Here is a 46297-nt window from a genome sequence, read left to right as displayed (position 1 = left end):
TTCAGGTTCAGGTTCAGGTTCAGGTTCAGGTTCAGGTTCAGGTTCAGGTTCAGGCTCTGGCTCTGGCTCTGGCTCTGGCTCTGGCTCTGGCTCTGGCTCTGGCTCTGGCTCTGGCGGAGGGGGAACGGGAGTAGAAAAAGCGATTCTTACATGCGTTAGAACTTGCGTATCTGATACTTCCGTAGTTGTGGATAGCTGTTGCTTGGCAAATCCGACTACAAGCAAAGCATGCAGCAATATGGATAGAGTAATTGCGACAGAGCGCAAGCCAATATCAGCGATTTTCATGGCTTTTCTGTCAGGATGTCCACAGCCTTGGCACCACTCGCTTCAGCTGCATCCAGTACCTTTACAGCTGACCCCAGGCTTGCTTCATTATCACCACGTATGCGAACAATTCTGTTTTCTGTTTCATCCAAAGCTGCCTTAAGGAATTTCTGTAGTTCATGCTCATGAACAGGCTGGTCATTAACGAAAATAACCCCTTCAGGGCTAAGGATCACAGTAACAATCTCTTTATGTTCTGCTGCAGCTGGCGCACTGTTCGCGTCAGGAAGATCAACAACCAGCGCCTGATCCTCGATAAAGTGCGCGGTCAGCATGAAGAAGACCAGCAGTAGAAAAACAATATCGATTAAGGGAGTCAGGTTTAAAACGACATTGCTATGTCTTGGCCGCTCATACGCCATCCGTTATCTCTTCCCAATGTGGTGCTGCGTCGGGTTTCTCCTTGATCGAATCAGCATCGATACTGCGACGTTCAAGTAATAATGCAATAGACTGCTCCATGGATTGAGCACGACGATCAACCATGCCTTCAAGAAAATGCAGAAGAATAAGCAAGGGAATTGCAACACTTAAGCCAACGCCTGTCGTGATCATGGCTTCCCATATACCGCCTGCCAGTGCCTGTCCATCAACACGGCCACCTGCCTCCTCAATAACGATGAATGCCTTGATCAGACCTGTGATTGTTCCTAGCAAGCCAAGTAGTGGCGCAGTATTACTTAATACACCAAGAGTACGCAGTCCAAGAGCCATTCTCTGAAGCTCATCATCCCTGACTCTGCCGCCAACACGTGCAAGATCCTTAACTCCCTTGCGGTCCGCATCAATCATTCCCTGGATGATTCTTGCCTCCGGGCCTTTCAGGTCAGCAACATAATCCTGGGCATCTCGACGAACCAGCAATTGCCCAAGCTGCTCAGTGACACTTTGCGGTAACCGGCGCATACGTATAAACAGAAAATAACGTTCCAGCACGATTGCAACACCAACTACAGAGTAAGCAGCCAGCACCCAAACGATTGGCCCGCCTTTTGATATCATTTCAGCTAATTCATTCATGGTGTGATCCAGTTCATTACGGTGGCTATTCCCATCAGCATCAGAAAATCAACTGCAGGCGCCTTAAGCCAATCAGGATTAGAACAGCGCCACCCATCCATAACAGCCACTGTCCCATCCAGGGCTTATCCTGCTGCAATTTGAGTCCCAGTTTTCCCAGTAGCGGGATAACAATAAACAAGGGGGTCAGCGCGGCTCCCAAACCAAACAAGGTGCCATACACAGCCCCCACCAGGAGGTCGCCGGTTGAAGCGCTTGCCGCCAGCAAAGCCGCCAACGGTGCACAAGGTGTGAAGCTCAATGCAAACCCCATGCTAAATGGCGACAGTCTTTGATTGCGACTCATGCCGCAACGACGGTGAGCTTGACGGGGTAGCACAAGCCATATGCCGGAAATAATGGCGGTTAAGGCAATCAACCAGTGACCCACATCACCTTTAAGCCAGTAAAGCAATGCTTCACCAACCAGACCTGCTGCACCACCCAAAACGGCATAAGCAGCAATCTTTCCTGCTGCAAATACTGCTGTATCCCGGGCTGCAGCGGCGCCACCCTGGCCCTGTCCTAAAGCCCAGGTCCCCAGAAACGGCAGACAGACTGCCGTGCAGGTAGTAAAGCCGACAGATAAACCCAGCAACCAGACGGAAGCCCAGCCAAACTGATCCAGACTTTCAAACCCTGTCATTTGTTACCCCTGGCTTTGCGAGCCTTGGGCTTCACCGGTTTACTGCCGTTTGGCTTTTCCATCTTTACCCGTTTCTTGTAATAGTCACGGGATGATTTAAAAACAGTGAAAGGGCCGGTCTTGATACTGATGACAGAATCTTGAGGACAGTATTCCGCACACCTTCCGCATAGTGTGCAGTCTTCATTGAATGCCTTGGGTCCATGCTCTTTCCATATTTCCGGAATATCCATGGGACAGGCCTTTGTGCAGATGCCGCACTTGTCACAATGATCATTCTGTACTTTCACGAGACGCGTCAATGATAAGCGTCTTAGCACTGCATGCAGGGACAGCATTGGACATATCCGGCAAAAAGGCTGACGAATGGCTAACGCGGCAATGACGATGAAACCGACCAGGAAGGCACGAATGGTACCAAATATAGTATCAGTCAAACTTGTTGTACTTACCGCCAGTTGTTCCGTGCTACCCGTAGCCATAGTGGTGATGATGCGGGAAGGGCACACCTGACAAAAAGCATCACCTGCCTCATGAGGAGCTACTCCAAGTCCAGCCATCAAGGGCAATCCCATCACCAGGCCGACTAACATTAGCCATTTGATGGGTCTGACTTTACCTGTCTGATGAGGTTTTAGGTTATGCAGCGGCCTTCCCAGAAAACGCCCAAGCCTGAAAATCAGTTCCTGCACTGTTCCCAAGGGACATATCCAGCCACAAAAGGCCTTGTTCAGAATCACAAAAAGAATCAGGAAATTTATAAAGGTAAAAAACAGCGGCAACAGCATGCTAAAAGCAAACCCCTGCATGCGAACAATCGCTTCGCCCACACGGTGATTAAATTGATGCTGCGTAGGTATCAGGACGCAGTAATCTGAAGCCACGGAGTCGTAGGCGCATGATAATGCCGGTAGTGCATTTGAAACCATGTCCGACAGATAATGGCCCATAACCGTAGCACCGTACAGCAGTGTGACCAGCATAATCAGCTGCACTGTCAGCCTGAACCTGCCTAGCGTCATCGAGACTGATTTCATGTCTTACCCCCTTTTTTTGGTTTACGTAACAAGGGGGCAGCGACGATCATTCCAAAAAGAGCGAAGCCTATGCCAAGTGCCAGGTCCTTCTTGTAGAAAGCCCCGGTCGTGTAGTGGTAGTTGAAATGAGTGATGTGTTTCCTGTCATCAGCATACTGCTCAACGGTCAATACGAAACTGGCTTTCTTGCGACGTGCTTGACTATGGTTGTGGCCTTCTGCGTTTTGATTGGCCGATTGGTCTTCTTCAGGAAAATCGAAAGGGAAAGGGATTGAAACCAAGCCATCCTGGTCAGTCTTGAAGACTTCGCGTGTTCTATTTTTCGTTTCAAAAAGCACCGGTGTGTTTTCGAGCGGCTTGCCGTTCAGTCTGACAAGGAAATCCCAATTTTCACCCGCTCGAAAATGCTGATGTTCACGCGGCAAATGCACGGGGCTGATATCCAATGCACTCTTTTGCAAACTTAACATGCCTCGCGGCGCTGGGCCTGGATTGGGGAAATAGATAGCTGTGGCTACTTACTGAACCAGGTCTTCTTTTTCTGAAAGAGCGCCAATCCAGTGATAGCCTCCCTGCTTTCCCCCTCTGCTCTCGATCTTGGCTGCGTTGTCTTTTACTGCAACAGTCCAGCTTTCCTCTGCATCGCCATGATGCACAGTGGCTTCATCTGCCTGCAGGTTTTTAAAGATAATGCGCTTAAATCCGCGGGTCCTTTTTTTATCCGGGATGAGTAGCGGTGCAGCAGTCCAGTAGTTGTCGGACTGATGATCAACCATTCCCGAGTGATGGCTGTGGTCACCGGTACTTGAGTGTGCCCCGAAAGACATCAGTAAACCGGTCAGCAGAGCAGAAATCATTCTAAACTGTTGCCTCATGCCTATTCGCATTACTTACCCCACCAATAATTATTAAGAGAATGTTTTACAAAAAAATCGTTGAAGTCTTCCAAGACTTACATTGTGACCATTTCAGGGAGGGGGAGACAGCGCCGGCATAGCCAATCAAGCCGTGCTGCCTCCCCTGTCATTTGCAGGCTTCAATAAGCCGGCAAACACAAGCGCCGCGGTCAGAACTTGATCGTCGAACCGATATAGAAGTAGCGCTCGCCCGGATCGTTTGGTGTGCCATGTAATTGCATATTATCCGGCATCTGCTTATTCATGATGTTATCGACACCACCGAAAAGTTCTATGTCCTCATCGAAGGCATAGCTGACTTTGGCATCAACGACCGTGTAGTCGCTGTTTTCGTTTGGTGCGTTGCGTGGTAACGAAGGAGCCGCGTAATAGTCTTGATATGTTTTGGCATTGAGGAAGTAGCTCATGGCATTACGGACATAGGCAATATGCAGTTTGCCAGTTATTCGGGCACTCTCCGTCAGACGTTCACCCGTAGTTTCATCTTCGGTATCGAGATACTCAATCGACCCTTTAACAGTCAGCCCGTCTGCAGGATATAGCGTCAAGGTGAGTTCTGTACCAGAGATTTTGGCTTTATCAATGTTCTGGTATTATATGCATCTAGTCGCTGGTGGAAGACATGGATCGGTCAAGTTAGGAGCTGAGTTAATAAGATTATCCACTTTCGAATAGTGATAAACGAGATCCAGACGGTATCCATCTCCCTTGTGGCCAACAGCCACCTCGTAGGTTTTTGACTCTTCAGGCTGCAGGTCCGGGTTACCTTCTATAATAGTAGAACCACCTCCGCGGACAAAGTAACCGTACATATTGGTAAAGTGTGGTGCCTTGAATGCTTCACCGTATCCGATCCGGAATTCGGTATCACCAAAATCATATTTGGCAGATAGCCTTGGGGTTATCGCAGAACCGAAGTCGCTGAAGTCGTCATACCTTACGCCCACAACGGTGCTCAAGTTATCGGTGATATCCCATTCGTTCTGGTACAGCAGGTTGTAGTTGGTACGATCAGCTTCCTGCGTATACATCGAGACTTCAATGTCTTCGTGTTTGGCGCCAATGCCGAAAATGTTGGTGACATTGTCGGTTGTAAAATGGCGAAAATAGCTGTTGAGCTCCATCTGGGAGTATTTTGTGGTCTCACTTCCAGATCCACGATCTACATCAGCATCGCTTTTACCGTAACCAAAGTTGGTGTCAAGCAGGTAGTTGTCGCCAACATGGTAATAGATACCACTGAATTGGTAGCGTTTCTCCTTTTCATATTCAGCAACGGGATTTGAAAAGCGGTCCGCTCCGGTGCTGGTGTCATCCTGGTCCCAGAATTCGAAACGGGTCTGTAAAGTATCATCACCAAGTTTGATGTTGTTGCCGTAGCTGAAGAACTTCTTTGACTCTTTGGGTAGATCTGTTGCAATGGTCGACTGATCCAGTCGGTATTCATCCCGTTCTTTTACTTCAACGGAAAAGGTGTGTGAGACGGTTTCCCCACCCAGTGTCGCACTAGCGCGTACGATCCCGGTTTCACGGTCCTTATTTTCCGCCATCCCGCCGATAATCGTGATGCTGGCGCGGTCTTCGCCCACCGCCTTTTTGGTGATGATATTGACGACACCTGCAAGGGCATCCGCACCATAAAGGGCAGACATGGGTCCGCGCACGATCTCTATTCGTTCAACATCTTCGAGCATGATGCCGCTGAGGTCGGAACTGCCATATTTCCCCGTTCTTCGAAGACCATCAACCAGGATGAGCGTATGGCCGTCGTCAAATCCGCGCATGTAGACTTGCGATGAACTGCCTGTGTCTTTGAGTGTGAGCCCTGTCGCTTCGTTCAAGACCTGGGGGACACTGCGTCCGGACAGGCTCTGAATCATTTTTTGATCAATGATTTCAACGGAGGCCTGAACATCTTCGATCTTTTCCTCCTGGCCCAGAGAAGTAGTCGTTACCATGATGGTATCTTCGTACCCTTGGTCGGCGGCAGTATCGATATCCGCTGTTTCACTGATCGCTGTCTGCGCCATAGCGCTCAGTACCGCGCAGGCGGTACAGGTCATTAAAAACTTCATTGTTTACCCCTAGAATTCAGTTGTTTGTAGATTTTTTAGAAAAAATCAGGCAACTGGCGGGGCACGTGTTTGATAGGCAGAGTAGTGGAGTGAGTGGTGTTCGTGAGTCGATGTTTGATCGACAGAACCAATAGAATAGAACAGGGCGGCTGCCACCATAGGTGGTTTTGGCTGGTATGCAGAACCGGAGATTTGCATCAGTTCAACTGCGGGGCAGTAGTCGCTCTCTGCCTCGCTTATTTGCATGCCATCTTCAACGTATATCTCTTCAAGTCCGTAGAGAGTACAGACCACGACCATGCGTCCGTCGCTATCATTCATGAAAGCGGGGCTGGCGAGGAAAGTGATGACAGGTTGAAGCATAATCATGCCAATCAACAGCCACGCGGTGGCCATTTGCTTTGATTGTGATTGGCGTGAAATGAGATTCATTTTCTATAAATTTGTTGAGCGCAGCTCTGCAAAATGGATATCAATATTGCGAGTAATTCTAGCAGTGTTTCCTGATGAGTAGTTGACTAATGTCAATTCCGATAGAGATCAGGCTGAATGCGTAACACCTTCACCATGTTGTCCTCGGTCTGCAAAATCTCGATCGGGTAACCGGCCAGCAGCAGGCTGGTATTTGGTTCCGGTATGCTCTCGAGATGCTCGATGATGAGCCCGTTGATGGTCTTGGGGCCATCGGTAGGCAGGTTCCAATGCATTGTACGCACCAGGTCGCGCAGGTTTGCTGAGCCGTTGACAAGGTAGCTACCGTCATTCTGTCTTGATACATCGCTGATCGAGGTTGTCGGGTCAGTGGTGAATTCACCGATGATCTCCTCGATCAGGTTGGCGAAAGTAACCAGTCCCTGTACGTCACCATACTCATCAACTACCAGGCCGTTTTTGCGCCTGTCGCGTTGGAAGTTATTCATCAGGCGGTTGAGGGATGTCCCCTCGGGCACATAGTAGGGTTGCTTGATATGGGCACGCAGGTTTTCTTTTGTGAGTTCATCGCGCATCATCATCTGCATGCAGCGGCGTGTATGAATAAAGCCGACGATATTGTCGATGCTGCCGTCGAAAACAAGGATGCGGGTGAAGTGGGTACCGCGTAAAAACTCGGTGATCTCGTCAATGTTGTCGCTGAGATCGATACCGCTTATCTCGTTGCGCGGGATCATGATGTCCTCGGCAGTGATCTTGTCTAGATCAAGTACGCCGATCAGCATGTTGCGGTTTTCCTGCGGAAGCATGGCACCGGCCTCGTTAACAACTGTACGCAGCTCTTCGGAATTAAGCGCGTTGTTGGCAGCGTCCTTGTTCGTAATACCAAGCAGCCTGAGATGCAGGTAGGTTATGCGGTTGATCAACCAAACGATTGGCCAGGCGAGTTTCAGCAGAACCGTGTAGACGTGTGCTGCAGGAAAAGCGATCAGTTCCGGATGCAGGGCTGCAAAGGTCTTGGGTATCACCTCGGCATAGATCAGTACGATCAGTGTCAGCAGACCGGTTGAAATTGCGATTGCCGGTTCGCCACCAATCCTCAGTGCCACCAGCGTCGCCAGGGCAGAAGCCATGATGTTAACGAAGTTATTGCCCAGCAGGATCAATCCGATCAGGCGTTCAGGAGTCTCCAGCAGTGTCTGTGCACGTTGCGCACCAAGATGCCCGGACTCGGCCAGGTGCTTGAGCCGATAACGGTTCAGCATCATCAGGGCGGTTTCCGAGCCGGAAAAAAAGGCGGAGAAGAAAATCAGGCTGAAAAGGATGGTCAGCAGGCCACCCGTGGGTATATCACTCAATCGAGTTACTCAGTGCAATATTGGAACAATATCTCATCGCTTTTGAAGGGATGTGTCAAGTCTCGTCTGTTACTTGCCGCTACTGATCCGTGCATGCCAGTCAGTGGCTTTCTTCGCCACCTGGGCTTTGTCGATGGTGGTGAACTCCTGCCCGGAGAGCAGCTGTTTGCCAGCGACCCAGACATCCGTGACCTGGTCTCGGCCTGCCGAATAGACGATCTGCGAGATGGGGTCGTAGCATGGTTGTGTGGCGGGTGCGCTCAAATCAATAGCAATCACATCCGCCTGTTTGCCGACTTCTATTGAGCCGGTGAAATCATCCATGCCCAACGCACGTGCACCATTAAGTGTGGCTGCACGCAAGGCTTCCAGTGCCGGAAGCGCCTGTGCATCACCGGATACGCCTTTTGCGAGCAACGCCGCTGTACGCATCTCTCCCAGCATGTCGAGATCGTTATTGCTTGCCGCGCCGTCGGTTCCTATGGCGACGTTGACGCCTGCCTTGCTTAGCTTGTCTACCGGGCAGAGACCGCTGGCAAGTTTGAGGTTTGATTCAGGGCAATGGACGACATGTGTGCCTGTACGGCTAACCAGTTCTATCTCTTCATCGGTGAGCTGGGTCATGTGAATGGCGATCATCTGCGGCGACAACAGTCCGAGATTATCCATGCGTTGCAGGGGTAGTTCGCTGCACTGCTCAAGGCTGCCAATGATCTCGTCATGTGTCTCGTGAAGGTGCATATGCACAGGCACATCAAGCTCAGATGAGAGTGTTGCGATGCGTTCTAGAGGAGCATCGGATACCGTGTAGGGTGCGTGTGGCGCAAAGGCGAGGCGAAGATTTGCTTCATTCTTGAACTCATCGAAGAGCTGCAGACCCTTTTCCAGGTAGTGGTCCGGTCCGTCGCCCCACACGGTCGGGAAGTCGAGCACGATCAGGCCGATCATGGCACGAATACCTGTCTGTTTGACGACACGTGCACTCTGCTCGGGGAAGAAGTACATATCATTAAAACAGGTGGTGCCACCGCGAATCATTTCGGTAACGGCCAGCAGGGTGCCGTCGTGACAAAAGTCCTCGTTGACGAATTTCTGCTCTGCAGGCCAGATGTGCTGGTTTAACCAGATCATCAGCGGCAGGTCATCTGCGTAGCCGCGCAGGAGGTTCATCGGTGTATGTGTATGCGCGTTGACAAAGCCGGGCAGCAGGGCGTGTGAGTCGAGATGCTGTACCTTGTTTGCCTTGTATGACTGGATCGCCTGTTGAGAAGGCAACAGGTCGACTATCACTCCCTTGTCGATAGCTATGGCGTGCTGTTCCAGCACCCTGTCATCGTTGACGGGGATGACCCACCTGGCATTAATCAGGGTGTCGATATTTTTCATCACAGCTTGCTCCGGGAAAACGGCATAATAAGGGGCCTCTACACAGAGGCCCCCTATAATTTGCCATGAGACACAAAAATTTGCCATGAGGATCGTTACAAATGGAAGTCATCAACCTCTCTGAAGCCGCTCACCCGGATCACGCGATCAAGTGGGTCGATAGTGAAATGCTGCTGCTCGACCAGCGTGTTATGCCGCATGTTGAGCGTTTCGTCCGTTGTACGGATGCACAACAGACTGCCGAGGCGATTACCGCGATGGTTGTTCGGGGGGCGCCTGCCATCGGTATCACGGCGGCTTATGGCGTTGTGCTGTCAGTTATGCACAGGCTTGCTGAGGGCAAATCGAACTGGCGCGATGCGGTCATAACCGATCTCGAAACGCTGGCAGCCTCGCGCCCGACCGCGGTGAATCTCTTCTGGGCGATCGATCGCATGCGCAAACTGATCGATGAAGATAGTGAAACCCTGGTTGACCGACTCTTGATAGAGGCACGCCAGATTCACCAGGAAGACCTGATTGCCAACCGTCTCATGGGTGAGCTTGGCAGCGCATGTATCACTGAACCGACATCGGTGATCACTCACTGCAATGCAGGTGGGCTTGCGACCGGTGGTCATGGTACGGCGGTCGGTGTCATACGCACCGCATTTCAGCGCGGCAAGATCGAACATGTGTATGCCGATGAGACACGTCCCTGGCTACAGGGTTCACGGCTCACTGCATGGGAACTGGTTCACAGCGGTATTCCGGTTTCGGTTATTGCCGATAGTGCTGCCAGCGCACGTATGCGTGAAGGGGGTATTGGCTGGGTGATAGTCGGATCGGATCGAATTGCCGCTAACGGCGATGTCGCCAACAAGATCGGCACCTACCAGTTGGCGGTTGCAGCACGACATCATGGAGTTAAATTCATGGTAGTTGCACCAACCTCGACGCTTGACCTCAATGTCTCCTGTGGCGAGGAGATACCGATCGAGACGCGTGAGCAGTCAGAGATTCTGCAGTGTGGCGGTGCCAACATCGGTGCCAAGGGCGCAAAGGCGTGGAATCCCGTGTTTGATGTCACACCTGCCGAACTGGTCGATGTCATCGTTACCGAACGCGGCGTGATACGAAATCCGGCAGAGAAGGGGATTCGGGCAATTCTACGGTAATCTCTTGCCGGGCGATTGTATGTGCCAATTTCATCGCGCCGAGGGCGACGCTCCTACAGGGTGAGGTACGATTGTAGGAGCCCCGCCCTGACCGCCAGGGATGGTGGCCGTTCCTGCGCATCCTGCGCCCACGGCATTTGTACATCCTTGTACGGCAGAAATGCCGGGAACCGTATGGAACGGTTCCGGCCGGGGCGATCGTCACCCCTTGATACCAGCTCAAAACCACCATCACAACCAAAATCATAAGCCCGACTTATTCGCGTATTAACACGCAAGGGTGTGATTTCAGTAGAAAATCTCGAATTTCTGCCTGCTTTATCAGGGTTTTTATGTATAATTACTAAGTTATGTACTAATGATCGACCCCAAACAACAACAGTGATTTCGGAGTAGTCCCTTGGCACAAGAAAAATCAGCCTTCCCCCTGAAGAAAGTCATCGCAGCCGTCATATTTGCACTTTTCTCTCTTTTTCTTGCAACCGTTGTTCCGTCACGCGAAATCGCCTGGGTTACAGCGATGCTGTTGCTGACGATTTACCTGTTCGCATTTGAAGTTGTTGATGTCGACGTGGCCGCTGTGTCGATTATGGTGTTGCTCGGACTCACCACACTGTTCGCTCCTTTAATGGGGATTCAACAGGGACTGGTTGATACGAACCTGCTGTTTAACGGATTTGCCTCAAACGCTGTTATGTCGATCATCGCTGTTATGATCATCGGTGCCGGACTCGACAAGACGGGCATCATGACGCGTGTAGCCGGTTTCATCCTCAAGATCGGTGGAACCACTGAGACCCGAATCATTCCGATTATTTCAAGTACGGTCGGCTTCATCTCCTCATTCATGCAGAACGTTGGTGCCGCGGCACTCTTTCTGCCGGTTGTCAGTCGAATCTCGGCACGCTCAGGATTGCCGATGTCACGCCTGCTGATGCCAATGGGCTTCTGTGCCATCCTCGGTGGTACCGTGACCATGGTCGGATCAAGTCCGCTGATTCTGCTTAACGACCTTATCCTCGCATCAAATGCGGCACTGCCTGCGGACCAGCAGATGGATACCTGGGGTCTCTTCTCTGTTACCCCTATCGGTCTTGCGCTGGTTGCTACAGGTATTATCTATTTTGTTATTGCCGGACGTTTCGTTCTGCCCAAGACCAAGAGCGAGAGTAGTACGGTCGGATCCAACACCACCAAGTATTTCCAGGATGTCTACGGCATCGACTACCATCTCTACGAGGTGTATGTACCGGCAGAGAGTTCACTGGTCGGCAAGTTACTCGACGAGATTGAAACTGTAAATCATGTACGTGTTATCGGTACCCGGCGCCCTGATGGTGACCTTCGAATCGGCCCTGGTGCGCTGATGCGTGATCTTGGCATCGATGCGCAGATGTCTCTCGGCATGCTTACCTCGCCGGAAGATATCAAGCACTTTGTGAAAGAGTACGGCGTTGAACTGCGTCCAAGTCTGCAGACTTTTTCCGAGTCACTCGCATCTACCAAGGCGGGTATCGGTGAAGTTGTTATTCCGCCGGGTTCAAACCTGGTTGGCAAGAGTGCACGTGATGTCTGGATGCGTAAAACTTATGGTATCGCCATGGTTGCATTGCATCGCAACGGTGAAACCATGCGTGAAGGCGAGGGCATCCGTGATATGCCACTGCAGGCTGGTGATACCCTGATCGTCCACACCACATGGGAAGCATTGGCCCGACTCGAGACCGACAGGAACTTCGTTGTTGTAACAACCGAGTATCCACGCGAGGAGTCGCGTCCACAGAAGCTGTGGCATGCCGGCTTTTTCTTCGGTATCGCGCTTTTCATGGTTCTCTTTACCGACATCCGTCTTTCTGTTGCCCTGCTCACAGGTGCGATTGGCATGGTGCTTTCAGGTGTACTGAAAATTGAAGAGGCATATGAAGCGGTTTCATGGAAAACTGTGTTCCTGTTGGCAAGTTTGATTCCACTGGGTCTCGCGGTAGAAACCTCGGGTACGGCACGCTGGATTGCTGAACAGACAGTTTCCGTCGTCGGCGGCATGCCAGGCTGGGTGATCCAGGCGTCTATCGCTGCACTGGCAACCTTCTTTACCCTGGTTATGTCAAACGTTGGTGCAACGGTCCTGCTGGTGCCACTGGCGGTCAATATCGCCCTGCAGGTTGGTGCAAATCCTGCGGTGTATGCCCTGACAGTTGCTATCGCAACATCGAATTCATTCCTGATTCCTACTCACCAGGTAAATGCGTTGATCATGGGACCTGCGGGTTACCGTGTACCTGATTTCATGCGCGCCGGCGGTATCATGACGATACTCTTTCTGATCGTGATGATGGTGATGATGAACCTGGTGTTCCCTTAGTCACTAGTTGCTAATTGCTAGTTGAAACCCCGGGCATGTCCCGGGGTTTTTTGTATCAGATGGAGCTGTTTCATTGCCTGCTTTCTTGTCAGCACAAGAAAGCAGGGTGCGCTCGCGCCACCGCGCGAATCAAAGCCCCGGCTGTCGCGCAGCGACACAAAGTCAGTTGCCCGTGAAAGCAACACAAAAAGAAAACCCCGGAACATGCCCGGGGTTTCGACTAAACAGAGAAGGCTATCAACTCCCGACAGCAGCCCTGAGAGTCTCTGCCTTGTCAGTCTCTTCCCAACTGAATCCTTCATTCTCACGTCCGAAGTGGCCGTAGGCAGCCGTCTTGCGGTACTTGATCTTGTCCGTGTTGAGCAGGTCAAGCATCTTCAGAATGCCGTATGGACGCAGGTCAAAGTGCTCACGCACCAGTTCTGTGATGCGTTCATCACTGACTTGTCCTGTACCAAACGTATCGATGGTGATGGAAGTCGGTTCCGCAACACCGATAGCGTAGGAGACCTGGATTTCACAGCGGTCGGCGAGACCGGCAGCAACGATATTCTTGGCAACATAGCGTCCGGCATAGGCAGCTGAACGGTCAACTTTCGATGGATCCTTGCCTGAGAATGCACCACCACCATGACGGGCTGCACCACCGTAAGTATCGACGATGATTTTGCGGCCAGTCAGTCCGGCATCACCCATGGGACCGCCGATAACGAATTTGCCTGTCGGATTGATGTGGAACTTGGTGCCCGAGTGCAGTAGTCCTGTTGGTTCGAGAACCGGCTTGATGATGACATCAAGAACTGCGTCCTGAAGTGCTTCGAGTGATAGTGTGTCCGCGTGCTGGGTTGAGAGTACAACAGCATCGATAGCGACAGGGATATTGTCGACATAGCGCAGCGTGACCTGTGATTTCGCATCCGGGCGTAACCAGTCAAGCTCACCGCTGTTACGAACTTCCGACTGGCGTTCGACGAGGCGATGTGAATATTCGATCGCGGCTGGCATCAGCACCTCGGTTTCATGGGTGGCATAGCCAAACATGAGTCCCTGGTCACCGGCACCCTGATCTTCGGGGCGTGAGCGGTCGACACCCTGGTTAATATCGGGAGACTGAACACCGAGAGCAGTCATGACGGCGCAGGATTCGTAATCAAAACCCTTGTCGGAACTGTCGTAGCCGATTTCGCGGATGGTATTGCGAATGATCGCCTCGTAGTCTGGCTTGGCAGTTGTGGTGATTTCACCAGCAATCAGTGCCATACCGGTCTTGACGAGAGTTTCGCAGGCAACACGTGCGTGCGGATCTTCGGCAATAATGGCATCCAGTACAGCATCAGAAACCTGGTCGCACATTTTGTCGGGATGACCCTCGGATACAGACTCAGATGTAAATAGATGTTCGCTCATTGGTTCGCTTACTCATATTCAAATGTTCGTAAAAACAAAAAAGGCCCCGCGAATGAACTCGCGGGGCCTCGGAAAACTTTTCGTTCTCTCTTTAGCCGGTTTTATAAGGCGCCCGCAATCTGAGTTCAAATCAGCGCCGTGTAATCAAGGGCCAATTATCCGCTGTCGCCTGTAATTGTCAATAGGGGGCGGGAATACTCTGCAGAAGCAGCCGTCATCCCTGCGGGGCTATTTGGGGTCAGAGTAAAAACTCGGGTGCCTGATCTGTATCTGTCAGAGTAAAATCCTCGAGAGTTTTTACTCTGACCCCAAATAGAACAACTTGAAACTTGTCACTGGCAACGCATCCCCTGTACTATTCGTCGCAATAAAAAATGATGTAACAGGAGTAGAACAATGGTTTCAACAGAAACGCCCGTATGTAATTTCGGAGAGGCGGCAGTCGATTTTTCCCTGCCTGGTGTCGATGGCAAAACCTGGACACTGGAGTCATGCAAGGGAGAGAAGGGCCTCCTTGTGATGTTTATCTGCAACCACTGTCCTTATGTAAAGGCTGTGCGTGAGCGAATCGTACGTGATGCGCACGAACTCAAGGCGATGGGCATCAACTTTGTTGCCATCAGTTCCAATGACGCAGCAAACTACCCGGAAGACTCTTTCGAGAACATGCAGAAAATTGCCGAAGAGTGGCAGCTGCCTTTTCCTTATCTATATGATGAGAGCCAGGAAGTGGCCAAGGCCTACGGCGCTGTCTGCACCCCTGACTTCTTCGGTTACAACGCTGATCTTGAACTCCAGTACCGTGGTCGACTCGATGAAAGCCGAAAAGAGACGGCAGAGGGAGACGTCCGCCGTGACCTGTTTGAGGCAATGAAAGAGGTTGCTGAAACCGGACAGGGCCCAAAAGAGCAGATTCCAAGCATCGGTTGCTCAATCAAGTGGATTGAATCCTGATCCATTCAGCTTGACCCGGAATCGCTAACTCCTTGATGCGCAAGGATGCTGCGCTGCAACATTATGATCTCCAAAGAAAATTCTATGGGATACAGCCCATATTAGGCTTCTATTATGTTGCTCGCAAAGGCGTCTTCAGGGAGAATAGTTGGTTGCATCGGTCGATTTATCAAGGTAGCGACACGCACAAAATTTTTACGTTCTGCTATCGACTCTCAGCCTTATATCGCCAGATACGAAATGACGTAGGTTGAAGTTCGGTTAGCAAACACAGTTTTTTAGAATATTCTGATTTCAGATAGGAGACAAACATGGCTTCACGCAGAGATTTGGCAAACGCGGTTCGTGCACTGAGCATGGATGCGGTACAGAAAGCCAATTCCGGACACCCGGGCGCCCCAATGGGCATGGCCGACATCGCCGAGGTATTGTGGAACGACAATATGAACCACAACCCGGCTAATCCGAACTGGAGTAACCGCGACCGCTTCATTCTGTCGAATGGCCACGGCTCTATGCTGATCTACTCGCTGCTGCACCTCACCGGCTACGAGCTGAGCATCGATGACCTCAAGAACTTCCGTCAGCTGCATTCAAAGACTCCTGGTCACCCGGAGTACGGTTATGCGCCTGGTGTTGAGACAACGACCGGTCCACTTGGCCAGGGTATTACCAATGGCGTGGGTATGGCGATTGCCGAGAAGGCACTTGCGGCACAGTTCAACCAGAAAGGTCATGACATTGTTGACCACAACACCTATGTCTTCCTTGGTGACGGCTGTCTCATGGAAGGTATCTCTCACGAAGCATGTTCACTCGCCGGTACCCTGGGTCTTGGCAAGCTGATCGCATTCTGGGATGACAACGGTATCTCTATTGATGGTCACGTTGACGGCTGGTTCACCGATGATACTCCTGCGCGTTTCGAAGCTTACGGCTGGCACGTAATTGCCGACGTTGACGGACACGATCCTGAAGCAATTGCCAAGGCAGTTGAAACAGCCAAGGCGATGACTGACAAGCCGACCATGATCTGCTGCAAGACCACCATCGGTTTCGGTTCACCAAACAAGGCCGGTTCACACGCCTGTCACGGTGCACCTCTCGGTGACGAAGAAATTAACCTGACCAAGGCTGCACTGGGTTGGGATCACGCTGCATTCGAAGTGCCTGCAGATATTTATCACGGCTGGGATGCGAAAGAGAAGGGCGCCAAGGCAGAAGCAGAATGGAACGAGAAGTTCGCTGCATACAAGGCCGAGTTCCCTGAGATGGCTGCAGAATATGAGCGCCGCATGGCTGGTGACCTGCCTGCCGAGTGGGCTGAGAAATCTGCTGCTTACATTGCACAGGTCAATGCAGACGCAAAGAGCCCTGCAACTCGCCAGGCATCACTTGCCTGTATCGAAGCCTATTCACCGCTTGCTCCTGAGCTGTTCGGTGGTTCAGCTGACCTCGGTTGCTCAAACCTGACTGAATGGTCCGGCTACAAGCCAATGGACAACAGCGAAGTACCTAACTATGTCCGTTACGGCGTACGTGAGTTCGGTATGTCTGCAATCATGAACGGTATCTCACTGCACGGCGGCCTGGTACCTTTCGGCGCAACCTTCCTGATGTTCTCGGAGTATGCCCGTAACGCACTGCGTATGGCTGCACTGATGAAGATCCAGAGCATCTTCGTCTTCACCCACGACTCAATCGGTCTTGGTGAAGATGGACCAACTCACCAGCCTGTCGAGCAGATTCCAACCCTGCGTATGATTCCCAACATGGCTGTATGGCGTCCTTGTGATGCTGTTGAATCTGCAGTCTGCTGGGCACAGGCAGTCGAGCGCAAGGATGGTCCTTCAACCCTGATCTTCTCGCGCCAGGGTCTGCCGCACCAGGAGCGTACAGACGCACAGATTGCCGACATCGCAAAGGGTGGTTACATCCTGCGTGATTGTGACGGCACTCCGGATGCAATCATTCTCGCAACCGGTTCAGAAGTGGCACTTGCTACAGGCGCTGCTGACGAGTTGTCGGGCAAGAAAATTCGCGTTGTCTCCATGCCATCTGTTGATGCATTCGAGGCGCAGGATGACAGTTACCGTTCATCTGTACTTCCAAAAGGCGTTCCTACAGTTGCTGTTGAAGCTGCAGTGCCTGATGCCTGGTACAAGTATGCTGACGCAGTTGTCGGTATCAACCGTTTCGGTGAGTCAGCGCCTGCAGGCGAGCTCTTCAAAGAGTTCGGATTCACTGTCGAGAATGTTGTCAGCACTGTTAACGGTGTGATGGCTTAAGAGTTTTATAAGGGCCGGCTATTACCGGCCCGACGTACAATTTCAGTTCGAAAAATTAGGAGAAAATTATGACAATTAAAGTCGGTATTAACGGTTTTGGCCGTATCGGACGCATGGCATTCCGTGCAATCGCAAAAGATTTCCCTGAAATCGAAGTTGTTGGTATCAACGACCTGCTGGACAATGATTACCTCGCATACATGCTGAAGTATGACTCGGTCCACGGTAACTTCGACGGCGAGATCTCAGTTAGCGGCGACACCATGACAGTCAACGGCAAGGACATCCGCCTGACTGCAGAGCGTGATCCGGCTGACCTCAAGTGGGGCGATGTTGATGCAGACATCATTCTTGAGTGTACTGGTTTCTTCCTGACCGAAGAAGGTTGTCAGAAGCACATCGATGCTGGCGCCAAGAAAGTTGTTATGTCAGCGCCTTCAAAGGATGGCACTCCAATGTTCGTCTATGGTGTTAACCACGGCGAGTATGCTGGCCAGGCAATCATCTCTGCTGCTTCATGTACCACCAACTGTCTCGCACCTGTTGCCAAGGTTCTGAACGACAAGTGGGGCATCAAGCGCGGTCTGATGACGACTGTTCACGCTGCAACTGCTACCCAGAAGACTGTTGACGGTCCTTCAATGAAAGACTGGCGCGGTGGTCGTGGTATCCTCGAGAACATCATCCCTTCATCTACCGGTGCTGCAAAGGCAGTTGGTGTTGTTCTGCCAGAGCTGAACGGCAAGCTGACTGGTATGGCGTTCCGCGTACCAACTTCAGACGTTTCTGTTGTTGACCTGACTGTTGAACTCAACGGCGAAGCAGATTACGCAGACATCTGTGCTGCAATGAAAGAAGCTTCAGAGAACGGCGACATGAGCAAGACTCTGGGTTACACCGACGAGAAAGTTGTTTCAACTGACTTCCGTGGTAATGGCTTCTCTTCAATCTTCGATGCAGAAGCAGGTATCGCACTGGATGGCACTTTCGTGAAAGTTGTCTCCTGGTACGACAACGAGTATGGCTACACTTGTAACATGCTGCGTTTCATGGAGCACGTTGCTGCCAATTAAGCTGTAAGACTTATGGTCGTCACCCCGGGCTTGCCCGGGGTTCAGCCCCGTACACGGGGTGGCGGCCATGAGTACCAGAGCTATTTGTTAAGAATTGATTTTTTAATAAATCGCTTTAATTATTTTTCTCATATGACGTATGGAGCCTTTTATGTCCTTCATTAAACTGACCGACCTCGATCTCGCCGGCAAGCGCGTACTCATTCGTGCTGACCTGAACGTACCTGTAAAAGATGGCAAGGTAACTTCCGATGCGCGTATCTCCGCATCCATGCCGACTATCGAGCACTGCATGAAAGCAGGCGCTAAAGTCCAGGTAATGTCCCACCGTGGCCGTCCTGAAGAGGGTAAGGTTGATGATGAGAACTCGATGCAGCCGATTGCCGACGACATGTCAGCAAAGCTGGGATCAGAGGTTCGCCTGGTCAAGGATTACCTCGACAACGCTCCTGAAATTGCCGATGGCGAAGTTGTTCTTTTCGAGAACGTTCGTTTCAATGCTGGTGAAAAGAAAGACAACGAAGACCTGGCGAAACAATACGCAGCACTTTGTGATGTTTTCGTTATGGACGCATTCGGTACTGCGCATCGCGCCCAGGCGTCTACACACGGTGCCGGTAAATTTGCTCCGACTGCATGTGCCGGACTGCTGCTGGCAAGTGAGCTCGACAACCTCGCAAAAGCACTTGCAGAACCTGCGCGCCCGATGGTTGCCATCGTAGGTGGTTCAAAGGTTTCTACCAAGCTGACCGTTCTCGAGGCACTTTCCGAGAAAGTTGACCAGTTGGTTGTCGGTGGTGGTATTGCGAATACCTTCCTCAAGGCGATGGGTAACAACGTTGGTAAATCACTGTGCGAAGATGATCTCGTCGGTACAGCACAAGAGCTGGTCGAGAAGATGAAAGCACGTGGTGCCAACATTCCAATCGCGACCGACGTGGTCTGCGGCAAGGAGTTCAGCGAAACAGCCGAGGCAACTCTCAAGGCGGCAGGCGATGTTGAAGATGACGACATGATTTTCGATATCGGTCCTGACAGTGCCAAAGAACTTGCAGAGATCATCAGCAAGGCCGGTACTATCGTCTGGAACGGTCCTGTCGGCGTATTTGAATTCGACCAGTTCGGAGAAGGAACCAAGACTGTCTCAATGGCAATTGCCGATGCAGACGGATTCAGCCTCGCTGGCGGCGGTGACACTATCGCGGCAATTCAGAAATACGATATTTACGACAAGGTCTCATACATCTCAACTGCTGGTGGTGCTTTTCTCGAGTATCTCGAAGGCAAGACATTGCCTGCAGTTGCCATGCTTGAAGAACGCGCCAAGGGATAAGCAACTCTACTATGCCAAAACGTACAAAAATTGTCGCAACACTCGGTCCGGCTACCGATGATCCCAAAGTCATCGATGACCTGATCACCGCAGGTGTCGACGTGGTTCGTATCAACCTCTCGCACGGCAGCCATGAAGAGCATGCCGAACGAGCGGAGCAGTTGCGCAATCGTGCACGTGCCAGTGGCCGCCAGGTTGGCGTTCTGGTCGATCTGCAAGGACCTAAGATTCGTACTGGTCAGTTCAAGGATGGCGAGGTCAATCTTGAAATTGGCGCATCCTTTACTATCGACATCGATTACCCGATCGACGAAGGTAATATCGATATTGTCGGTTGTACCTACAAGCAGTTGCCGAGCGATCTTTCACGCGGCGATACTCTGCTCATCAATGACGGCAAGATTGTCCTTTGGGTAGAAGACGTCAACGGCAGCAAGATCTCATGTAAAGTTCAGGTCGGCGGCCCGCTGTCTGACAACAAGGGTATCAACAAGCAGGGTGGTGGACTTTCTGCTCCGGCACTAACTGACAAGGACAAGCACGATATTGAGTTTGCTGCAAAAATCGATGCTGACTACCTTGCAGTCTCCTTTGTGCAATCGGCCGATGATATCGAGATGGCTCGTGCACTGCTGCAGGAACAGGGTGGTTCAGCTGCGATAGTCGCCAAGATCGAACGCGCCGAGGCGCTTGATGTTATCGAATCGATTATCGATGCAACTGACATCATCATGGTGGCTCGCGGAGACCTTGGTGTTGAGATCGGTGATGCTGAACTGCCAGCCGCGCAGAAAATGCTGATCCGTAAAACGCGTGAGCGTAACAAGGTTGTTATTACAGCAACCCAGATGATGGAATCGATGATTGAAAATCCGATTCCGACACGCGCCGAGGTATTCGACGTTGCCAACGCTGTTCTCGATGGCACAGATGCTGTCATGCTCTCCGGTGAGAGTGCGGTTGGCAAGTATCCTGCGAAGGCTGTCGAGGCGATGGGGCGTGTCTGCTATGAAGCTGAGAAACAATCTATAGCGAGAAAGTCTGATCACAGGCTGCACACCCATTTCGGACGTGTTGACGAAGCGATCGCGATGGCTGCCATGTATACAGGCAACCATCTCAACGTAGCTGCCATTGCCGCTCTGACCGAGTCGGGTTCAACAGCACTGTGGATGTCACGTATCAGTTCGGGTATTCCGATCTTTGCGATGTCAGAGATTGTAGCGACACGCCGACGGGTGACTCTCTATCGTGGTGTTTACCCGATCAGCTTTCACCCGTTCGAATCTGATTCACAGCGCATCAATCAGGAAGTTGTTGATGAGCTCCTGCGTCGCGGTGCAGTACGCGACGGTGACCTTGTGATTATCACCAAGGGTGATTTCCAGGGTCTCGAAGGTGGTACAAACGTAATGAAAATCGTCCGTGTCGGCGAGCATGTATTGCCAGACTGATTTACAGATTACTGCTGAGTAAAAATGCGGGCATGTGCCCGGTATGTATAAATTTTGTTAAAGAAATTTCAATAGAAACAGAAGGAGACAATCATGGCTCTGATTTCAATGCGCCAATTGCTTGATTACGCTGCCGAGAACGATTTCGGTATGCCGGCTTTCAACGTCAACAACATGGAGCAGGTGCATGCCATCATGCAGGCTGCTGACGAAGTTGATGCACCAGTTATTATGCAGGGTTCTGCCGGTGCGCGTTCATACGCGGGCGAGCCCTTCCTGCGTCGCCTGATCCAGGCGGCTGTTGAGATGTACCCGCACATTCCTGTTGTTATGCACCAGGATCACGGTTCTGAGCCAGCGGTATGTCTGCGCTCTATCCAGTCAGGTTTCACCTCTGTCATGATGGACGGCTCACTTATGGCTGACATGAAGACACCTTCTTCATTCGAGTACAACGTCGACGTAACCCGTACCGTAGTTGAAATGGCACACGCCGGTGGCGTTACCGTTGAAGGCGAGCTGGGTTGTCTCGGTTCACTCGAAACCGGTGAGATGGGTGAAGAAGACGGCCACGGCGCTGAAGGCAAGCTCGACATGGATCAGCTGCTGACCGGTGTTGAAGAGGCTGCCGATTTCGTCAAGGCGACTAACGTTGACGCACTTGCGATTGCTATCGGTACTTCACACGGTGCCTACAAGTTCACCAAGGAGCCAACTGGCGATGTCCTGCGTATCGACCGCATCAAGGAGATCCACGAGCGCATCCCCAACACTCACCTCGTTATGCACGGTTCATCATCTGTACCGCAGGACTGGCTTGAGATCATCAACAGCCACGGTGGCGAAATGGGCCAGACCTATGGCGTACCTGTTGAAGAAATCGTTGAAGGCATCAAGCACGGTGTTCGCAAGGTCAACATCGATACAGACTTGCGTATGGCATCAACCGGTGCTGTCCGTCGTCACCTGATGGAAAATCCTTCAAACTTCGATCCTCGCAAGTTCCTCAAGGTTTCTACCGAGGCGATGAAGGATATCTGTAAGGCACGTTACGAAGCATTCGGCTGTGCCGGTCATGGTTCGAAGATCACTGCCAAGTCTCTTGAAGTGATGTTTGCAGAGTATGCTTCAGGTTCACTGGACCAGAAGATCAGCTGATCATTTTTAATCAGCTTGATGAAAAAGGCCGCACAATGTGCGGCCTTTTTTTGTTTAAGTTGTCTTGCCAGTCTTGAGCCGGCATCCATGGGTAGCGATTATCTTGATTGACCCCGGGTCAAGCCCGGGGTGACGAATATGGGGTTGGTTCTGCCAGGATTCAGGCATTCCCCTGGTACTTGCCGCTGATCCCATGGCTGTCGGCAAAATCAAGCATGCGCCTGATCGGCAACATGGCGCGTTCGCGAATTGATTCATCGATGTTGATTTCGTGTTGTGGCCCCGGATTCAGCAGCATCTCCTCGAGATTCTGCAGCGAGTTCATTGCCATCCACGGACAGTGGGCACAGGATTCACAAGTTGCACCTTCGCCAGCCGTTGGTGCAGAGATCAGCTCCTTGCCTGGTGCCACCTGATGCATCTTCCAGAAAATACCGTCGTCTGTTGCAATGATAAACTTCTCTTCCTTCCTGGTGGCAACAGCCTCAATCAGTTTTGTGGTTGATCCCACCACGTCAGCCTGATCGAGAATATGTTCGGGTGATTCGGGATGTGCCAGTACAGCGGCGTCAGGGTGCAAACGACGGATGCGCTCCAGTGCAACTGACTTGAACTCCTCGTGTACGACACAGGAGCCCTGCCATAACAGCATGTCGACACCGGTGACCTTTTCTATATAGCGTCCCAGGTGCTGGTCAGGCGCCCACAGGACTTTCTCTCCCTGTTCCTTGAGGTGCTTGACTATCGGTAGTGCGATGCCGGATGTCACCATCCAGTCGGCACGTGCCTTGACGGCTGCAGAGGTGTTTGCGTAGACAACCACGGTATGGTCCGGATGGGCATCGCAAAATGCAGTAAAGGCATCGGCAGGGCAGCCTTCGTCAAGTGAACAGGTTGCGCCCAGATCAGGCATCAGAACGCGTTTTTCTGGATTGAGGATCTTGGCGGTTTCGCCCATAAAACGCACCCCTGAAACCACGAGGGTTTGCTCTTTGGCGGTAGTGCCGAAGCGTGCCATTTCGAGTGAATCGGCAACACAGCCGCCCATCTCCTCGGCGAGTTCCTGAATATCACCATCGGTGTAATAGTGAGCAACCAGTGTTGCATCCTGTTCCCGCATCAGTTTCTTGATGCGTTCTTTAAGGGCCTTTTTCTCTTCCGCCGTAATGTCAGGCTTGACCGGGTGTGCAGGCACCTTGATCGTTCCGCGTATCGCCTCGGCTGAAAGGTGGAATTCATTCATATCGCTCATCTAAAACTACTTGTCCTTTTCTCTATTTTCGGTTTCCAGAATCTCATCAAGATTAAACTCCATGGACTCGTCTTTCTCCTGAACTTCCAGTTTCTCGCTAACTGGCTCAGGTTGGGTATTTGTTTCAGTCACGGTGTCTGCTGCCTGTCCCGCTCCCGATGGATTAGTAAAGCGGTCATTGAGCATCTGCACAATGCGATCGTTCTCTTCGCGGACGCGCTTCAGGCGTTTGCGAGTGAATGATCCCCAGCCAGCCGGACGCCTGCTGATAATGATGCGCATCATACGCGTACTTTTTCTGAATGCACCTACAAGATCAAGTTTGCCGTCGAGTGCTTCAGACGCCTTGCGAGCAGCGCCGAGCAGGGTCTTGGCTGCGAGTTCGCGCATGCCGAAATGGATGATGGCTAACAGTACGACCGCAATGCTAGCGGAAAGTATCCAGTTGCCTGCAATTGCAGGGGCAATATCCAGCGGATTGAAACCGATACCGAGACTGACGCCAATATAGAGCAGCAACAGGAAGGCGACGGTGACGGCATCGAGTACCAGTGTGCGCTTGTACCACCTGCGCATTAATTCAACCAGGCTTGGCATTGCCTTTTGTTCGATCTCCCTGGCGGTATGGTCAAGTGATGCGACGATACGGTAGGCGCGCTCGATGTCAACCTGGTCCATACGGCTGTGAATCTCCAAGAGATCCTTGTCGCGCTTGCTTTCAAAGCGCTGGCGTAGCTGTGCATCCTCGATTGGTACCGCGGCATCCGGACTGTAGATTGTATAGAAACGTCCTGCGGTAAGGCCGCGTTCACCGAGTGCGCGCTGCCATGCTGCGATGACCTCTTCGGGATTGTCCTCACGTGCCGCCGTGTCGATCTGGTTGAGAATGTAGAGGAACTTGCCTGCATCCGGCCGATTGATGGTGTTGCTGACAAGATGGTCAAGCGTATCGCGCATGGCGCCGGGTTCCGGATGGCGTGCATCGAACAGAACCAGCACCAGGTCGGAGAGGGTGATGATGTGATCGGTGATGCGCAGCGTCGAGGTGCGTTGTGCATCCGCATCGAATCCGGGGGAGTCGATAATGGTCTTGCCGCGCAGGGTCTCGCAGGTGGTGGTTTTCATCTGCAGGTAGGAGTCGATGCGTTTTCCCTCACCGGTTGCGACGCTCTCGATATCCTCGCTGATGCGGTAGAGAGGGAAGCGTGGATCCGAATCCAGGGCCACGCCGGGCAGTGCGTGGGGAGCCGCTTCATGTGAGTAGCACAACACGGTGAACTTGTCGTCGACCGCCTGGTTGCCGCTGCGCTGGATCTGCTCACCGATGTAGTGATTGATGAAGGTCGATTTTCCTGCAGAAAAGGTCCCCAGTACCGAAATCAGCGGCCACCAGGTGATTCTGGTCGCAAATGAGTCATCCTCGGCCAGTAAACCGGTCTTGTGTCCAACTTTATCGAGCTGTCGAAATGATTTGACGGCGTCGATAAGTGCCGGATTTTCCACGGAAAGATGCTTCTCTAGCTGGTCGAGGCGCTGCTTGATGGATGTTTTTTCGAAAGACATGCTTAAATTCCGGTTTGTATATATTTAAAGTTTGTCTGCAATACTCAAAAATAGCAATGGCTTAGGTGCAATTGTCCGTCTTTTTGGCAACAAAAAAGGAGCCCCTGGTGACATGAAATTGGCACATTAACTCGATCTGAATATTGCAATACACCTATCATATGGGGGATACTTAGCTATCTGATCGGTAATCCCGTCGCTAAATAAGATGGATGCCGGATTTTCAAATAATAATGACGCAAACAATAGGAGTGGTTGAGTATGTCTGCAATTTTTTCTGATGAGTGGATGAAGAGCTTTATGCAGCAGTGGAACGCCGAGTCGGAACTGACTTCAGCACTGGCTGATATCAATTTCAGCAGCAATATCGGTTATGGTTTTCCGGATGACGGTCAGCCTACAGGTGTGCTCGTGGTCGAGAATGGTTCTGCGACTTCTGCAGGCGCCTACAATGGTGAAGAGCTCAACTGGGATATCCGCGCAAGCGAGCAGCAGTGGCAAAAGTGGATTGCAAAACCACCAGGCATGATGGGACTGGGTACTGCATTTGCTTCGGGAAAAATGAAATTCAAGGTTGGTGACTACGGTGCCATGTTGAAAGATCCACGTATGGCCGGGCCGTTTATCAAGAGTTTCTCAGTCATGGCGCGCGCCTGATCGGGTTGCCATATCCAGGGCCTCTTCAGTTGAGGCCCTGTTTGTAATACACCGTTTATTTTTGCCCGGTTAGTTCCAATTTGAGGTTATGTCATGCGGAAAGCATTAAAACAGACGATTCTAGCGTTACTGGTTGCGGCCCCCATAGCGGCGCAGGCGCAAACAGATAACACGGCTCAAGACTGGGTCGAAGTTCAGGATGCGGGCACCTCTGTTTTCATCTCACTTGGTGGCACTGTCATTCCATACAAAGAAGTGACACTGGCAGCGCAAATTCCTGGCCGCATTCAGTCCATCTCAGGTATCGAGGGTGATGCTTTTGATGCAGGTGCCGAACTGGTCAGGATCGACAGTACTGAACTGATGGCACAGCGTAACTCGGCTGTGGCACAGCTTGCCAACGCCGAGGCGGATCTGCGTAATGCCGACGTCCAGTACAACCGAGAGCTGTGGGCACCGCGTACTAAACAGGCGATGGGCGGTATGGGTATGCCGAATCTCTTCGATGACATGTTCTCACGCCCAATGCAGGATATGGTCGGTGATTACGATACCGACGCCGCGCGCTCTGCTGACCTCTATTCATCACGCACTCGAATTCAGCAGTCACGTAACTCGATTCTGCAGGCGCAGTCACAGATCCAGGCCATCGATGCCAAGTTGCGTGATGCACGCAGCCTTGCCCCCTTTGTTGGTGTTATCACGCACAAGCATGTCGAGGTGGGAGACACAATTCAGCCCGGTATGCCCATGCTGAGTTACGCCGATGTCGAATTCCTGCAGGTTGTTGTTGATGTGCCCTCACGTGTGGCACCAAACCTCACCCAGGGCCAGATGCTTGAGGCTGAGCTAGATGTGAATAACGAACGTGTGCCGGTGCGTGTTGCACAGGTATTCCCGATGGCCGACCGGGTGCGCCATACCGTTAAAGTGAAATTTGACCTCCCTCAAGGTGTATCCCGTCCAGGCGAGTATATTAAGGTGCTGGTACCGGATAATACTGTTTCGAGTGGCGGCATGGTGAAAATACCGGTCAGTGCAGTACGTTTCAATGGCAGCCTTCCCGGCGTTTACGTCAAGGGTGAGAGCGGAAGACCGCAGCTGCGCCTTGTGCGTATCGGCGAAAACATTGGCGACGATTACATTATGGTAACTTCAGGCCTGCAGGCAGGCGAAATGGTACAGCGGAATCCCTGATTCAACTGAAACTAACGAAGTTAACGAACAGATAAGCCGAAGACGCCCGCAAAGGGCGTCTTGAATTAATAACAGGGAGCCGGTGGGTTACGCCACAAGCCCTCCGGAACAACAAAAGGCCGGCAGCAAATGAGCCAAAGAGTAGACAACAATCTGGATGAATTAAAAGGCAAGGATCTGGGCATTGCCGGTAATACGGCGCGTGCCTTTATAAATTCTCCTCTCTCGCCTTTGCTCTATGCTGCAATGCTGTTGATGGGAATCATGGGTTACCTGTTGATTCCACGACAGGAAGACCCGCAGATCTCGGTTCCCATGGTCGACCTCATTGTTCCATATCCGGGTGCGTCTGCTGAACAGGTTTCCGTACGTGCGATTGAACCTCTCGAACGCATGATGAGCGAGATAAAGGGCGTTAAGCACGTCTATTCAGCTTCGCAGCGCGGTATGGGCATGGTGACCGTGCAGTTCGAGGTTGGCGAGGAGATGAACGACTCGCTGGTCAAGGTCAACGACAAGATCGATTCCAACATGGACAAGATTCCGTCCGGGGTGTCGCCCCCGATGGTAAGTCCTGTCGGTATTGACGACGTACCGGTTGTCACGCTTACTTTATGGTCGAAAGATCTCAACCAGGACAACCATCCTGATGTTGATGACAGCCAGCTGCGTATGCTGGCGCACGATATTCTGCAGAACCTCAACGAACTGCCCAATACCAGTGAAGGTTTTGTTGTTGGCGGCCGCAAGGAGGTCGTCAAGGTCGAGGTGCTGCCTGAAATTCTAGCAGGCTATGGCATCAGTATCGGCCAGGTTGCACAAGCGATCCAGACAGCCAACCAGGAGACCCAGGCTGGCTCGGTCGAAAGTGGCGGAACCCACCTGACAGTAGTAACAGGCAAGTTTCTCAAGCATGCACGCGATGTCAGTGAACTGATTGTCGGCACCTTCGGTGGTGCACCCATACACCTGCGAGATGTTGCAGTGGTCACGCAGGGTCCGGAAGATGCCAGCAAGCTGGTGGCTTTTTACAGTGGTCCGCAGTCACCGGAAAGTATTGGCCGGGTAGATGGCAGTCCTGCAGTAACAATCGCTATTGCGAAGCAGGAGGGCACCAACGGTGTGACCGTTGCCAATGCCGTGCTTGAACGTGTCGAGGAGCTCAAGGGACGCGTTATTCCCACCAATGTTGATGTTTTCGTTACACGTAACTACGGTCAGACAGCCAATGACAAGGTCAACGAGCTGATCTTCAAACTGTTTGTCGCCACCAGTATCGTATTTGCACTGGTTCTGGTTGCATTCCGTGCATTCAAACCTGCGCTGGTCGTAACGCTGGTTATACCGGTCGTTCTGCTGATGACCATTTTTGTCGCCTGGCTGCTTGGATTTACCATCGACAGGGTGAGTCTCTTTGCGCTGATATTTTCAATCGGTATTCTTGTCGACGACGCCATCGTCGTTATCGAGAATATCTACCGTCGCTGGCTGCAGAATGACAGTACCGACATGGCAACTGCCGTCGATGCGGTTCGCGAGGTCGGTAACCCGACAATTCTTGCGACATTCACGGTTATCGGCGCCTTGCTGCCGATGGGCTTTGTCAGTGGCATGATGGGCCCCTACATGTTCCCGATCCCGGCACTCGGTTCGGTTGCGATGTTGATCTCCCTGTTTGCAGCCTTTGTGTTCACACCATGGCTGGCAATATCGGGTCTCTTCCGTCCCAGCATGAACTACCTGGCAGCAGCTGAAGAGCGCGAGCACAAGGAGGCAGAGCGCCTCGAAGGAATGTTCCGCAGAATCCTGATGCCGATGATCGACAAGCCGGCCAAGCGCAAAATGTTCAATGGCATTTTGTGGTTATTGCTGATCTTTGCGTGCTCCTTCTTCTACTTTAATTGGGTGGCGGTCAAGATGCTCCCGCTGGATAACAAGCCGGAGTTCTCCGTTGTTATCGATATGCCTGAGGGTACAGCCCTGCCGGATACCGCAAACCTCACTGCCAGCATGGCGGAGAAGTTACGCCAGTTTCCCGAGGTGACTGCAATCCAGACTTATGTCGGTACTGCACGTCCGTTCGATTTCAATGGCATGGTCAGGCACTACTACACGCGTAGGCAACCATGGCAGGCCGATATCCAGGTGCAACTGCTCGACAAGAACGATCGTGAACGTACCAGTCACGAGATTGCTGTCGAGGCACGCCGTATTCTGCGCGAGATGATCAAGGGCACAAGAACACGAATTGCAGTTGTCGAGATGCCACCCGGTCCGCCGGTACTGCAGTCGGTTGTTGCCGAGGTGCACGGACCGGACGACAAGTCACGACGCGAGGTTGCAAGACACCTGACAAGGCTGTTCGAAGAGGCGCCGAACCTCACCGATGTCGACAATTACATGCGTGAGCCTTACTCTTACTGGCGTTTTGAAGCTGATCGTGAGAAAGCCTCTCGTGCGGGTGTCAGCCAGGAGAGTATCAACCAGAATATAGCCATGGCTCTCGGCAGTGCACCGATGGGTGATGTCAAGAACCTGGCAGGTCATGAGCCGATCAATATCGTGCTGCAAGTGCCATTTGCTGAGCGTTCACAAGTTACCAGGCTTGGTGACCTTCCGGTCAATACAGCCACTGGCGAAGTTGTATCCCTGCGCGAGTTTGGACAGTTCGTCAGAATGGAAGAAGACGAGATTATCTATCACAAGGATCTGCGTTCTGTAGAGTACGTTGTTGCAGATGTTTCCGGGCGCCTCGCTGCACCTGTGTATGGCATGATGCAGGTACAGGATGCACTAGCGGCTGCTAACGATGGTCAAGGCTATGTCGCTCCGGATGGCGCCATACTCGGTAATAACATCGAGTGGATGGGGCCACCCGCAAATGACATAGAGTCATCATTTGAATGGACCGGTGAGTGGACCGTCACCTACGAGACATTCCGTGACATGGGCGCCGCATTCATGGTGGCACTCGCAGTTATCTATTTCCTCGTCGTCATCGAATTCGGCAACTTCCGCATTCCTGCAGTTATCATGGCGCCGATACCACTGACACTGCTTGGAATTATTCCTGCTCATGCATTTGTTGGAGCTGAGTTTACAGCAACGTCAATGATCGGTTGGATTGCGCTAGCGGGTATTATCGTGCGTAACTCGATCTTGCTGGTCGATTTCACGATTCACGAGGTACGTGCAGGGGTTGTACTTGAAGAGGCCGTCATCAAGGCCTGTATGACCAGAACGCGCCCAATCGTGATTACTGCACTGGCACTTGTCGGTGGTTCTGCAGTCATCCTGACAGATCCGATCTTTCAGGGCATGGCGATCTCGCTGGCTGCCGGTGTGCTGGTCTCGACCGTTCTTACCCTGATTGTTATTCCGCTTGGAACGACCAAGGCGGCGAAGGCGCTCTACCAGGTGGCTGGTGTTGATATGCCGGATGGATCTGGTGGTACTACTTCAACCCCCGCGCCAGCAGCAGCACCTGTTGCACCCAAACGTTCGTTCACAGACATGGCCTTCATGGTATGGGGCAAACTGATCGGCGCCATCTTCGCGCTGATCTCGTTCTTCGGTATTCTGATGAACTGGCTGCGCCTGTTGCTTCCAAAGAAGAAGCCTCCTCAGGCTTCGCCACCGGCAGCACCACAACCGCCAGCTGCTCCCAAGCCGCCGCCAACGCCGCCGCCTGTACCTGAGGCTGCGCCTGTACCTGAACCGGCGCCGGAACCAGAACCACAGGCACCTGCTGCAGAAGCAGAGCAGAAATTTGTTGCTGAACCTGAACCAGTAGCTGAAACGCCCAAGCCGGTCGTTGAAGCTCCTGCCCCAGAGCCAGTAGCAGAAGCGCCAATTTCTGAACCGGAGATTGAAGCGCCAGCACCTGAAGTGGTTGAGCCGATTGTTGCCGAGCCGGTTACTGCACCTGAGCCGAAACCTGAACCTGAACCAGAAGTCGTAGCACCAGAACCTGCAGCACCTGTTGTCGAGCAGAGGAAAGTTGCCGAGCCGCTTCAGGCAGATGAAGATATCATCGAGGTTTCACAGGCCAGTGATGATGATATTGATCTTCTCTCAGCACCGATCAGGCCAACGTCTGTCGCTGCTGCCAAGTCGGATTCAGCTTCACAGATGCCTGGTGCCACTGTTCCCCAGCCTGGCAAGCGCCGTCGTCGTGGTATTCGTCTGCGCGATATGCCGGATGAATCTGATGATCAGGGTGGAAAGGAGTAATATGTCGATAGCCATAACCCGAGGATTTTGCTCTTTACTGGCTGTTCTGCTGCTGCCCGTAGCTGCAGTTGCCCAGTCAACATTTGATACAGGTGGTTTCACGTTTCGAAACGATGTTGAAACACCGGCGAGCACGGGGAGTGGTAATCAGGATTTTGTCTTTCGTGGAGACATGGAGCAACAGCAGGCAGTGCAGGAGAGTGGAAGCGGACCTAAATCAAACGCCATGGGCAATTACAGGTTCCGTGCGCCGCGCAAGCAGCGCACACTGTCGCCGACTTATAATCCGGGTAGGGACGCTTGTGTCGAACCTGGTTACCAGTACAGGGGTTATCAGAGACCCCAGGTGCAACATGGTTACCAGGGCTACCAGGGCTACCAGGCTTATCCGACGTACCCGGCTTATCAGCCGACACCGGTGGCTCCGTTGCCCTATTCAGGCCAATCTCCATACCTGGTACCTGGATACCAGGGCAGCTACATGAACCCGGGCAACTATATGCCGGGATACAACAGTTATTCTCCAGGCGGATATGTTCCGAGCTGGTAAGCAGCAAGTGACAGGAAATAAGAATAGATGATCACAGTCATTGGTAGTCTTAAAGGTGGTTCGGGTAAAAGTACGGTGACATTCAATCTTGCCGTCTGGTTATCGCTGGCAGGACAAAGAACACTCGGGCTGGATCTTGATCCACAGGCAACCTTTACAGATGTCGCCGATGTGCGCGCAGAAGAAGGGTACCAGCCGGGTATTGAAGTCAGGGGACGCCAGGCACTCTATGATGGTACTGATCTGAACTCCTATAAAGAGATTCTGATCGATGTTGGTACCTCTGACATGGCATCGTTGAAACGCGCCATCCAGATTGCAGACCGTATTATTGTTCCTGTACCTCCAAGTCAGGCAGATGTCTGGTCAACCCAGCGTTTCGTCCGTTTCGTCAATAGCATTATTGCCAACCTCGAGAACAAGCCGGAAGTCTACGGCTTTCTGAATCGTGTCGATATGCAGTCGGCTGTGAATGAATCCTATGAAACTGCTGCTGCTCTTGTGTCACTGCCGGGTATCCGCTTCCTGATTCCGCGTCTCTCCCAGCGAGCTGTATTCCTGCACTCGTTCAGTGAAGGACTGGCTGCCATGGAACTGGATCCACGCGATCCGGGTGTGCGTGAGTTCAATGCACTTGCAGCAGAGCTATATCCTCACCTTGTCAGGTAACACCCATGTCAGGCAGTGACGTAACAGCAGTCGGGCAGCATCCACCCGCCAAGCTGGTCATTGCCATCTCATCGCGTGCGCTTTTCGATCTTGATGAGTCGCATCGTGTCTACGAAGAGGAGGGCATAGAAGCCTACTGTAACTACCAGGTTGAAAGAGAAGATGAGCCCCTCGCAGTGGGCCAGGCCTTCCCGCTGGTGCGTAAACTTCTGAATATCAATTCACTGCTGCAGGACAAGGCAACCATCGAGATTGTCCTGTTGTCACGTAATAGCGCCGATACAGGCCTGCGCGTATTTAATTCAATCGATCATCACAAACTGCAGATCAGGCGTGCCGCCTTCACCGGTGGCGAACGGCCGTTTCCCTATGCCAAGGCGCTCGGGGCACACCTGTTTCTCTCTGCCAATGCGGATGATGTCCGCCTGGCGCTTGATTCTGGCCTCGCAGCTGCAACCATCTTTCTTGACAGAAAGGCGGATGAGGAAGGTCGCGAAAAGCCGGAAGATACACAACTGCGAATCGCCTTTGACGGTGATGCCGTGCTGTTTTCCGATGAGGCTGAGCGTGTTTACCAGAGTGAGGGTCTCGAGGCATTTGAGAAGAGCGAAAAGGAGAGTGCCCGTTTGCCACTGCCCGGTGGGCCATTCAAACAGTTTCTTGCCGTTTTGCACCAGATTCAGAAAGAGCTCCCGGCTGAGAAGTCACCCATACGCACAGCCCTGATTACAGCCAGGGGCGCACCTGCGCATGAGCGTGTTATCCGTACCCTGAGGTCGTGGGGTGTACGTATCGACGAGGCACTGTTCCTCGGTGGCATCGATAAAGGTGATTTCCTCAAGGCGTTTGGTGCAGATATCTTCTTCGACGATCGTCATCAGCATTGCCAGTCGGCTTCACGCCATGTGCCGTCAGCGCATGTTCCTCACGGGGTTTCCAACGAGAAGTAGGGAGGGCTTGACCCGGGGTACATCTACAATAGTGCATGCACTTCTGGATACCGGCTCAAGGCCGGTACGACAAGCAACGGGAAGTATTACCGCTGCCAGTAAACCCGCACAATCCCTGATTCCTTCGTATAGTGAATATCCAGTTCACCCTTGAAGGCATGTTCAACCGCCTCGCCAACACTTCGTGGCAGATGTGTGTCGGTAAAAAGTAGAACACTGTTTTCGTTATCCTCTTCTACGACTCCCATGAGGCGTTTCATTGGATGCAGCTCCATCTGATCTTCAATATGGTGGTGAACCATGCGCATGATTTCTCCCCGGTGTTCCTCGAAGAAATCGCCTTTCAGCGTCAGAATCCCAGCCGGCACCTTGTCCTGGATTCGACGACAGGCAGGACAGACTTCTTCGTATGCACATTCTGGTGTCTCGGACTTCCATTGCCATCTTGCGCCGCTGTAAACGACATGACAACGAGGGCAAACGGTCGGTTCTGACAACTTTTTGCTGGCCATGTATGGGTCATGGACGTGTTCTTTCAACAGGCGGTCCTGTCGTCCATGCTGAGCCACATTACCTTCTTTTCCGCTCATTTCGTCCTCCTTTTTTTACTTCTTCCTCTACTATAAATATAGTCTTTGCGGAGAAGTCATTCAATTTTGATGAAAGGCGCGTCATCAGGTCATTGTAAATATTCCGATGCAAAAACCGTGCAAGATGGACTAGTCTTTAATTAGCAATAGATGAAATACAGTTCATAAAAAAACAAGAAGGATAAATATGCACTCTGTTACGCCATTATTGCCTGGAGATCTTAACCAGAGCTGCGATCCTGGCAGCCTCCCGTTCAAGACAACTGATGAGCTTGAGGATCTTGGCTGCATGCTAGGTCAGGAGCGTGCCGTTGAAGCGATTGAGCTTGGTACGGGGCATGATCTGCAGGGTTTTAATCTCTTTGTGCTCGGTCCTGCCGGTACCGGACGGCACAGTTTTATTCGCCAGTTTCTGCAGGAGAAGGCGAGCAAGGAGAGCGTCTCTACTGACTGGTGTTACGTCAATAATTTTGATGAGCCACGCAAACCGAAAGCGATCGAACTGCCTGCGGGCAGGGGACGTCGTTTTCGTGACGACATGACACAGCTCGTCAAGGAGGCGAGTTCTGCCCTGCCAACTGCGTTCGAGAGTGAGGACTATCACAACCGTCGCCAGGAGATAGAGCAGCAGGCCAACCAGGCACAGGAGAAGGCTTTCCAGGAGGTCAAGGAGCAGGCTGAGGAGCTTGATCTTGGCATTATCCAGACTGCGACCGGGTTTACTTTTGTCCCACTGCATGACGGTGTGGCTATCACACCGGAAGAGTACAACAAGCTTTCCGAGAAGGAGCAGGAGCGGCTGCAGCAGGATATTGCCGATCATGCAGAGATTATTCTGCAGGCATCCAGCGGTGAGGAAGAGGGTGCTAACAGCATTATTGCAGACCCGGATGAAATCGATCCGCAATCTGCGATTCTGCGTCGCTACAGCGTCAACCTGCTTGTCGATCGCAATGATTCCGACGGTGCACCTGTCATCTTCGAAGATCACCCGGCCTATCCATTCCTTGTCGGACAGATCGAACACGAATCACAATACGGAAACCTGGTTACAGATTTCACCCTGATACGCCCAGGTGCACTGCATCGTGCCAATGGTGGCTACCTTGTCATTGATGTCCGAAAAATCCTGATAGAGCCGCTTGCATGGGAAGCGCTCAAGCGCGCCCTGAAATCGCGTGAAATCGATACCAAGTCAATTGCCCAGGCCTACAGCCTGATCGGTACGGTTTCACTTGAACCCGAACCTATCCCTCTAGATGTCAAAGTGGTTCTTATCGGTGACCGTGAGTACTACTACCTGTTGATGGAGTACGACCCCGAGTTCCTCGAGCATTTCAAGGTGGCAGCTGATTTCGAAGATGACATGGAACGCAGCGATGAGAACATGCTGCAGCTGGCTCGCCTGGTTGCTTCCATTGTCAGGAAGGAAGAGCTCAAGCCTCTGGATAACAGTGCGGTCGCAAGAGTCATCGAGGAGAGTTCACGCAATGCAGGTGATGCACAGATGCTATCCACGCGCATGCGTCGTATCGCTGATATTGTCAGGGAAGCGCACTATTGGGCCACGCGCAATGACAACAGCGTTATCGGAACTGACGAGGTTCGTAGTGCAATCAGGATGCAACAGCGCCGCATGAGCCGCATTCGTGACCGCCTGCTGCGTGAGACACTGCGCAACACGATCCTGATCGACAGCGAGGGTGAAATGCCCGGCCAGGTCAATGGCCTTGCCACCATCCAGTTGGGCAACTTCATCTTTGGCCACCCGGTTCGTATCACGGCGAATTCGTCACTGGGCGCAGGCAAGGTGATTGATATTGAACGCGAGGTTGAACTCGGTGGGCCGATTCACTCCAAGGGTGTGCTGATACTCTCCAGCTTCCTCGCTTCACGCTATGTCACCGATCGTCCGTTGAGCCTCTCGGCGAGCCTGGTGTTTGAGCAATCCTATGGGCCTATTGAAGGTGACAGTGCCTCGGCTGCAGAACTCTGTGCATTGCTCTCCTCCCTGGCGCAGGCTCCAATCAAGCAGTCAATCGCAATTACAGGCTCCGTAAACCAGCATGGGCAGATACAGCCGATTGGCGGGGCCAATCAGAAAATCGAGGGTTTTTATGATCTGTGCAAGGCGCGCGGACTGACAGGCGGGCAGGGAGTCATTATTCCAGCTTCAAACGTCAAGCACCTGATGCTGAAGCAGTCGGTGGTGGATGCAGTCGCAAATGGTCAGTTCAATATCTATGCAGTCAGCAGCATTGATGAATGCATGACGATTCTGACCGGGCTGGAAGCAGGCGAACGTAATCACAAGGGAGAGTTTCCCGAGCAGAGTCTGAATCAACGTGTTGTTATGCGACTGAAAGAGTTCGCGGATCGGCAGAAAAAGTCTTCCGGGTAGTTCGGGCGCAACACCCGGACTGGATCACAGCGGAGTCTTGGAGAGTGCCCCGGCTTGTTCCCTGACCAGTTTTGGAACCAGGTAGCCGGGCAGGCGTGTCAGTAATTCGGCGTGAATCTCATTCGCTTCCGCATCACCGACAGCAAAGGCGTGCGTGCCGGAGACGGGGTCGAGTTGATGCAGATAATAGGAAAGAACTCCCATTTCGAATCCTTTTTTACAAAGTAATTCAATAGTATCTGAATCATTATTAATCCTGTTTAGAAGAACTGACTGGTTCAGCAAAGTGACGTTTTCAACACGTAACCGATGCATTGCAGCTGCGACCTGGTCGTCCAATTCATTCGGATGATTGGCGTGCATGACACATACGACCTCTGTCGGAAATTGCCCCAGCATGGTGGCAAGTCGTCCTGTCACCCTGTCGGGTAAAACGATCGGCAGGCGTGTATGGAGACGCAGGCGCCGCAGTTTCGGGAGCGTCGCCAGCGCATCGAGCAGTTCCTCAAGTCGGGAGTCGCTGAGGCTGAGTGGGTCACCACCGCTGAGGATGACCTCGTCGAGATCACCCATGCGCCGTAATTCTGAAATCATGGTGCTGATCTGTTCGCGTGTCAGTGACTCGTCGGCATAGGGGTAGTGACGCCTGAAACAGTAGCGACAGTGAATCGCACATGCGCCGGTTGCAATCAGCAAGGCGCGTCCTTGGTATTTCTTGATAATGCCATTGCCGACAGTGTAATTCTCCTCATCGAGAGGATCATTGCTGAAACCGCTGACCGGAATACGTTCATTCTTTAACGGGAGCACCTGTCTCAGCAGCGGATCGTCAGGATTACCGTGCAGCATACGGCTGGCAAATGCATGCGGCACTCGCAACGGAAACTCGCTATCGGTGTCGATTGCATCTGAAATGGTGCCAATATCGATGCCAAGCCAGGTGAGTAAATCGGTCGGATTGCGAAAACTGGCGGCATATTGCTGCTCCCAGCTCATCTTATCGTTTTCGATTCTCAGGTTACGGGTTATCATATGCGGGTTTTATCGCGACAATATTTGAGGCTGACATGGCGACATATAGTACCAACGAATTCAAAGGCGGGTTGAAAATCATGCTCGACGGAGATCCTTACACCATCGTCGAAAACGAGTTCGTCAAACCCGGCAAGGGTCAGGCGTTTAACCGCGTCAAGGTTCGCAACCTGAAAACAGGCCGTACTATTGAAAAGACATTCAAGTCCGGTGAGAGTGTCGAGGCAGCCGATGTTATCGACATCACCCTGCAGTATCTCTATACAGACGGGGAGTACTGGCACTTCATGGACCAGGAGAGCTTCGAGCAGTACCAGGCCGATGAGACAGCGGTTCGCGATGCGATCAAGTGGATCAAGGAGCAGGATGTCTGTTCAGTCACCCTGTGGAACGGTTCGCCGCTGACAGTCGAAGCGCCCAATTTCGTCACCCTCGAAATAACCGATACTGACCCGGGCCTCAAGGGCGACACATCTGGCGGTGGCGGAAAACCGGCAACACTGGAAACCGGTGCTGTTGTACGTGTACCACTCTTTGTCCAGATTGGCGAAGTGATCAAGGTGGATACGCGCAAGGGTGAATACGTTTCGCGAGCCAAGGAAGATTAAACAGTGAGTTGGCAGCCTGCTGCCTCGCAGCAGATGTTGCGCAAGCGAGCCGGATTGCTTGCGCGGGTGCGTGACTATTTTAGACGTGAAGAGGTGCTCGAGGTCGAGACCCCGATCATGTCGCGATACGGCAACCCGGATCCTGCCATCAATTCCTTCCGTACCGATTCCGATCAGCATCCGGAACAGTATCTTCACACCTCACCCGAGTTCCCCATGAAGCGATTATTAGCTTCAAGAAGTGGCTCTATCTATCAGATATGTAAAGTATTTCGTGAGGAGGAAATCGGGCGATATCACAACCCGGAGTTCACCATGCTGGAGTGGTACCGGATCGGCTTCGATCACTATCAGCTGATGGATGATGTCGAAGCCATGATCATTGAGTTGCTGCCGAATCTCATGGCGTTCGAACGTCATACCTTCCAGACACTCTTCAAAAACCACGTGGGGCTTGATCCTCTTGAAGCGACTCTTGAAGAGCTCTCGGCAAAAGCCGAGTCACTTGGAGTGGTGTTGCCTGAACAGGTGGAGAGGGACTGGCTCCTCGATGTGCTATTTGATCTCTCTGTCGGTGACTGGCTCAAGCAGTCGGGCGGTGTGTTTGTCTACAACTACCCGGCAAGCATGGCATCACTGGCGCAAATCAGCCCGCAGGACTCACGTGTCGCAGAGCGCTTCGAGCTCTATATCGATGGAATCGAATTGGCGAACGGTTTTCACGAGTTGCAGGATGCCGCCGAGCAGAAGACACGTTTTGAAAAAGACCTTGCCAGTCGAGAGGCGCAGGGAATGGATCAGCCACCAATTGACCAGGACTTTCTTGATGCACTTGCCGTGGGCTTGCCTGATTGTTCCGGTGTTGCGCTTGGACTTGATCGTTTGCTGATGTTGCAAACCGGGGCGGAGCATATCAAAGAGGTGATTGCTTTTCCTGGTTGATTGTTGTGAGAACATCCCTCCTACAGCCTATGGTTGATGTAGGAGCCCCGTCCTTGACCGCCATGGAAGGCGTAAATGCCGGGAACCGTATGGAACGGTTCCGGCCGGGGCGATTGAATGCTCCCTTTTATCGCGGCGAGGGCGCCGCTCCTACAGATTTTTGAGAATGTAGGATGTGCCTCCTCGTCGCGATCCAGTCAACCACGTAAATTCCCACCCCATTTCAACCAAACCGTCATACTCCTTTGCTATTATATAAAGATCATCAAGAAGAACCGGATAGACACATATGAAGATCAAGACTCTTTTCAAGCTGGTCATTGGCCTGGTTATCATCGTCGTGATTGCGGCCGGTGCCTTTATCACTCTGTTTGACCCCAATGACTACAAGCAGCAGATTATTGAGCAGGTTCAGGAAGAGACAGGCCGTAATGTCTCAATTGATGGTCAGCTGGGGTGGGATCTCTATCCGCGTATTGCGATCAGTGCCGAGGGAGTTACCCTGGGCAATCCGGAGGGCTTCAGCTCACCCAACATGCTGCAAGTTAAACACGCGGCTTTCAGCGCAGCGCTTATACCTCTTCTACGCCAGGAAATTATTGTTGAAAGTGTTTCTCTCGATGGCGCAAACATCGCACTTGAGCGTCTTGCCAATGGTAAGGACAACTGGAGTGACCTGCAGAAAGGCGGAGAAGATAAACCTCATGAAGGTGGCGGAGATCGTGGCGATTCAGAGGTGATGGTCAAGCGAATCGAGATCACCAACACCTCTTTTTCATTCAACGATGCGCAGGCAAACGAAAAGCACTCACTGCAGATCAACAAGATTACTACCGGTATGCTCGGAGCCAGGCGTGCAGTACCTGTCGAACTCGATCTTGTGATGGATTCAAGCCGTCTTGGTCAGTATGAGCTGGAAGGCAAGGGTACCCTGACTGTCGACGAGAAGTTTTCATACATTAACGCACCTGACCTGGAACTGACACTGACGCCGGTGAAGCACCCGGAGCAGCAGGTCACTGTCAGTGGCAACATCGGTCTTGACCAGGAGCGCAAACAGTTTGTCATGCGAGACTTTGAGATCACATCGGCCGACGGAAGAGTCAGTGGCGAACTGCAAGCGGCTGACTACAGCAGCAAGCCACAGGTTGAGGGAAATCTTGATATCGACTCACTCTCGATTGCGTCTCTCGCAAAAGCATTCGGTGCTGATGCATCCGGTCTGCCTGAGAAAGTCTCCGGCAAAATGGTGATCAAGACTGCCGGCGACACAGTAAATATCAACCCGCTGAGTCTCAAGGCAGCTGGCGGCAGTATCGAAGGCAACCTCGCAGTCAAGACGCCTGTCGATAAAGCGACCTACAGTGGCAGTTTCAAAATCGCACAACTGAACCCAGGCAAACTGATGGGCGAGCTTGGTATGGAAGCACCACAGGTTTCGTCAGACAAGGCGCTGAGTAGCCTGGCAGGTAACTTCTCATTCAACGGCGATACGGATCACGTGCAGCTGAAACCGTTCAACATCAAGCTGGACAGCTCCAGTATTAATGGTGATGTCAGAATTACCCGGTTCGATAATCCACACTTTGCATTCAACCTTGCAGTAGACAAGATCAATGTCGATCACTACCTTCCACCAACCGATGCCGATGACAAGAAAGAGTCAGCTGCAGTCAAGGAAGCCAAGGCGGCAAAAACCATCGGCGGATTACGACTGGATGGTTCTGTGAAGATCGGTTCATTACATGCATCCGGACTGAGCATGAGTAACTTCAAGGCGAACATCATCTCCGCAGGAGGAGAGACTCGCCTGTCACCACTCTCTGCCGGTCTTTATGGTGGTAGCTACAACGGCAATATTGTCCTCAGGGGTAAAGGCAAGCGCCTTACATGGTCTGCCAACGAGCGTCTTAAAGGCGTAAATATAGGCCCGCTTCTCAAGGACCTGGTTGGCCAGGAGCGTATCGACGGCAAGGCTGATGTCACACTGAAAATCAATGGTTCAGGTGTCGATAAGAAGCAGATGATGTCTTCACTGGGTGGTAACACGACATTTACTGTCAGAAACGGCAGCGTCAAGGGCATCAACCTGGCAGCCGCACTCCGCGAAGCCAAAGCCAAGCTGAACAACAGGCCTGTTGAGAAAGCAAAAGAGGCACGCCAGACAGACTTTGCCGAGTTATCGGGAACAGCAAAGATCAAGTCGGGTGTTGTGACCAACAACGACCTGGTTATGAAATCTCCTTTTCTGCGAGTTACTGGTAAGGGCACGGTCAACCTGTCAGCCAGTTCGGTTAACTACCTGCTGACAACCAAGGTTACCAGCACAATTAAAGGGCAGGGCGGTGCAGAGTTCAGCGACCTTGAAGGGCTCACCATCCCGATTCGTGTCAAAGGGCACTTTGATAACCTAAGCTATTCACTCGACCTCGAGGAGTTGCTCAAAGAGCGTGCCAAGCAGGAGCTTGATAAAGAGAAGGATAAGCTCAAGGGCAAGCTGCTTGAAAAACTTGGTTTACCTGTTGCAGAAGAAGCGCCTGTTGCAGCACCTGCTGATGCAGCAGCAACCGACCAGGCACCAGCTGCGGAAGAGCCAAAGAAGAAAAAGAGCGTTGAGGATAAACTTAAGGATAGTTTGTTGAAAGGGCTTAAGTTCTGATTTAAGCCAGCGCCCCGGCCGGAACCGTTCCATACGGTTCCTGGCATTTCCGCCTTCCATGGCGGTCAGGGCGGGCCTCCTACATATTTATCGCACTTTACTCTGTAGGAGGGGCGCCCTCGCCGCGATCAAATATCAGGCTAACACTTCTCCGCAGTGATATAACAAATCCACCCGGCATCGGAATCAGCGCTGGTAACTGGCTCGAACTCACCATCACCTTCACCATCTTCATCGAAACCTTGCCAGTAGAATGTGACATCAAACCCACATTCGGTGAGCAGGTCTTTAATCTCCGGCAGAGTCCACAGGCGCCACACGTAGTGGAATGCACTCTCTATTGAACTACCGTCGGGGAAGGCGAAATGAATGCTGCATTCAAGTTCATGGGTTACCGGATTGAAGCGTTCCTGTTCCCATGTGTAGGTGAAACTGAAATCACCGTCCTCGATTTCACGCTCCTCGATAATCTCCTGGTGGGATTCATAACCACCATAGGAGTCAAGGAAGAGGATGCCGTCATCGGCAAGAGCCTTGTGTACGCGTTTGAAATATCGCTTCAATGTGCCGCGGTCCATCAGCAGCCAGTAGCTGAAGTTCATGGCGGAAACCACGTCGACTGTTTCTGTTTCAACCTCGAGCACATTCTCTTCGATCAGTTCAATGCGCTTGCGCTGTGACTTGCTGAGGCGGTCAATATTATTATCTCGACTCCATTGCAGAACTTCATCATCGAGGTCTACGCCAATAGCACGGTTGTTCTTATGGCGTCTGACCCATTCACAACAGACCTCTGCAGGTCCGCAGAAGTCTTCACGCAACAGGCGGGCAGGGCGGCCTTTGAGTGTGCGAAAACGCTCTTCAACAAAATCGATCTCGGCTTCAGCACACTGTACCGACAGCTGGTATAAGCGATGACGGTCAGCCTGTTCGGCGAGTGTTTTTTTCTTACGGGTTTTGGCCATTGGTGAAATGTTTAAAATTATTATGGTGCCAAGTTTAAACTAACTGTTCGTGTTTGTGTTACACCTTATGGTGAGGTTGGTGTTATTAATCGCCCCGCCCCTGACCGCCATGGAAGGCGGGAATGTCAGTTTTGCAGGAGCAAAAACAGACCCGCGATTAATTGCTACAATCCCCGCATGACCTAGCTAGCCGTACAAACCAAACCCCGCCAAGAGCAGATTGCCGTCGATAACCTCGAGCGCCAGGGCTTTGTTGTTTACTACCCGCGTATCAGTAAACGTAAACGTCTGCGCGGCAGTTGGCAGATGGTCACCAGTGCACTTTTCCCCGGTTATCTCTTTTTACAGGCAGACCTTCAGCAGCAGGATGTTTCTGTTGTGCGTTCAACAGTCGGTGTCGCAAAACTTGTTCGCTTCGGCACGCACCTGGTGCCTGTGCCTGAAGAGGTGATCGGGTTTCTGCAGCAGCATGAAGATTCACAACTGCAAAGCCGCGTCGACAAAGAATGGCCACACAAGCCGGGTGACAGGGTAGAGATCACCGAGGGACCGTTTGCTGGTCTCAGCGGTATCTACCAGGTCGAGAAAGATGACGAGCGCATCATCCTGTTGCTCGACCTTCTTGGTCGCCAGAGCAACATCACCATAGAGCGCACCAGTCTCGGTGCAGTCGTGGAGGAGTAGCGTGCTGGCATACTGGTTCATGTACTTGTTGCCGGGATTCATGGCAATCGCACTGTCGCATCGACACAGGATACAGTCATTTCGCTCGATGGGCTGGTTTTGGCTGATCTTCGTCTTGTTTATCGGTCTGCGTTTCGAGGTTGGTGGTGACTGGGGCAATTACCTGCGGTATTACGAGATGGCGTATGGCGAACCGCTCGCGTCCCTGTTGTCAGGGAGAGGTGATCCAGGATATGTCTTCCTTAACTGGATAGCGGCAAATAACGACTGGGGCATGGGTTTCGTCAATCTCGTTTGTGCCGTTATTTTCATGACAGGTTTAATCAGTTTCAGTTCAAAACAGCCAGCTCCCTGGCTTGCATTGACAGTTGCAGTTCCCTACCTGGTGATTGTGGTTTCTATGGGTTATACCCGGCAGGGTGTGGCACTTGGCCTGATTTTCCTGGCGCTGAACTGGCTTGAGAAACGCAATCTCTTCTGGTTCCTGTTCTATATCGTTGTTGCAGCACTATTCCATAAATCGGCCATGCTGATGGTGCCGCTCGGGTTTTTTATCACCAGGGGCAACTGGCTGTTTCGTGGTTTCGTGGTTATCTCGATTGCCTACGGTTTATGGGGCCTGATAGTGTCCGACTCCTACGAAGCGATTTGGGCGAACTATGTCGATGCCGAGATGAAATCACAGGGAGCGCTGATCCGTATCGTCATGAACCTGGCACCTGCGCTGGTGTTACTGCTGTTTCGCAGACAGTGGCTACGGGTTTTCCCTGATGGCCGGTTCTGGATCTGGATGGCATTTGGCGCTGTTGCAGCAGTATTCCTAGTCAGTTTCGCCTCGACCGCGGTTGATCGTGTCTCCCTCTACTTGACGCCCTTGCAGGTTGTTGTGCTGTCACGCATGCCGTACCTGTTTCGCAACAGAGTCACGCCCCAGGCGACAACAACTGTCCTTGTGCTCGGTTATGCTGCAGTGCTCTTCGTATGGCTCAATTATGCCACCCATGCCCCGCACTGGTTACCGTACAGGAACCTATTGTTTCAGTAATCTTTTCCGGTTGAGAGTCATACCCTGATGTAATAAAAATATCATCTTGGCTACAAGTACTCAAAAGAGTATGACTTTGCTATGATGATTTCTTGATCTATAGAGATCTCCTGACTAATGGGTTCTATGTCGTATAATTTTTCATCATTCACTCGCCAGCTTTTCAAGCCTTCTTTGGGAGGTGCTGCATTTTCACTTGTGTGGGGCATTCTCCTCTTAATAAGTTTCATGTTGTTGCCTGTCAATGCGTATGCAGAGTCTATGCTTGATGACCTGCAGTACAATTCAATTAAAAAAAAGCAGCAGTCGAATCGTACAAATCAGTACCAGGGAAGCGCGAATGCTCCGGGCAATGCGCTGATCCAGGGTGGTGAAAGTATCCAGGTTCCTGTGCCACCGGTTGACCAGGCAAGTGGAGCGGGTATCAGTGTGCCAACTGCACGTACATCAAACGATTTTGCCTACCGTATCGGCCCGCAGGATGAAATCAGGATAGAGGTATTCCAGGTTGAGGAACTGAACCACACCGCGCGCGTCAATACGCAGGGTTTTATCACCATGCCGCTGATTGGTGCTGTCGAGGTAGGCGGCCTGACGGTAGAAGAAGCTGAGCGTCACATTGAGAAAGTGCTTGGAGAAAAGTACTTGCAGGATCCTCACGTCACCCTGAGCCTCTCCGAGTTCGCCAGCCAGCGTATCACCCTCGAGGGGTGGATCAAAAAGCCCGGTATTTACCCACTCAAGGGTAAAACGACCTTGTTACAAGCGATGGCGATGGGTGGTGGAGTAGAACGTCTTGGTGATGCCACGGAAGTGGTTGTCTTTCGCGAGATAGGGGGAGGCAATACGGTTGGCTACAAGATTGACGTAACAGAAGTGAGGTCGGGAAAATTACCTAATCCACTGGTGTTGAATAATGACATCATCGTGGTGCCGGAGCACGGCAGCAAGTCAGCCTTCGAGAGTGTTACCGGTACGCTTCGCAGCTTTCTCGGTATTTTGGCTTTCCCTTTATAAGCAGGCTGAGTATCCATTGACTAAGCTAAGTATCTACAGTGAATAAAACGGATTCGAGTAATATCTAGATGTATCGACGAGACAAAGACGAGAATCAGAATGGCCCTAACCACGGAGGTCAGAGGGACATGGTCGTCAGGGAAGAGCAGCATCAGCAGATCATGGCCTATACAGGTGAGCAGGTTTTTGCACATACTGAAGAGAAGCCACTCGACCTGCGTGCCTACTGGTCTGTTATTATCCGCCGCAAGTGGCTCATAGCGATTGTTGCACTTTTGGTGCTGTTTGGCACATTCATCATGACCTCGCTGGAAACGCCAATCTATCGCAGTAGCACCACGGTCGAGATCGGTAATGAGTCTGGCAACATCACATCATTCGATGATATCGCCATGCGTAATACCGGTGGCCAGGATTATTTCTGGACCCAGTATGAACTTCTGAAAAGCCGTGCAGTTGCAGGCCGGGTCGCGTCCGATCTGGGGCTGGTTTCCGTCAACCAGGTATCTGGTAATCAACAAGTATCGATATTCAGGCAGTTCACTACATGGGTGAAAAACCTGGTGGCAAAGATCAAGGAATTCTTCGGTGCTGATCCAGTTGGACGGATTGATATTGTACCCCTGAACCCTTCCTCAGAATCATCCATTCAGAATCACCTTCTGAGTAACCTGCTGCTCGAGACCATCAGGCAGTCACGTGTTATAAGGATCAGCTACGACAGCCCTGATCCCAATCTGGCGGCAAAGGTCGTTAACGCCTTGACCTGCCCCCAGCAAGTGGTCCGGTTTGAATGTTAGTTCATCGCCGGTTTCAGCTCCAGTGGAATGATGGATTCAGGAGCTGGAGGGCGATAGCCC

Annotated in this window: 37 protein-coding genes, 2 pseudogenes and 1 riboswitch; of the genes and pseudogenes, 22 read left to right on the top strand and 17 right to left on the bottom strand. The window is 52.0% G+C overall.

The window, feature by feature from the left end:
* The 11 genes and pseudogenes from BOW06_RS13150 to BOW06_RS11295 form a co-directional block, all read right to left on the bottom strand.
* On the bottom strand, positions 1-288 hold a 288-nt coding region (locus tag BOW06_RS13150; RefSeq protein ID WP_218669521.1), incomplete at its 3' end, for a procyclic acidic repetitive family protein.
* On the bottom strand, positions 285-689 hold the full coding sequence (locus BOW06_RS11345) for an ExbD/TolR family protein (RefSeq protein ID WP_043117074.1): 405 nt from the start codon (positions 687-689) through the stop codon (positions 285-287). The genes BOW06_RS13150 and BOW06_RS11345, both read right to left, overlap by 4 nt.
* Positions 679-1347: a MotA/TolQ/ExbB proton channel family protein gene (locus BOW06_RS11340; RefSeq protein WP_052132151.1), complete on the bottom strand. Its 669-nt coding sequence runs from the start codon at positions 1345-1347 to the stop codon at positions 679-681. Before BOW06_RS11340 ends, BOW06_RS11345 begins: the two co-directional genes overlap by 11 nt.
* 40 nt (positions 1348-1387) lie before the next feature.
* Positions 1388-2032, bottom strand: coding sequence for an urease accessory protein UreH domain-containing protein (locus BOW06_RS11335; protein ID WP_078454573.1), 645 nt, complete (start codon positions 2030-2032; stop codon positions 1388-1390).
* The gene (locus BOW06_RS11330; RefSeq protein WP_052132150.1) at positions 2029-3069 is read right to left on the bottom strand and encodes a 4Fe-4S binding protein; all 1041 of its coding nucleotides are present in this window, start codon (positions 3067-3069) and stop codon (positions 2029-2031) included. Before BOW06_RS11330 ends, BOW06_RS11335 begins: the two co-directional genes overlap by 4 nt.
* Entirely contained in the window at positions 3066-3530 is a 465-nt protein-coding gene (locus tag BOW06_RS11325; RefSeq protein ID WP_078454574.1) for a hypothetical protein, read from the bottom strand. Before BOW06_RS11325 ends, BOW06_RS11330 begins: the two co-directional genes overlap by 4 nt.
* A gap of 57 nt (positions 3531-3587) precedes the next feature.
* Positions 3588-3944, bottom strand: coding sequence for a hypothetical protein (locus tag BOW06_RS11320; RefSeq protein WP_143556192.1), 357 nt, complete (start codon positions 3942-3944; stop codon positions 3588-3590).
* 191 nt (positions 3945-4135) lie between these two features.
* Positions 4136-5944: pseudogene (locus BOW06_RS11310) on the bottom strand (TonB-dependent receptor plug domain-containing protein).
* A gap of 162 nt (positions 5945-6106) precedes the next feature.
* Positions 6107-6457 (bottom strand): hypothetical protein, encoded by a 351-nt coding sequence (locus BOW06_RS11305; protein ID WP_078453988.1) that lies wholly within the window; start codon positions 6455-6457, stop codon positions 6107-6109.
* A 128-nt stretch (positions 6458-6585) separates the two neighbouring features.
* Positions 6586-7851 (bottom strand): HlyC/CorC family transporter, encoded by a 1266-nt coding sequence (locus tag BOW06_RS11300; protein ID WP_043117068.1) that lies wholly within the window; start codon positions 7849-7851, stop codon positions 6586-6588.
* Positions 7852-7920: 69 nt separating this feature from the next.
* Positions 7921-9237: a TRZ/ATZ family hydrolase gene (locus BOW06_RS11295; RefSeq protein WP_078462858.1), complete on the bottom strand. Its 1317-nt coding sequence runs from the start codon at positions 9235-9237 to the stop codon at positions 7921-7923.
* 101 nt (positions 9238-9338) lie between these two features.
* On the opposite strand from BOW06_RS11295, the gene mtnA reads away from it, so the two are divergent.
* The gene (gene mtnA / locus BOW06_RS11290; RefSeq protein ID WP_043117065.1) at positions 9339-10394 is read left to right on the top strand and encodes an S-methyl-5-thioribose-1-phosphate isomerase; all 1056 of its coding nucleotides are present in this window, start codon (positions 9339-9341) and stop codon (positions 10392-10394) included.
* 400 nt (positions 10395-10794) lie between these two features.
* The gene (locus tag BOW06_RS11285) at positions 10795-12756 is read left to right on the top strand and encodes an SLC13 family permease (RefSeq protein WP_043117063.1); all 1962 of its coding nucleotides are present in this window, start codon (positions 10795-10797) and stop codon (positions 12754-12756) included.
* 237 nt (positions 12757-12993) lie between these two features.
* Here BOW06_RS11285 and metK read toward each other — a convergent pair whose 3' ends face one another.
* Positions 12994-14163, bottom strand: coding sequence for a methionine adenosyltransferase (metK, locus tag BOW06_RS11280; protein ID WP_043117062.1), 1170 nt, complete (start codon positions 14161-14163; stop codon positions 12994-12996).
* Positions 14164-14233: 70 nt separating this feature from the next.
* Positions 14234-14310, bottom strand: a riboswitch (SAM riboswitch).
* Between the two features lie 249 nt (positions 14311-14559).
* On the opposite strand from metK, the gene BOW06_RS11275 reads away from it, so the two are divergent.
* The 6 genes from BOW06_RS11275 (at position 14560) to fba (ending at position 22423) form a co-directional block, all read left to right on the top strand.
* Positions 14560-15117 (top strand): thioredoxin family protein, encoded by a 558-nt coding sequence (locus tag BOW06_RS11275; protein ID WP_043117061.1) that lies wholly within the window; start codon positions 14560-14562, stop codon positions 15115-15117.
* Between the two features lie 311 nt (positions 15118-15428).
* Entirely contained in the window at positions 15429-17405 is a 1977-nt protein-coding gene (tkt, locus tag BOW06_RS11270; protein WP_043117058.1) for a transketolase, read from the top strand.
* Positions 17406-17473: 68 nt separating this feature from the next.
* Positions 17474-18478 (top strand): type I glyceraldehyde-3-phosphate dehydrogenase, encoded by a 1005-nt coding sequence (gap, locus tag BOW06_RS11265; RefSeq protein ID WP_043117056.1) that lies wholly within the window; start codon positions 17474-17476, stop codon positions 18476-18478.
* A gap of 151 nt (positions 18479-18629) precedes the next feature.
* The gene (locus BOW06_RS11260; RefSeq protein WP_078453026.1) at positions 18630-19811 is read left to right on the top strand and encodes a phosphoglycerate kinase; all 1182 of its coding nucleotides are present in this window, start codon (positions 18630-18632) and stop codon (positions 19809-19811) included.
* Positions 19812-19822: 11 nt separating this feature from the next.
* Positions 19823-21265 carry a pyruvate kinase gene (pyk, locus tag BOW06_RS11255; protein ID WP_078454578.1) on the top strand — a complete coding sequence of 481 codons (1443 nt, stop codon included), beginning with the start codon at positions 19823-19825 and terminating at the stop codon, positions 21263-21265.
* Between the two features lie 93 nt (positions 21266-21358).
* The gene (gene fba, locus BOW06_RS11250) at positions 21359-22423 is read left to right on the top strand and encodes a class II fructose-bisphosphate aldolase (RefSeq protein WP_043117051.1); all 1065 of its coding nucleotides are present in this window, start codon (positions 21359-21361) and stop codon (positions 22421-22423) included.
* A gap of 160 nt (positions 22424-22583) precedes the next feature.
* On the opposite strand, the gene nadA is transcribed toward fba, so the two are convergent.
* On the bottom strand, positions 22584-23675 hold the full coding sequence (gene nadA / locus BOW06_RS11245; RefSeq protein ID WP_043117050.1) for a quinolinate synthase NadA: 1092 nt from the start codon (positions 23673-23675) through the stop codon (positions 22584-22586).
* Positions 23676-23681: 6 nt separating this feature from the next.
* Entirely contained in the window at positions 23682-25238 is a 1557-nt protein-coding gene (locus tag BOW06_RS11240; protein WP_078454579.1) for a dynamin family protein, read from the bottom strand.
* A gap of 261 nt (positions 25239-25499) precedes the next feature.
* On the opposite strand from BOW06_RS11240, the gene BOW06_RS11235 reads away from it, so the two are divergent.
* The 6 genes from BOW06_RS11235 to BOW06_RS11210 all read left to right on the top strand — a co-directional run bounded on the left by BOW06_RS11235 (position 25500) and on the right by BOW06_RS11210 (position 33494).
* Entirely contained in the window at positions 25500-25895 is a 396-nt protein-coding gene (locus tag BOW06_RS11235) for a hypothetical protein (protein ID WP_043117048.1), read from the top strand.
* 93 nt (positions 25896-25988) lie between these two features.
* Positions 25989-27092, top strand: coding sequence for an efflux RND transporter periplasmic adaptor subunit (locus BOW06_RS11230; RefSeq protein ID WP_043117815.1), 1104 nt, complete (start codon positions 25989-25991; stop codon positions 27090-27092).
* Positions 27093-27221: 129 nt separating this feature from the next.
* On the top strand, positions 27222-31325 hold the full coding sequence (locus BOW06_RS11225; protein ID WP_078459483.1) for an efflux RND transporter permease subunit: 4104 nt from the start codon (positions 27222-27224) through the stop codon (positions 31323-31325).
* Between the two features lies 1 nt (position 31326).
* The gene (locus tag BOW06_RS11220; RefSeq protein ID WP_078453031.1) at positions 31327-31875 is read left to right on the top strand and encodes a hypothetical protein; all 549 of its coding nucleotides are present in this window, start codon (positions 31327-31329) and stop codon (positions 31873-31875) included.
* 27 nt (positions 31876-31902) lie between these two features.
* On the top strand, positions 31903-32544 hold the full coding sequence (locus BOW06_RS11215; RefSeq protein ID WP_078453032.1) for a nucleotide-binding protein: 642 nt from the start codon (positions 31903-31905) through the stop codon (positions 32542-32544).
* 5 nt (positions 32545-32549) lie between these two features.
* The gene (locus BOW06_RS11210) at positions 32550-33494 is read left to right on the top strand and encodes a 5'-nucleotidase (RefSeq protein WP_052132149.1); all 945 of its coding nucleotides are present in this window, start codon (positions 32550-32552) and stop codon (positions 33492-33494) included.
* Positions 33495-33580: 86 nt separating this feature from the next.
* On the opposite strand, the gene BOW06_RS11205 is transcribed toward BOW06_RS11210, so the two are convergent.
* The gene (locus tag BOW06_RS11205; RefSeq protein WP_043117042.1) at positions 33581-34084 is read right to left on the bottom strand and encodes a BCAM0308 family protein; all 504 of its coding nucleotides are present in this window, start codon (positions 34082-34084) and stop codon (positions 33581-33583) included.
* Between the two features lie 187 nt (positions 34085-34271).
* Between BOW06_RS11205 and BOW06_RS11200 the strand changes: the two genes are divergently transcribed.
* The gene (locus BOW06_RS11200; RefSeq protein ID WP_078454581.1) at positions 34272-36485 is read left to right on the top strand and encodes a Lon protease family protein; all 2214 of its coding nucleotides are present in this window, start codon (positions 34272-34274) and stop codon (positions 36483-36485) included.
* Between the two features lie 24 nt (positions 36486-36509).
* Here the strand turns inward: BOW06_RS11200 and epmB are convergent, their stop codons facing one another.
* Entirely contained in the window at positions 36510-37517 is a 1008-nt protein-coding gene (gene epmB / locus BOW06_RS11195; RefSeq protein ID WP_078453035.1) for an EF-P beta-lysylation protein EpmB, read from the bottom strand.
* A 35-nt stretch (positions 37518-37552) separates the two neighbouring features.
* Here epmB and efp point away from each other — a divergent pair, with 35 nt between their 5' ends.
* The 3 genes from efp (at position 37553) to BOW06_RS11180 (ending at position 41726) form a co-directional block, all read left to right on the top strand.
* Complete coding sequence (gene efp / locus BOW06_RS11190) at positions 37553-38125, top strand: elongation factor P (protein ID WP_043117039.1); 573 nt, start codon at positions 37553-37555, stop codon at positions 38123-38125.
* A 3-nt stretch (positions 38126-38128) separates the two neighbouring features.
* On the top strand, positions 38129-39067 hold the full coding sequence (gene epmA, locus BOW06_RS11185; RefSeq protein WP_078454582.1) for an elongation factor P--(R)-beta-lysine ligase: 939 nt from the start codon (positions 38129-38131) through the stop codon (positions 39065-39067).
* Positions 39068-39356: 289 nt separating this feature from the next.
* Positions 39357-41726: an AsmA family protein gene (locus BOW06_RS11180; RefSeq protein WP_043117036.1), complete on the top strand. Its 2370-nt coding sequence runs from the start codon at positions 39357-39359 to the stop codon at positions 41724-41726.
* A 140-nt stretch (positions 41727-41866) separates the two neighbouring features.
* On the opposite strand, the gene BOW06_RS11175 is transcribed toward BOW06_RS11180, so the two are convergent.
* The gene (locus BOW06_RS11175; RefSeq protein WP_043117034.1) at positions 41867-42691 is read right to left on the bottom strand and encodes a methyltransferase domain-containing protein; all 825 of its coding nucleotides are present in this window, start codon (positions 42689-42691) and stop codon (positions 41867-41869) included.
* 201 nt (positions 42692-42892) lie between these two features.
* Here BOW06_RS11175 and rfaH point away from each other — a divergent pair.
* From rfaH to BOW06_RS11155, 4 genes and pseudogenes are all read left to right on the top strand, one after another.
* Positions 42893-43375: pseudogene (rfaH, locus tag BOW06_RS11170) on the top strand (transcription/translation regulatory transformer protein RfaH); the annotation flags it as partial.
* Between the two features lies 1 nt (position 43376).
* Positions 43377-44420 (top strand): EpsG family protein, encoded by a 1044-nt coding sequence (locus tag BOW06_RS11165; RefSeq protein WP_043117033.1) that lies wholly within the window; start codon positions 43377-43379, stop codon positions 44418-44420.
* Positions 44421-44681: 261 nt separating this feature from the next.
* Positions 44682-45437 carry a polysaccharide biosynthesis/export family protein gene (locus BOW06_RS11160; RefSeq protein WP_179115134.1) on the top strand — a complete coding sequence of 252 codons (756 nt, stop codon included), beginning with the start codon at positions 44682-44684 and terminating at the stop codon, positions 45435-45437.
* A 68-nt stretch (positions 45438-45505) separates the two neighbouring features.
* Positions 45506-46237 (top strand): Wzz/FepE/Etk N-terminal domain-containing protein, encoded by a 732-nt coding sequence (locus BOW06_RS11155; protein ID WP_078454585.1) that lies wholly within the window; start codon positions 45506-45508, stop codon positions 46235-46237.
* The last annotated feature ends 60 nt before the right edge of the window (positions 46238-46297 follow it).

It is taken from the genome of Solemya velum gill symbiont (assembly GCF_002020255.1).
In the GTDB taxonomy this organism is placed as follows: domain Bacteria; phylum Pseudomonadota; class Gammaproteobacteria; order Chromatiales; family Chromatiaceae.
This window is presented reverse-complemented; position numbering and strand designations above follow the sequence as displayed.

Coding starts and splice junctions, on each gene's coding strand:
- BOW06_RS11345 (WP_043117074.1), bottom strand. CDS start 689: ATGGCGTATGAGCGGCCAAGACATAGCAATGTCGTTTTAAACCTGACT.
- BOW06_RS11340 (WP_052132151.1), bottom strand. CDS start 1,347: ATGAATGAATTAGCTGAAATGATATCAAAAGGCGGGCCAATCGTTTGG.
- BOW06_RS11335 (WP_078454573.1), bottom strand. CDS start 2,032: ATGACAGGGTTTGAAAGTCTGGATCAGTTTGGCTGGGCTTCCGTCTGG.
- BOW06_RS11330 (WP_052132150.1), bottom strand. CDS start 3,069: ATGAAATCAGTCTCGATGACGCTAGGCAGGTTCAGGCTGACAGTGCAG.
- BOW06_RS11320 (WP_143556192.1), bottom strand. CDS start 3,944: ATGAGGCAACAGTTTAGAATGATTTCTGCTCTGCTGACCGGTTTACTG.
- BOW06_RS11305 (WP_078453988.1), bottom strand. CDS start 6,457: ATGGCCACCGCGTGGCTGTTGATTGGCATGATTATGCTTCAACCTGTC.
- BOW06_RS11295 (WP_078462858.1), bottom strand. CDS start 9,237: ATGAAAAATATCGACACCCTGATTAATGCCAGGTGGGTCATCCCCGTC.
- mtnA (WP_043117065.1), top strand. CDS start 9,339: ATGGAAGTCATCAACCTCTCTGAAGCCGCTCACCCGGATCACGCGATC.
- metK (WP_043117062.1), bottom strand. CDS start 14,163: ATGAGCGAACATCTATTTACATCTGAGTCTGTATCCGAGGGTCATCCC.
- BOW06_RS11275 (WP_043117061.1), top strand. CDS start 14,560: ATGGTTTCAACAGAAACGCCCGTATGTAATTTCGGAGAGGCGGCAGTC.
- tkt (WP_043117058.1), top strand. CDS start 15,429: ATGGCTTCACGCAGAGATTTGGCAAACGCGGTTCGTGCACTGAGCATG.
- gap (WP_043117056.1), top strand. CDS start 17,474: ATGACAATTAAAGTCGGTATTAACGGTTTTGGCCGTATCGGACGCATG.
- BOW06_RS11260 (WP_078453026.1), top strand. CDS start 18,630: ATGTCCTTCATTAAACTGACCGACCTCGATCTCGCCGGCAAGCGCGTA.
- pyk (WP_078454578.1), top strand. CDS start 19,823: ATGCCAAAACGTACAAAAATTGTCGCAACACTCGGTCCGGCTACCGAT.
- fba (WP_043117051.1), top strand. CDS start 21,359: ATGGCTCTGATTTCAATGCGCCAATTGCTTGATTACGCTGCCGAGAAC.
- nadA (WP_043117050.1), bottom strand. CDS start 23,675: ATGAGCGATATGAATGAATTCCACCTTTCAGCCGAGGCGATACGCGGA.
- BOW06_RS11240 (WP_078454579.1), bottom strand. CDS start 25,238: ATGTCTTTCGAAAAAACATCCATCAAGCAGCGCCTCGACCAGCTAGAG.
- BOW06_RS11235 (WP_043117048.1), top strand. CDS start 25,500: ATGTCTGCAATTTTTTCTGATGAGTGGATGAAGAGCTTTATGCAGCAG.
- BOW06_RS11230 (WP_043117815.1), top strand. CDS start 25,989: ATGCGGAAAGCATTAAAACAGACGATTCTAGCGTTACTGGTTGCGGCC.
- BOW06_RS11225 (WP_078459483.1), top strand. CDS start 27,222: ATGAGCCAAAGAGTAGACAACAATCTGGATGAATTAAAAGGCAAGGAT.
- BOW06_RS11220 (WP_078453031.1), top strand. CDS start 31,327: ATGTCGATAGCCATAACCCGAGGATTTTGCTCTTTACTGGCTGTTCTG.
- BOW06_RS11215 (WP_078453032.1), top strand. CDS start 31,903: ATGATCACAGTCATTGGTAGTCTTAAAGGTGGTTCGGGTAAAAGTACG.
- BOW06_RS11210 (WP_052132149.1), top strand. CDS start 32,550: ATGTCAGGCAGTGACGTAACAGCAGTCGGGCAGCATCCACCCGCCAAG.
- BOW06_RS11205 (WP_043117042.1), bottom strand. CDS start 34,084: ATGAGCGGAAAAGAAGGTAATGTGGCTCAGCATGGACGACAGGACCGC.
- BOW06_RS11200 (WP_078454581.1), top strand. CDS start 34,272: ATGCACTCTGTTACGCCATTATTGCCTGGAGATCTTAACCAGAGCTGC.
- epmB (WP_078453035.1), bottom strand. CDS start 37,517: ATGATAACCCGTAACCTGAGAATCGAAAACGATAAGATGAGCTGGGAG.
- efp (WP_043117039.1), top strand. CDS start 37,553: ATGGCGACATATAGTACCAACGAATTCAAAGGCGGGTTGAAAATCATG.
- BOW06_RS11180 (WP_043117036.1), top strand. CDS start 39,357: ATGAAGATCAAGACTCTTTTCAAGCTGGTCATTGGCCTGGTTATCATC.
- BOW06_RS11175 (WP_043117034.1), bottom strand. CDS start 42,691: ATGGCCAAAACCCGTAAGAAAAAAACACTCGCCGAACAGGCTGACCGT.
- BOW06_RS11160 (WP_179115134.1), top strand. CDS start 44,682: ATGCTTGATGACCTGCAGTACAATTCAATTAAAAAAAAGCAGCAGTCG.
- BOW06_RS11155 (WP_078454585.1), top strand. CDS start 45,506: ATGTATCGACGAGACAAAGACGAGAATCAGAATGGCCCTAACCACGGA.